The sequence below is a fragment of the Aquirufa sp. genome (assembly GCF_044239315.1).
Taxonomy (GTDB): domain Bacteria; phylum Bacteroidota; class Bacteroidia; order Cytophagales; family Spirosomataceae; genus Aquirufa.
The window spans coordinates 1-57671 of sequence record NZ_JBIIBQ010000013.1; the positions used below are offsets into that span (position 1 = coordinate 1).

Here is a 57671-nt window from a genome sequence, read left to right on the forward strand (position 1 = left end):
TGTGGCTTCGTAAAATCAAACGGCGTTCCTGCGACCGGCATTAACACTCCCGTGGGGATCAACACTTTATTCACCGCCACTAAACGCGACGCATCGATCTGCACTTCTTGGTTCAAAATATCGCGTTTCGCGTTGCCGCTTAAGTTAAAATAGGAGTGGTTGCTCAGGTTCAATACCGTCGCTTTGTCCGTCGTTGCCTCGTAGGCGATGCTGATTTCGTTGTCTTCAGATAAGGAATAAGTCATCTTAACGCGTAGGTTTCCGGGGAATCCCTCCTCCATATCTTTCGAAACATAAGATAAACTTAGGCTTTGCGCGGAGGCTGCGTCCACTTTCCATACTTTCTTATCGAAGCCGACAAGGCCGCCGTGAAGGTGTTGGCCGTTGTTTTGGGCAGCGAGTGTATATTCCTTGCCATCCAGCGAAAATTTCCCATTCGCGATGCGGTTTCCAAACCGGCCTACGATTGCTCCGAAGTAAGGCGTGTCTTTTATGTATTCTGCCAAAGTCTCATATCCCAGCACTACATCTTCTACTTTACCATGGCGATCTGGAGTTAGGATTTTTTGGATGATGCCGCCGTAGTTCATGATGTGAACTTCCATGCCGCGTGCATTCTTCAAAGTATACAAGGTAACAGACTCGCCCGCAGGCGTTTGACCGAAAGGTTTTCCGGGATTAGACATAGCAAAAAGGTTTTGGGACAAGAAAAAAAGGGCTAAAAAGCAAAATTTCATGGGTTAAGCAGGTTTATGAGAACAATTTAGCACAAAAGATGGAAAATAAACTAATTCTTCGTAGCTTTGCACCCCAATTTAAAAATTGTTTCAAACTTAATTTCAACAGGTTAGCCCAGCTTGTTGATGTAGGCGAAAGCCAAAAGGGCACTCATTTATGTCAAAAGTAAAAAAAGATTTCGACTGGGATTTAGTTGAAGGAAAAGGGTTCGGTGGTAACTATACTACAGAACAAAAAGAAAAAATGGAGGCTGCTATCGAAGCAACCTTAAACTCGGTCACTGAGAAGGAAGTAGTGAAAGGTATTGTGGTAAGCAAGACTGACCGTGAAGTAATCATTAACATTGGATTCAAATCTGATGGTTTAGTATCTGCTTCAGAATTCCGCGATATGCCGGATTTGAAAGCTGGTGACGAAGTTGAAGTGTACATCGAGAACCAAGAAGACGCAAACGGACAATTAACCTTGTCACGTAAGTTAGCTAAGGTGATGGGTGCATGGACTAACATCGAGAAAGCATTAGAAGAAGATACAATCATCAATGGTTTCGTTAAGCGCCGTACAAAAGGTGGTTTAATCGTAGATATCTTTGGAATCGAGGCATTCTTACCTGGTTCTCAAATTGATGTGAAGCCTATCCGTGACTTCGATATTTTCGTAGGTAAAAACATGGAGGTTAAGGTTGTTAAAATCAACCACACAAATGACAACGTAGTTGTATCTCACAAAGTATTAATCGAGAAAGATCTTGAGGCTCAACGCCAAACGATCTTAACGAACTTAGATAAAGGTCAAGTACTAGAAGGTGTGATCAAAAACATGACTAATTTCGGTGTGTTCATCGATTTAGGTGGTGTAGATGGTTTACTTCACATCACAGATATCTCATGGGGTCGTATCAACCACCCACAAGAGGTATTGAAATTGGATCAAAAAATCCAAGTGGTGGTATTAGACTTCGACGAAAACAAAAAACGTATCTCTTTAGGTATGAAGCAATTACAAGCTCACCCTTGGGAAGCTTTAGCTGCTGGAACTGAAGTAGGTTCGAAAGTAAAAGGTAAAATCGTTAACGTAGCTGATTACGGTGCTTTCTTAGAAGTATTGCCAGGCGTTGAAGGTTTAATCCACGTGTCTGAGATGTCATGGTCTCAACACTTACGTAACCCACAAGATTTCTTGAAAGTAGGCGACGAAATGGAAGCAGTAGTGTTAACATTAGATCGTGCTGAGCGCAAGATGTCATTAGGTATCAAGCAATTAACAGAAGATCCTTGGACTAAGACTGATTTATTAGCGAAATACGCAATCGGTACGAAGCACAAGGGAACTGTTCGTAACTTAACTAACTTCGGTTTATTCCTTGAGTTAGAAGAAGGTATCGACGGTTTAGTTCACGTTTCTGACTTGTCTTGGACGAAGAAAATCAAGCACCCGTCTGAATTCGTTAAAGTAGGTGATTCTTTAGATGTAGTTGTGATCGAATTAGACGCGGATAACCGTCGTTTAGCTTTAGGACACAAGCAATTAGAGGAAAACCCTTGGGATACATTTGAGAGTGTGTTCACTTTAGGTTCTACACAAAAAGCAACGATCATTTCTAAGAATGACAAGTTCGGTGTATTGGAATTGCCATACGGCATCGAAGGTTTAGCCCCTTTGAAGCAATTAGTTAAGGCGGATGAGTCAGTGGCTGAGGCAGGTGAAGCGTTAGACTTCGTGGTAACTGAGTTCCACAAAGAAGAGCGTAAGATCATCTTATCTCACACACGTACCTTCACTGCAGCTACGGCTGAAGAAGTAGCGGCTGATGCTGCTGCGGCGAAACCAGAGAAGAAAAAAGCAACTAAGTCAGCTGAGAAAACAGCGACTGTTTCAGCTGAGAAATCGACTATGGGCGATATCGGTGCATTATCTGCTTTAAAAGAGCAAATGGAAGGCGCTGAGAGAGAACAAGCGATTAAAAAATTAGAGAAAAAATCTAAGAAGGCTGAATAAGAGCATTCACCTGTTCTATACTGAGAGGGGTTAGCGAAAGCTGACCCCTTTTTTTTGTTTTCTTATTTTTTTTTCCAAACTTACATACCATCATTAAAACCTATCAACCATGAGTAACACTTCAAGACGGAACTTCCTGCAAAAAGCGGGTTTAGCCGCAGCCAGTTTCTACATTGTCCCTCGCCACGTTTTGGGTAAAGGGTACACGGCTCCTTCAGACAAATTAAACATCATGGGTGTCGGTGGTGGCGGAAAAGGCTACAGCGATATCATGAATTCGTATAACAAAGGTGCTGAAAACATCGTCGCAATAGTCGACGTAGATGATCGCCAAATCGTGCGTATCAAAAAAGACCTTCCAAAAGCAAATTACTACCGTGATTTCCGTGCAGCCTTAGATAAAGAAGGTAGCAACGTAGATGCGGTCATCGTTTCTACTCCGGATCACACCCACGCAACGATAGCGATGGAGGCGATGCGTCGTAAGAAGCACGTATACGTTCAAAAACCCTTAACACATGATATCTACGAGGCGCGTCTTTTAGGCGAGAAAGCGAGAGAGATGAAAGTCGTGACGCAAATGGGTAACCAAGGTTCATCAGGTGACGGTGTTCGTCAAATGATGGAGTGGTTTGATGGCGGTGCGATCGGAAAAGTAAAAGAAGTGTATGTTTGGACGAATCGTCCCGTATGGCCACAAGGAATCGCTTATCCTGCCGCTGGATCACCAGCACCGGCAGAATTAGATTGGGATCTTTGGTTAGGACCAGCGAAATACAGAGAATATAACCCAGCTTTACTTCCATTCAAGTGGAGAGGCTGGTGGGATTATGGTACTGGTGCACTAGGCGATATGGGATGTCACTTATTAGACCCTCCTTTCAAAGTATTAGGTATCCGTGATGCGATCGATGTTGAATGTTCTGTAGGTTCTGTCTTCTTACAAGATTGGACGCCAGAATACATTCCTCAAGGATGCCCTCCTAGCTCGATGGTAACATTGCACTATGGTCCTTCGAAGAAGAATAATTCTCCAGTGAAATTAACTTGGTTTGATGGGGGTCTTCGGGCTCCGCATCCAGATGGAATTCCAGCGACAGAGATGATCGGTGATCCAGATGGTTCAAACGGGGTTATCTTAATCGGATCGAAAGGAATTATGACTTGCGGAACATATGGTATGTATCCTAAAGTGTTTAAAAATGGTAAGCGTGTAGATGAATCAGAACTTCCTAAAGCAAGCTTAGCGCGTGTGAAAGGTGGAGATAACGGACACAATACGCAGTGGGTAGAGGCTTGTAAGGCTGGTTTTGGCAATATGGAAGTAAGTTCTCCATTCGATTACGCTGCTCCATTTACAGAATCTGTTTTAATGGGTAACATCGCCATTCGTTCGTACATGTTGCGCGAAGGCGAAGGCCGTAATGCGAAATACATTGGTCGTCAAAAACTGGAGTGGGATGCAGCAAACATGCGCATCACGAACTTCGATGCAGCGAACCAATTCGTTAAACGCGAATACCGCAACGGCTGGACACTGTAAGTGACCATTCAATAAATAGAATAGAAAAGACGGGATGCTCTCCCGTCTTTTTTTTATTTTTGCCCTATGAATTTTAGCTCAAACACTCCTGCCTCTGAAGTCTTCGCACAAGTCGAAACTTACATCCTTTCTCAAGGTTACACAATTATCGACAAAGACCACAGCCGACCATGGGGGGGATTCTTTGTGTTAGATGAAAACCAAGCAGCCAAGTTTGCAGCTCAATTCTTTCCACAGCTTTCGATGGATGCCATCCAGATCACCCAAAAGCTAAGCCCTAAGTTCTTAGTAGTGGCTCCTTCCAAGCGTTTATCTTGGCAGTACCATTTCCGAAGAGCAGAAGTGTGGACAGTTCATCACGGCCCAGTGGGGGTAGTGATCTCAGACACGGATGAGCAATCTGTACCGGGTGTATACCAAGAGGGTGAATTGATTACTTTGCCCACCGGTATGCGCCACCGTTTAGTCGGATTAGACAACTGGGGTGTGGTGACGGAGATTTGGCAGCATACCGATGTGGAGAACCCATCGGATGAATCAGATATCGTTCGTTTGCAGGATGATTTTGGCCGTTAAACCTTTTTAATCATTCGGTAATCTAAAAATAATACAAGAAAACTTTGTAGTCTCTAAAAGTTTCCATAGTTTTGCTTCCCGATAAGTCAACGGGTTAAGCAAATGAAATCGCGTATTTTAGAAAAAGGAACTGAATTATTCTTCCGCTACGGTGTCAAGACCGTAACGATGGATGCGATTGCGAGCGAATTAGGCATTTCGAAAAAAACGATTTATCAACATTTTCCGGATAAAGATTCGATGGTTTTAGAGGTTGTAAAAAACTTCACTGAACAGGATTTTGCGAAGTGGGATGAGCTCGATAGGCTTTATTCGAATGTGATCGAAAAGATGTTTAAGTCTTTTGAAATGACAAAAGATTTATTGACTCAGATGAATCCCCGATTGCTTTTTGAAATCCAAAAATACTTTCCAGCAGCGTTTCAAGTCTTCAAAGAGCATGGAGAAAAATGTATTTACCAAAACTTAATTGCCGACTTTAAAAAAGGCGCGCAATTCGGCTACTTTAGAAATGACATCGATTTCGAATTACTTGCCCGCTTGCGCATGGCTGAAGTTGATTTAGCCTTCAACCCCGATTTTTACCCTAACAATAAATTATCCTTGTATGACACTCAGATAACGATGATGGACATTTTCATGCGAGGCATTTTGACTGAAAAAGGTTTAACGCTTTATACATCTTACCAAAACAATTTAAACTAATGATCCGCCTAAGAAAAATCTACGCCGGTCTATTTTTACTGACCTCTCTGGCAGCAACAGCGCAGTCATTTAGCCTAAAACAGGCCGTAGACTACGCTATCACACACCAGGTACAAGTAAAAAATAGCCAACTCGACTTGCAGAACGCAAATGCAAAGGTGAATGAAATCAGAGCAATGGGCTTACCACAAGTCAATGGGTCTCTTTCGCTCACCAACAACCTCATCCTGCAACGTGTTTTTATCCCAGCTAGAATTTTCAATCCAGCGGCAGCTGAAGGGGAATTGATTGCGGCGAAATTTGGGGTAGATAATGCTGGTTTTGCGAATGTGGGATTAAACCAATTGGTTTTTGACGGAACGTATTTACTGGGTTTAAAGGCGTCATCGGTTTACAAAGACTTAGCCGTGAAGTCCGTAACACAATCCAAGCAACAAGTAGCAGAGAATGTGACGAAGGCATATTATGGAATTTTGGTCAATGAAAAACGTCAAGGCCTATTAGCCTTAAATGTGGCTCGATTAGATACCTTATTAAAAGAGACGCGCGAGCTGAATAAGCAAGGATTTGTAGAAAAGATAGACGTACAACGTCTAGATGTACAAGCAAACAATTTACGGACGGAACTAGAAAACATCGATCGACTACAAGCATTAAGCTACTCTTTATTGAAGTTTCAGATGGGCTACCCTATGGAAGAGCCGATTCGATTAAGTGAAACTTTGGAAAAAGTGGAATTAGCGACGTTTAATACAAATGCTGCAGGAGATTTCAATTACTCAAGTCGCATCGAGTATTCCATTTTGCAAACACAGGAAAGCTTAGCGGAACTGGATTTAAAAAGTATCAAGGCGGGTTATTTACCGCGTTTATTGTTGAACGCAAACTATGGTTATAACGCGGGAGCGAATGGATTTGGTGATTTAGTGAGCAAGCCTTGGTTCGATAATGCCGCTGTAACAGTGGCCTTGCAGATTCCAATCTTTGATGGCTACTCAAAAAAATACAGAGCCATTCAATCAGCCAACAACTTACAAAAGGTGCGTCAGTCCTACGGCTTACTAAAGTCGTCTATCGACATGCAACGTTCACAGGCGAGTATTACGATGAAGAATGCTTTGGAATCCATGAAAGAACAAAAGGCGAACCTAGAATTAGCGAATGAAATCTCTCGTGTAACGCGGGTGAAATACCAAAACGGAGTAGGTTCAAACTTAGAGGTTTTGAACGCAGAATCATCCATTAAAGAATCACAAGCAAACTACTTTACAGCACTTTATAATGCTTTAGTAGCTAAAGTTGAATTAGAAAAAGCAAACGGTACACTATACATAGACTAACTGAAACATGAAAAAAATAGCCATCCTCCTAAGTGGAATCATTTTATTCGCAGCCTGCGGATCAAAAGATAAGAAGCAAGAATTAGCTGACTTAAAGAGCCAGGAAAAAGAAATCCAGGCGAAAATCGCTGCTTTAGAAAAAGAAGTAGGGAAGCCTTCAGATCAAGCAATAGCGAAAGTAATCACCGTAAGCGTGAGCCCTTTAGTCGCTCAAAACTTCCAGCACTTCGTAGAAGCGCAGGGAAATGTTGTAGCAGAAAACACCGTTTTAGTAAGCCCACAAACAGGTGGTGTGATTTTAACTTTGCCAGTAGTAGCAGGACAAACAGTATCTAAGGGTCAATTGATTGCGACGTTAGACAACAACATCTTGAAAGAATCATTGGAAGAAGTTCGTCAACAACTTTCCTTAGCGAAGACGATTTTTACGAAGCAAAAAGCGCTTTGGGATCAACAAATCGGAACAGAGGTTCAATACTTGAGCGCGAAGTCGAATATGGAGTCTTTGGAGAAAAGAATCGTGACTTTGAAAGCACAATTAGGCTTATCACGCGTAACAGCTCCTATTGCCGGAACCATCGAATTAGTGCGCCAAAAAGCCGGCGAAATGGGTGCTCCAGGTGTCCCAATCGTTCAAATCGTAAACTTAGGCAACTTAAAGATCTCTGCTAAAATCGCTGATTCTTATGTAGGAACAGTGAAGCAAGGTGATGAAATCAGCATCAAATTCCCTGATTTGAACAAGGAATTGAAAGCACGTATCTCGTTAGTGTCTAAAATGGTGAACCCATTAACACGTACTTTCGACATCGAAGCGCGCATCCCGAACGCGGGTGGCGACTTAAAGCCGAACTTATTAGCGGTGATTAACATCAACGATACATCGAAGAAAAACGCGATCGTGATCAGCGAAAACATTATCCAAAAAACCGAAAAAGGAAATTTAGTCTATGTGGCGGTAGAAGAAAATGGCAAAAAAGTGGCTCGTGCGCGTCAGGTGACAGTAGGCTTAACCTACAATGGCCAAGCAGAGATTACAGAGGGTCTGAAAGCAGGCGAATCACTTATTACACAAGGATTTCAAGATTTAGTAGATGGTACAGCCATCTCTTTCTAAGTAGAAAATGGAAAAAAATATCAAAAATGAGCAGTTGCCAGAAGGCAAAGGCTTGATTTATAACATGGTGGGCTGGTTAGCCCAAAACCGCACGACGGTTTACATCTTCACGTTCATCATTTTTGTGGCGGGGATGGGAATCTATTCGAGCCTTCCCAAGGAGCAATTCCCGGACATCGTGGTGCCTCAAATGGTCATCCAGACAGTCTATGCCGGAACGACTCCTTCGGATATCGAAAACACGATCAATAAACCGATCGAAAAGCAAATCAAATCGATCACGGGTGTAAAGCGCGTGAAGTCGAATGCCTTGCAGGATGTTTCCGTGATCATCGTTGAATTCAACACGGATGTCACCGTCCCCATTGCGAAGCAACGAACACAAGATGCGGTCGACAAAGCGATTGCTGATTTACCCAAAGACTTAACGCGTGAGCCATCGGTAGCAGAAGTTAACTTCTCTGAATTCCCGATCATGAACATCAACATCGCGGGGGATTATCCCTTAGATAAGTTGAAGAAATACGCGGAGGACTTACAAGACGAGATCGAAGGCATGCCGGAAATTAACCGCGTAGACATCATCGGTGCCTTGAAAAGAGAGATCCAAATCAACCTAGACCTGTACAAGATGCAGAGTTATGGTTTGACTTTCTATGATATTCAATCTGCGGTTCAAGGCGAAAACGTCAACATCTCAGGTGGAGATTTAGCCGTGGGTGGTGTTCGTCGTTCCCTTCGTGTGACGGGTGAATTTAAGGCTGTGGACCAATTAGCTAACTTGATGATCGGTTCCTCGACTGGAGCACGCGTTCGTTTAAAGGACGTGGCTGAAGTAGTAGACAGCTATGAAGAGAAGCAAGACTTCGCCCGTTTGAACAACAAATCGGTTATTACCCTGAACGTGATCAAGCGTGGGGGAGCGAACTTAATCGAGGCGGCAGATCGCATAGAAAAGACCATCGAAGAATACAAAGAAAATAGATTCCCAGAAGGATTAACCGTGACGACCACGGCGGATCAATCGGAGCGTACGCGTGGCGATTTAGCGGATTTGATTAATACGGTTGTCCTAGGTTTCATTTTCGTGGTTATCGTGTTGATGTTCTTCATGGGGGTTAGAGATGCCGTATTCGTAGGTCTTTCAGTGCCTTTATCGGCCTTGTTGACCTTCTTATTCATGCCGTCTTTAGACTTCAGCTTAAATACCATTGTTCTTTTTGGTTTCCTATTAGGACTAGGTATTGTGGTGGATGATGCGATTGTGGTGATCGAGAATGCGCACCGTTTGTTCAATAACTTCAAGAAATTAACGATTACTGAGTCGGTTAAATTAGCCGCTTCAGAGGTATTTATCCCCGTTTTATCAGGTACGTTAACGACCATTTCTCCCTTCTTGCCTTTGCTTTTCTGGCCCGGTATCGTGGGAGAGTTCATGAAATACTTGCCTATCACGTTAATTATCACGCTTTTCGCGTCTCTATTTGTGGCTTATGTCATGAATCCGGTATTCGCAATTACGTTCATGAAGCGGCACGATGAAGAAGTGAATGATGTGAAAAACCCGAAATTCTCGGATATCCGTCGCACCGTATTTATCTTGTTGAGTTTGGCAATTTTTGGCTATGTGATGGGCTTTGGCTTGGGTCACTTTGGCTTTGGTAACTTCTTTGTTCTGTGCATTATTCTGTATGTGTTTAATCACTTTGTGATCACACCGAAATGGATTGTGCCTTTCCAAGAGAAGACTTTACCTAACTTCAAGACGAATTACCGCAAGTTAATCTCATGGGTTTTGATGGGAAAACGTCCGATTTATGCGACTATTTCAGCGTTCGTTTTGTTAGTTGTTACAATTGCTCTAATGGGTGTGGTGAAGCCTAAGGTGGTTTTCTTCCCTTCAGGTGATCCAGATTACATTTATATTTATGCCAAAAACCCGATTGGTACCGATGCGGTCGTAACGGATTCTATGACGAAAATAATCGAGAAACGTGTGTCAACTTTTATTCAAAAAGAGGGCTATGGAAAAATCGTCAACTCGGTCATTTCAAACGTAGGTAAAAACGCAGGCGATCCGATGCAGCCAGACCGTGGGCCAACGCCTCACAAGAGTAAGGTGACCATCGCATTCGAGAAATTGCAGTTGCGCGAGGGGATTAAAACAGGTGATGTTTTAAGTAAAATTCAAGCGGATTTTGCCAAAAACCCGTTAGCCGGTGTCGAGCTTGCTATCGAAAGAGAAAATAATGGCCCGCCTACTGGTAAGCCTATCTCCATTGAAATCGCAGGTAATGACTTCGATGTTTTACAAGATCTAGAGAAGAAGGTGCGCGCGGCGATTATCAAATCCGGCATCCAAGGTATACAAGAATTGAAATCCGATTTAGTGACAAACAAACCGGAAATCATCATCGATGTAAATCGGGAGAAAGCGTCCCGCGAGGGCATTTCGTCTGCACAAGTGGCGATGGCGGTGCGTACGGGATTATTTGGAGCAGAGATCTCGAAATTCCGCGATGCGAAAGACGAATATCCGATTCAGTTACGCTTAAAAGGAGATTCTCGTAACCAGATCGAGAAGTTATTACAAATGAATATCACCTACCGCGATATGAACATGGGCGGCGCCTTGCGTCAAGTGCCTTTAAATTCAATCGCCGATATTCGCTACGCAACCTCTTTCAGCCAAATCAACCGCAAAAACCAAGAGCGTCTCGTGACTTTGGGTTCTGATGTGATTCAAGGCTATAACGCGAATGAAATTGTAGGGGAATTAACCACCCTTTTCGAGGCAATCGAAGTGCCACAGGGCTACACAATTCGCATGGGTGGAGAGCAAGAGGACCAAAAAGAATCTGGAACTTTCCTAGGGGTAGCCTTCCTTGCGGCTTTGGTGTTAATTTATTTGATCCTAGCAACACAGTTTAACTCTGCAGTTAAGCCATTAATCATCTTCGCAACGATCTTATTATCGTTAATCGGGGTGTTATTAGGCTTCATGGCTTTCGGTATGACTTTCTCCGTGATTATGTCCGGCGTAGGTATCATTGCCTTGGCGGGTATCGTCGTGAAGAATGGTATTCTATTGATCGAATTCATCGAGGAACTTCGCTTCAAGCGTGGTTATGACTTGAAAGAGGCGATCATCGAAGGGGGTGGTATTCGTTTAACGCCGGTATTGTTAACGGCTTCGGCGGCGGTATTAGGCTTAATTCCATTAGCCCTAGGACTTAGCATCGACTTCGTTACCCTATTTACAGAACTTAATCCGCACATTTTCATAGGTTCTGATTCCGCTGTATTCTGGGGAATCTTAGCTTGGACGATCATCTTCGGATTAACGTTCTCAACCATCTTAACGCTCGTAATCGTTCCATGTATGTACTATATCTCGGAGCGCATCAAGCAAAAATGGTTTACAAAGACAGTGTAGTGTAATATATATTGGGTTCAAGAATGCAGAAACCCCTGGGCGAAGGTCTAGGGGTTTTTTGTTTATGCCTCCGGACTTCAGACTAGTGACTAGCGACTAGCAACTCGTGACTATCGACTAGCGACTATCGACTAGTGACTAGTGACTAGTGACTAGTGCCGACCCCCACAGCCCATTTGCTTTTAAGCCCATCTTCCCTTAATTTACCTCTTCAAAACTAACACTATGAAAAAACTACTACTTCTACTTATTCTTCCGATGCTAGCGAGTGCGCAAGATCGTCCGTATGGTAAAGTTTGGGCGACACGTTCACAGGCTATTGCCCAAAACGGGATGGCCGCTACTTCACATCCTCTTTCTACTCAGGCCGCTCTGGATGTACTAAAAGCAGGTGGCAATGCCATCGACGCGGCGATTGCAGCGAATGCAATGGAAGGTGTGGTGGAGCCACATGTGAATGGGATTGGAGGAGATATATTTGCCATTGTTTGGGATGCAAAAACGAAGAAATTATATGGTTTGAATGGGTCGGGTAGATCGCCAAAATCGCTGACTTTAGCCGAGTTTAAAAAGCGCGGTTTAACGCATATTCCTTCGCTAGGTCCATTGCCGGTGAGCGTGCCGGGTTGTGTGGATGGCTGGTTTGAATTGCACAAAAGATTCGGTTCGATGCCGATGAATAAAGTATTAGAAAAGGCTGTTTCGTATGCGCGCAATGGTTTTCCGGTACACGGCGAATTTGCTTCCGCTTTAGGTCGCGTGCCTGCCGCTTATGGCAAGTTTCCGAATGTCGCGAATCACTATTATCCGAACGGAAAGCCTCCTGTGGAAGGAGATATTTTCAAGAATCCAAACTTAGCGAATACGCTAGAAAAACTAGGAAAAGAGGGGCGTGATGCCTTTTATAAGGGAGATATGGCACGTACGATGGACGCGTTTATGAAGAAGAATGGTGGGTTTTTAAGCTATGATGATTTAGCGTCGCACACGTCGACATGGGTGGAGCCGGTTTCTGTGAATTACCGTGGATATGATGTGTGGGAATTGCCGCCGAATAGCCAAGGGATCGCGGCTTTGCAAATGCTAACGATTTTAGAGGGCTATGATTTCTCTAAAATTAAATTAGGTTCAGCGGAGCACGTGCACTTGTTTACAGAGGCCAAAAAACTAGCCTTCGAAGATCGCGCGAAATATTATGCAGATCCTGAGTTTGCCAAAATTCCAGTTGCCGAACTCATTTCAGAAGCGTACGGCGCGAAGCGCCGGGCGTTGATCAATCCGAATCGCGCGGGTCGCCATTACGAAGCAGGAAATCCGGCCTTGAAAGAAGGTGATACCATCTATTTAACGGTGGCCGATAAGGATGGTAATATGGTGTCCTTGATTCAGAGTAATTATAGAGGTTTTGGTTCAGGTATGATGCCAGATGGTTTAGGATTTATGTTCCAAGACCGCGGTGAATTATACAACTTGAAAGAGGGAGAAAACAATACCTATGCTCCGGGTAAAAGACCCTTCCAGACGATTATTCCAGCGTTTATGACGAAGGATGGTCAGCCGGTGATGAGTTTTGGCGTGATGGGTGGCGCGTACCAACCAATGGGCCATGTGCAGATTGTGATGAACTTGGTGGATTTTGGTATGAATGTACAAGAAGCGGGAGATTATCCCCGCATGAATCACGAGGGATCATCAGAACCGACGGGCGAAACGATGGAAACGACGGGTGGCATGATTACCTTAGAACACGGGTATCCGTATGAGGTCATTCGCGATTTATTGCAAAAAGGACACCAGGTTGGCTATATGAGTGGTATTTATGGTGGCTACCAATGCATTATGTACGACCCAGTTCGTAAGGTGTATTATGGTGCGACGGAATCTCGTAAAGACGGACAGGCAACCGGATACTAATGATGTTTGCGAGCCGCATTTTCACGGGCCACCAATGGCTAGAGAACAAGGAAATTTCGATTGAGAATGGCCATATTTCGGCTATCTCTTCGGGCTCAGGGGCTTCCACTGAAAACTTCCTGGTACCCGGATTTATTGACTTGCAAATATATGGCGGTGGCGGGATTTTATTCTCGAATCACCAAACAACAGATTCGATTCAGGCTACCTTTAATGAGCACCATAAAACAGGAACTGTTGCCTTTCAAATTACACTGAACTGCTCGCCGGCTGCCTCCATGTGGAAAGCAATCGACGCCTATAAAAACTATAAGGGTGAAGGTCTGGTGGGTTTGCACTTAGAGGGACCATTTTTTAACCCGGTTAAAAAGGGTGCGCATAACGAGGCCTTTGTCCAAAAACCTAGTCTTGCCTTTCTCGAAGAACTAATTGAACGCACTGCAGGCGTTCCTACCTATCTGACGATTGCGCCTGAAATGTTCAGTTCGGAAGAACTTTCAATGCTTTTGGATAGTGACATTATGTGCTCTTTAGGGCACAGCGATGCGACGTATTCACAAGCGATGGATGCCATTCAAAAAGGCGTTTCACGCATCACGCATCTGTTTAATGCGATGTCACAATGGCAATCGCGTCAGCTTGGTTTAGTGGGTGCCAGTTTCGATTCTGATGCTTGGACGAGCGTCATTGCAGATGGTTTGCATTGTGATTATAAATCGCTAGAGCTGGCGTATCGCCTGAAAAAAGGTCGCTTGTTTTTAATCACGGATGCGGTGACGAATGATGTGTCGGGTCCGTATTCGTTTTTGGCCAAAGAAGGTCGCTTCACAAACGAGGCGGGAGTACTTTCTGGTTCCTCTTTAACGATGATAGAGGCTATTCAAAACTGTGTTCAAAAGGCTTCGATTCCGCTAGAAGAAGCTATTCGGATGGCGACGGTTTATCCGGCAGAAGTGGCAAATTTAGATCAATTAGGCAGTATTGAAGTAGGAAAACGGGCATGTTTCGTCGAATTGAATTCCGCGCTAGAGGTGCAGCAGGTTTGGTACGATGGAAAAGCCTTGTTAAATTAGGCTATGATTACATTTCCTTCGAAGCAGCCACACGTTCAGACGACGATATTTACCAAAATGTCCGCCATGGCGCTTGAATATGGGGCCTTAAATCTTTCGCAAGGTTTTCCTGGTTTTGATTGTGATCCTGCTTTACAAGAACTTCTTCAACATTATTCGAAAGGACATAACCAATATGCCCCCATGGCTGGCGTACCTGCCTTGCGGCAATCATTAGCAGCAAAAACGTCGTCATTCTATTCTATTCCAGTAGACACAGAAACGGAAGTGACCATCGTTTCTGGAGCCACAGAGGCCATTTTTTCGGCGGTTCATTGCTGTGTTTCTCCCGGGGATGAGGTGATTATGTTCGACCCCAGTTATGATGCGTACGATCCCATGGTTCGACTAGCGGGAGGAATTCCAGTACATATTCCTTTGAAGGCATCTCGAAATTTTGCCATCGATTGGGAGGAATTAGCCCGTCACATTAGTCCTCGCACTCGTGCGATTATGGTCAATAGTCCTCATAATCCGACCGGGGCAGTTTGGTCGATGGCGGATCTGGATGCCTTTGCAGAGGTGGTGAAAGGAACCAAAATCTTGATTATTTCAGACGAGGTTTATGAGCACATCGTCTTCGATGGGGCGCAGCACGCAAGTGTTTTATTGCATCCAGAATTGCGGAAGCGTAGTTTTGTATGTGGGTCTTTTGGCAAAACCTACCACATCACGGGTTGGAAAATGGGTTACTGCATCGCGCCTGAATTCCTTACATCCGAGTTTAGAAAACTACATCAATGGGTCACTTTTTCGAGTGCGACGCCTTTGCAATATGCTTTAGCAGACTATCTAAAAGAGCCCGCACATTACCTGGGTTTGTCTGATTTTTACCAAAAAAAGCGCGACCTATTCGCCTCCCAATTCGCAGGAAGTGCCTGGAAAGTCCTACCAAGTGCCGGTAGTTTCTTCCAATGTCTTGATTATTCAGCTATTTCATCAGAAAAAGATGTCGATTTAGCGGATCGCTTAACGCGAGAAATCAAAGTAGCCTCTATTCCCGTCTCCGTATTTTACGAAACCGATCCAGGTGATAAAATCCTGCGATTCTGCTTTGCAAAGGACGATGCGGTGCTTTTAGAGGCGGCGAAACGATTAGTGCAACTCGCTTAAATTATCAGTTTCTTGGTTATTTCAGCTCTTTTTTAGGGGTTTCCGTATTTTTCCAAAAAACAATCCTACATTTACCCCGGCCTTAATCATCAAAAGGCACATCTGTTCCCCCCTCATTTATTCCCTGTTTTCCCCTTTTTTAGGGTGATCACACTATTGCTAACCACTAGAATAATAAGGTATGTCGTTTTATCACAACTACATAGGAACATTATCGATTCCTACAACAGAAAAAGAGGCGCTTTTAGATGCAAAAATGCTTTCTGAGCACCACTTATATCTAAACTTGATTTATTACCTCTCTCCTGCTTTTCCGCAAGTAACCCCAGCTCAAGTTGAAACACTTTCGTTGAGTAGTTACCTTTACTTTAGGTTTTTGATAAGTTTAGATCAGCTGATTGATTCTTCGCGTTTCTCTTTGGATGAAATGCGACTCGGATTTGAATTCTACGAAAAGGCGATGCGAGGGCTTGCCCTACTTTATCCGGAACGGAGCCCCTTCTGGGAACTCTTTAGCAACCTAAAAAAATCCTATTACGCTACACTCGCGTCAGAAAAAAAAGGTTCGAGACAGAAAGGGGAAATCACCCAAGCAAGTTTTCAAGAAACAGCGATAGGCAAGTCTTCGATGAGCTTTGCCGCCGTATTTGCCCTCGAATGTTTACAGGATTCGCAGGCAAATCACAATCTTTTGATTGACTGCATTAAACAACTCCACCTAGGCTTACAATATATAGATGATATCGATGACTTTAAAGTCGATTTCAAAGAGGGGCAATGGACATACCCCATGTATTTAACACAAGAATACTTAAAAGAAAATGGTCTGATCGTTCAGGATCCTATCCTTTTACATAAGTATTTATATGTGTCAGGAATAGCACAAAAAAACATGCGATTAGCGGTAGCGCATTTTGAAAAAAGTGCTGATTTAGCAACTTCTGCGGGACTTCCCTTATTTGTTAGCTTCCTAGAAAAACAAGTGAGTAAGTGTCAATTTCACTTACAAGAAATAGAGAATCTGTTCCTAAAAACACAGATTAAATCAGAGAAAAGCTTTGAGTTGGTGGAAGAGAACTCGCTAGATTCAGCTATTCAGTCTGCCCTCGCCTACTTAGAAAAAAACATAAATGCCTCGTTTGAATGGACTGATTTTCTTACATCAGCAGGACAAAGTACCACTTGGACAAGTTCTTATGTGGGAATGATGCTCGCAGAAGTAAATAGCCTGCACCCCTTATTAAAATCGGTTTTAAAAAGAGTGGACTCACTCTCATCTAATGCATTTAATGATTCCAGTTTAGCAGACGGAGATACGGCTAGTTTCATCATTGGCTTTCAACAAGCATCCGGAATTGATGTAGATCCGAATTTGATTACTAAATGGCATGAATTCATGGATGAGGATGGCGGATGGGTAACCTACCGGGATCAAGAGGCCTTGCGCCTTAAACTCGAAATACCAGAAGAAACCTCCCTTAAGGGCTGGACTAGTTCTCATGCCTGCGTTACTGCAGCCGCTGCTTATGTGTTAGCTAAAATCCCTTCCCTGAGATTGGACTATGAAATAAGCTGTCTACATCTTGCAACGCTATTAGCGGATAAAAAGAGATGGACTTCTTATTGGTGGACGAGCGATATCTATGCGACGGCATTTGCCATGCAAGCATTATCACATCATCCAGATTTTAAGTCGATTTGTGAAGCTCCAGCACTTTGGCTGATTGGAGAACAACACCCAAGTGGTTACTGGCCTAATCCGACGACAAATGAGTCTACTGCTTTTTACACCGCACTGGCCATCAAGTCATTGATTACCTATGACGCAACGAGCTTTCAAGATTCAATATCTAAAGGAGTGGAGTGGTTACTAGCCCATCAGACAGAAGATGGTAGCTGGCAAACAAATCGAATTTTAAGAATCCCGGCCACCGATGTGATGGATCCATCCACCATTACACATTGGAGGAAAAGTTCCTTCGGAGTTAATTGTCTTGTGGATGACCACAACCGAGTTTTTACTACAAGCACCGTGTTAAATGCTTTGCATCATTATTCAATTGCATCATGCTTCTAAGAGAAAATATACAAATAAAGCCTTTCGATGCAAATCGAAATGTCCTTCAGGTAGATGAAAACAGGCATTTTCTACTCAATCAAGCGACTTCAGACTTAGTAGAAATTCTGTCCTCTAGCACTAATTTAATGGAGGCTCACAGATCATTTAATACCGTGTTTAATCATTCGCTTTCTTATGGAGCTTTCACTGATTTAATTGATCATAAATTAGGGGGCTATCGCATTTTAAAGAAAGATGCAATAACACTAAAACCTGGCATCAAGAACACGTATTTAAAACTTAAACTCCCATTACTCAATGCTCGAATAGCACAGCTTTTATCATTACCACTTCAGCCTTTTTTTAAACCTCGGGTATTTTGGTTTTCGATAGCGGTAATATCCTTGTTTTTAGTAGGCATGGTGTTTGGTTTCGCATGGCCACAGCTGAGCCAAGTAAATTACCTAACCTTGCTATTCTTGATTTACCCCACTATGCTCATCCATGAATTGGGTCACATTGCCGCCTGCGCAAAGGCCAAGCTGAAACATGGCGGGATTGGTTTCGGGTTTTACTTCGTATTACCGGTGATGTATGCTGAAATAACGAACATTTGGATGGGGAGTAAAGAGCAACGAATTATTGCAAACCTAGGAGGCATATTTGCTGAACTACTTTATGCTGGTGTGCTGGGCATCATTTACCTTCTATTTCAATCAGAGGTCTGCTTATTCGCCTGCATATCTATCAGCACCTTTGTCCTTTGGGAGTTTAACCCATTTGTCCGATTCGACGGCTATTGGTTGCTATCCGATATAACAAATACCCCGAACTTGGTAGTAAGGTCAAAGCGCGTTCTTCTCAACGTATTTAGTAAGACGACATTCCTAAATTGGAAAGCAAATAGGTTCAAAATAAGCGCGAGCCCTCAGGCTATTTTTCTATTCGGATATGGCCTTATCAATTCCTTCTTCATTTTACTCCTTTTAGGTTATACGTTTATCACGTATCAGAAGGAGATTATTCAATTCCCCGTTTCGCTCTATCAAATTCTGTTAAAAATAAGTCGCTGGGATCTAGCTATCCAGGATGTAAATGGCGCACTGCTTTCCATTCTACTATTTTATATCCTTTCCATTCGATATCTGATCATTCAATATAAATCACTTATCAAATGATATGAAGACCTCCCAAAACTTGCTTTAAAGGGTCAGCAAAAATGGGATAAAATAGACCCTCTAACCATTAATAACTCTTATTATGAAACCTGTAAAAAACAGTATTGCCCCAGAATTAATTGCTCTATTCGAAGTAGAAGAATTAGAGGAGCGTCTTGAAAACAAATGGACAGCTTCGGTTTCAACTACCACAAATCAGACTACTGGTACTTCAGTGACAGCAAGTGCCAGTGTCCAATTTGAATAGACAGTAAAATGGAGGAGAGCATGTGCCCTCCTCTATTTTAAAATGATTTTATACCCTCCATTATAATGTAATCCTATGACAAAGTATCTATATACCTACCTCATTGTATCCATTCTTCATTTTACCTGTTTAGCACAAACTACCATTACAGGTCATATTGTTGATGCGCAAACAGGCGAAAAAATAGCATTTGCCACCATATCTACAAATCAGGTAAGTACCTTAACGAATGAGGAGGGGAACTTTACTTTTCAGGTGAAAGAACTTCCAGTTGAATTAGTGATCTCCCATCTTAATTATGGGAAATCGAGTCTTCAAATAGCGGGAAATACAGATCAAACCATTCGTTTAAGGGCTATACCCATACTGCTTCCAGAAGTACAAATTGGGAACTATGCCCGGGAATTAGTCTCACATGCCGCCCAAAATTTGATGGATAATTTTCATCTGAAGTTTTATGGGAAAGCACTCTACAGACAAAGCACACAAATTAATCATCAAACAACCGAGTGGCAGGAAATCATCTATGCGACTAAATCAAGCAATAGTCGTTTAGAGGGAACCGCTGTACTAAAGGGTCGATATGCGGCTCAGGAAGCCGTCTATAAATTTGATGACTTCTCCTATTTTACCAAAGCCTATGGACTCATCGACCTCGATACAAACAGGCACGCAGTCATTAGCCTAACAGGTAGTGATCTTTACCACTACAGCGTCGCGAACCTACGAAAAGAAGGTGGGCGAGAAATTGCTGAGATCCGCTTTACTTACAAGGTGCCTGCTCTATCAAACTCTAAATACGGAACCGTTTTTATAGACACCGACTCGTATGATATTTTGAAAATTACCTTTATCACCCACTCCGATTTAGGATTGAAAATGAAGAATAAGCATCCACTTTGGGTAATGAAAATGGTCAATCCAAAATATGAATTTGAAATAAGTTTTAAAGATGTCGCCGGTAGCCGTTCGATAGAATATTTGAAAGTACATTACAATGTGGATTACCACTTAAAAAAAGAAATCCTCCCCATTCAAGTTTCCTCTTTGACCTACCTTTATGAAACGAGTACCCAGGCAACTGCGATGCCATATGAAAAAGCTAATACAGGGGGAAATGATAGGGATGCCATTAAAAAGTTCGCTTATGACCCTGAATTTTGGAAAAGAAATGCAATTATTGAACGAACTCCCACACAAGAGAAGATCATTCAAAATCTAGAAAGGGAAGGGGTATTTGGTAATGCTTTGGGGATAAAAAAGAACTAATAATGGCACTTGTCTCTCCTTTTCATTCTACTATCACAGGTATACTAGTTCGGAATCTGTGCTACAGGAGTCATATTAATTATCTAAACAGTTCGTAAAACAAATTAAGGCTAACATATGCTTTTGCATAAATTTATTAGTCAATTGATAATTAAACTCAAGCTTTTCAATTAGGTTGTTCTTCACATAAAGAACCTTACATTTAACTCGGCCATAGTGATCAGCTAGGCACATCTGTTCCCCCATCATCTATTGTTTTTATTTATTGAATGACATCAACTCATTAGATGCTCTTCATTCAATTTATGCTATGGTGCACCCCGAAAAACCAGACAAGAGTAGGGATACAAAATTTAAAATTTAAGGCAATGAAAAACGCATTTTTTAAAATTACGAGCAGAATGAATAATCTTATTTATAGCGGATTGATCCTCTTATGTGTTTCACTAGGGTGCACAAAAAATGAGCCTATTCTTCCATCAAAAGAAGTATCATATGATGCAAAACAAGTAATGGGTTCATCAACTATTCTTCGTAACCAAATATATTTAAACTCTTATGGAATAATAGAATACGATCAATCAATTAGTACAAAACTCGCGATTAGTGAAACAGATTCTGCCATAGTAATACTAATACCTATAACCAAAAATGGGTATACTATAGCTACTTTGGAGGCCATTAAATTACCCGCAAATAAGCTTCCGCACCAAGATGATTATGCTATAAACTTAGTAGATTACCGAAAATACAATCTTAAAACACAAAGTGGCGAAATCAAAATGGTGGATCTAAATTATGATTTATACATCCATTCCATAATTACGGTAGAAAACAATCACATTAAAGCTTGGAATTCAAAGGGGTTATCTAAAGAACTACAAGCAAAATACAATTATCCAGAGTTAAAAATTTCCGCTAAACAGGTAAATACAACAAACCAAACACAAATAGTAAATGGTGGAATCTATTCATTATGTGATAAAAATGGAGACCAAAATATTTCCTTTTCAGAATGTTATAAGTGTGTCTCAGATGCAATTTCAGCTGATGGATTTTCCAATTTTGTTTGTGAAATCCCAATATTAGGCTGGGCTTCCTGCTGGGCATCAAAAAGTGCCGCTTGTGTAGTTCTTAGTTCAGCTTACTAAAATTAATGATCATGGAAACTCTAATCATTTCGATAGTCTTATCAATAACAATTTTGACGAGTATTTTAACTTATATCGACATAGGGAGAAGGGTTAATTTACCCAAAAAGACAAGGTTAAATCTGTATTTTCTGCTGATTTATTTACCATTAATTGGGCCAATGATATACTTTTCAATAATCAGAAAAAAATATATTTCTGAAAGTAGAAGAAGGCCCTAATTCAAATACTTCAACGCAATCTCCTCCCCCAATTGCTCTAAAATGTCAGCAGCATTAGCTACTGAATCTTCTAGATCTTTTGCTCGGGATGAGATTGTGAAGACTTCGTTATCGTCTAAGAAAATGGGGAAATGCGGTGAGCTTTCGAATGCACCCGAGACAAGTATTGTTTGCTTGAATACTTTGTCACAACGTTTCACCACTTCGGAAACTACCTTGCCTCCCCAGGTCGAGGAATCAATCTTACCTTCGCCAGTAATGATAAAATCTGCTTTCAATAAAGCGCGGTTAAAGTGGACTTTGTCCATTACCCAGCCGGATCCTGAAACGATTTTAGCATTTAGAAAGTAGCGAGCACCGGCTCCGAGTCCGCCAGCAGCGCCAGCCCCTGCTTCAGAAGCAATAGATCCGAAGATTGTAGCGATATTATTTAGACCTTTATCTAATTGTTTAATTACTGCGGGAGATGCTCCTTTCTGCGCAGCGAAAACATGGGCTGCGCCTGAAGGTCCAGCGAGTGGATTCTCCACATCTGTGACAACGGTGAAGGCGCAAGGTGCTAAATCTACAGGTGCAATGGAAGCAATTTGAATCAAACTTTCGCCTGTTGGGGTTAATTCATTCCCGTCACGGTTTAAAAATTTCCATCCTAAAGCTGCTGCCATCCCGATCCCAGCATCATTGGTTGCGGAGCCACCAATCGTCAAAATGATTTGAGTGGCGCCACGTGAGAGGGCATCCGCTATTAAAACCCCGGTTCCGAAAGTAGTCGTTTTTAATGGGTTTCGCTCCTTTGTGCTTAATAAAGCAAGACCTGAGGCGCGAGCCATTTCGATGTAGGCAGTTTTTTGGTCAGCTAAATATAAATATTCGGCCTGAATGGGATGCATCAGTGGATCAAATGTGTCTACTGTAATCCAGGTTCCGCCATGTAATTGTTGAATGACCTCTAGGGTTCCTTCGCCACCATCAGCGAGGGGCATTTTGGTTAATGTGGTTTTAGGACGACGTTTTTTAATCCCCTTTTCTAAGGCATCACAAACTTGTGAGGCACTCAGCGAACCTTTGAACTTATCGGGAGATATTAATACGTGCACGGCTTTGAATTTATGTCGCAATTTACCGACAATTCCTTAAATTTAACGCATGAGAATTTTCGCGACACTTGCCTTATTGCTTTTCATTTCCGTATCATGCACGAATCAACCAGATTTAACAGGGTTTGATGTGGAAGCTTTTAAAAATGATCGCGGAAGCTGCGCCGGGACAAGAGAGAAACAAATAGACTGGTTGAAAACTCATAAAATGACCTGGAAGGGGGTGAGCTCTAATGATTTGGAAGACATCCTAGGAAAACCCGATATACAACAATTGGCGGATCGGAATCAGGAGTATTATATATACTACTTAGAAAAAGGGCCTCATTGTGAGAAAATAGAGAGCCCGTCTACCGCGCGTACCATGGCATTCCGCTTTAGCGCGATGGGTTTAACCACAGAGATTACTTTTCAACAAGGATTGCCTTGAAACAACCCTGAATCGATCAAAAGATGAAAGCCCAGAGGATAAATCTAGGCTCTTCAATCTATTTCAAGGCTCCGTAGATAATGTTTTCTACCTTTTCTTGGTAATCGCCATGTGAATTAGGCGTGTGTTGTGACATGATCAAGACGATCATTTTTTCTTTCGGGTCTGCCCAATAAGTCGTGCCATAATAGCCGCCCCAAGAGAATGATCCCTTGTTTCGCATCTTGCGATTAGCCGATTTTTCGCCGGCTAACATAAATCCTAAACCATAGGAATCATCGCCCATAGGGAAGTTAGGGCTTACCATCAATTCAGCTGTACGTCGGCCAATGATTTGTTTTCCGTTGTATTTGCCTCCATTTAAGATGCATTGTAGAAAGATCGCATAGTCAAATGCGGTGGAGGAAAGTCCGGCTCCGCCAGAAAAGAACGTCTTCTTAAACAAAGGGTAGTCCGGGTTTATGCCGCGGAAAGTGGGTGACCAAGTGATGATTTGATTCTTCTCGTTCTCTGTGTAAACCGTAGGCAAGCGAGATCCTTTTTCAGCTGGCAAGTTAAAATAGGTATCTTTCATGCCTAATGGGATGAAAACGTTTTTCGTTAAATAGGCTTCTAAAGTTTCTCCACTGATTACCTCTATTAAACATCCTAAAACGTCCGTATTCAAACCGTAAGTGAATTTCTCACCTGGATTATGAATCAGAGGCAAGGTTCCTAATTTAGTGATTGCTTGAAGTAAGGTGGTCCCATTGTCGCCTAGGCCAGACGGGATGCCGGCTTTGGCATAGATCGCCTTCATTTTATCCGAACCGATTCCGGCGTAATCGATGCCCGATGAATGAGTCAATAGATCACGAATTGTAATTTCACGCTTGGCTGGTTCTGAGCTAAACGAAGAGTCGGAAGCGTTGAAATCCTTCAAGACCCGTGGAGATTTGAAGGTAGGAATAAAGTCAGATAGAGGTTGATCTAACCGAATTTTACCTTGCTCAAAAAGTTGCAAAATACCTAGGCTTGTAAGCGCTTTCGTCTGAGACATGATACGGAAAATCGCGTCTGCGGGCATCGGTTTCTTCGAAGCCAAATCCGCGTAGCCGTGACCTTTGTAATGAACTAATTGATTGTTCTTTACTACCAAAGTAACTGCCCCCACAAGGTGGTTTTTCTCCACATAAGACTTCAATAAAGCGTCTACTCCCTCTAATTTTTTCATGTCAAAATCTGCCATAGGCTGAACCACAGGAGATAGCACTTGGGCCACTAAGGAAAGTGGCAGCAAGAATAATAGTATTAATTTTTTCATTCGTCAGTTTTGATGTTCCGGTTAAATGGAAGGTTTAGTTGGTAAGCAAAGGACTGGTCTTTATCGTTTTCTAAAACGTCTAAACCATATTTGATTTTCTCCATCGGAGTAGCGTCAAAAGTGCCAAAAAGGCGATCCCAAAAAGCAAAAATATTTCCATAATTCGAGTCCGTCTGCGGGCGCTCAAAATGGTGGTGAACCTTGTGCATGTTAGGGGAGATAATGACATAAGACAAAGCGTTGTCTAGCCAAAGTGGCAAGCGGATGTTCGCATGATTGAACTGGGAAAGAACGACGCTGAGGCTTTGGTACAAAAACACAATCCACATAGGTGCGCCACAAACTAAGATTGCTAAAATAGCGAAGACTGCGCGTATCACACTTTCGCCTGGATGGTGGCGATTCGCCGTAGTCGTATCCACCTGTGTGTCTGCATGATGGACCATGTGGAATTTCCAAAGTACCTTCACTTTGTGCTCTATCCAATGGACTAAATAGGCTCCTACCAGATCCATCAGCAATAAGCCCACAATTAAAAAGGCCCAGCTAGGTAATTCAACCCAGTGTAAAATCCCAAAATGAGCCTTCGCCGTCCAGTCGCTAGCTGCCACCAAAAGTACCGCAAAAGGGAAATTAATGGCGATGGTGGTGAAGGTAAAAAAGAGATTCAATAGGGCGTGAGACCCTTTTTTATACCCAAATTTTACTAAGGGAATCCCCGTTTCAATTATCCAAAAAAGGGTAATTCCGCCGGCTAATATCAGTGCACGATGTAGGCTAGGGATGGTTGCAAAATAAGATTCAATCATAGTATTCTTTCTAAATAAGCTATCAGATAGGTTATAAATTTAGAAAGAAATTATTTAATTACTCTTATTTCCACACGTCGATTTAAAGCCATTCCCGCTTTGGTTTGATTCGAGGCGGCAGGCTTATTTTCACCGTAGGCTTTAAGCTTTAAGCGATTCGATTTTATCCCTTGCTTTTTAAAGTAATCCATAACCCCTTCTGCGCGGTATTTTGAAACCAATTGATTGTTTTCAGCCGTGCCAAAATTATCCGAATGTCCATCGATTTGAATCTTCAGCTCGGGATGTTCTGTTAAAATAGAAAGCATCGGCTGTAACTTTTTGATGGACTCCGCTACTAATTCCCACTTATTGGTTAAATACAGAATGATGGTTTGAGAGCTAATCGTATACTGTTCCGCTTTTTGCTTTGCCTGAGCTAATTCGTTCGCTGCAACTACAGCTGCTTCGGCCGCCGCTTTTTCCTGTTGTAGTTTTGCTGCCGCTGCATCCGCTGCCACCTGTGCCGCCGCCTGGGTTGCTGCCTTTTCGGCCGCTTCTGCCGCTGCCTTTGCCTCAGCAGCTGCTTTTGCTACAGCTTCTTCTTTCGCTTTAGCGGCTGCTTTTAATCTAGCATCTTCTTCCAGCGCTTTGGCCTTCTCTTCTTCTTTTTTCTTACCTGCCTTATCTCCTAAGTGATATACAATGCCAAAAGAGGTGCTGTTATTTGTCCCTCGAACGGATCCTATTTTAAAGCCCGCCTCTGTGGACTGCGCCATCGGAACGGCTAAATTCGTTTGAGCGATTAAAGAGAACTTTGAACTTAAACGAATATCTATGCCTAAACCTCCAGCCGCATTTAATTCATACGCATTGCCTGGGAATCCTACATCACGACGTGCTGAGGCATCCGCCCCAACGTGCACGAAAGGATTCCAAGTCGAAGATGTCGTTTTAGGTAAAATAAAATAGCGAAGATTCCCGCCTAAAGTAATATGCTTATTGTTCCAAATCCCAGGTTCTAAATAATCCCCTTGAAATGAGGCCAATGTGGTTACCGTGATGGCTAGATTAGCTGATTTTTGGCGGGTAAACTGAAGCCCCAAGTGGTTAAATGAATTGTATTCGTCTTTCGTCGTCAATCGATTTTTCGTCCACATGTTCGTCGGTCCTCCGAGAATGGCGATGGATTTATCCATTTCTTGACCTAATACGGACGTAGTTATCAGTAAAAAGCCTAACACTAATTTTCTCATAATTTCAATTTTCGTAAAAGAGCCTCATTAGAGCTCTCGCTATGATTATCGAAATTAGATAGATTAGGCCAAAACCATTTTAGGATGTTGTTCGGAAATTAAAATATAGAACAACTTCATAAAAAAGGGAGCCGTTTTCGTGGCCCCCTTTTTCTTTATTTTACTAAACTGATTTCTACTCTTCGATTTAGCTTTCTTCCCTCCGGCGTTTTATTGGTTGCGGCAGGTCTAGTTTCGCCATGAGCAATCGCAATAATTCTTTTTTCAGGTATTCCATAACGGTATAAATAACGCAAAACTTTCATCGCACGAATGCGGGAAACTTTCAAGTTATTGCGGAACGTACCTTCATTATCCGAATGACCTTCGACCTTAATTTTAACTTCAGGTCTCGCCTTCATGTTCGAAATTATGCGGTTTAATTTCCCCTTCGTTTCAGGCATTAATTGGCCACTATTACTGATGTAAAGTATGATGGTCTCAGAGAAAGCGTCATCAGAAATAACGACCGGTTTTTTTACCTTCTCCTTAGGAGCTGCAACTTCTGTTACTACAGGTTTCTCCACTGGTGCAGGTGCCTGAGCCTTCGGTTTCTCCGCGGGTGCAGGAGCCGTATTCTCTTTTAGGATAGGTGCAGCTTCCATTGGAATAGCCTCTTTCTCCTTTTTAATTTGTTCCTCTAAAGGCAGCTTCTTTCTCGCCTTGACTACCGGAGCTGCTGCAGCTTTTTCCTCTTCTTGCTTCTGTACAAGAGCTTGCGCCTCAGCCTTTAACTTTAAGATTTCTGCTTCTGCCTCCGCCTTCGCCTTTGCGATAGCTGCCTCCGCATCTGCTTTTGCTTTTAGAATTGCTTCCTCTTTCGCTTTCAGATCATCTTGGATTTTCTTTTCAGCTGCGATTTTAGCCAAACGTACATTTTCTTCCGCTTGCACCTTTTCTCGAACAGTGTTTACGGAATCACGAACAAAAGCCTTGCGCTTGGCGATCGCTGCTTCTTTCGCCGCTTTCTTTTTAGGTCCTAGGTAGTTAAAGTGGTAGACCACGCCTACCGAAACGGTAGTATTTAGACCCCTTGTTTTGGCAATATTGAATTCCGATTCATTGATCTGAACCATAGGAATCGACAAATTAGTTTGAGCTAATAGGGAGAAGTTTTGATACACGGGTACATCAATACCGATACCTCCCAAGGCATGTAATTCATAAGCATATCCCTGGAAACCCACGTCCTTGCGAATCATTCCTTCCGCACCTATTTGGTAAAAGGGATTGACCCTGTGCTTTTTGTTTGCGTTTAATACAAAGGAGCGCAAAGCGGCAGAACCAGTTAAAAATTTACTGTCCCATTTATCCCCCCCTTTAAACCCGGTTAAGCCAGTGAAGGCTAAATCCCATTTAGTTGATTTGCGTAAGGAATATTGAAAACCCAAGTTCGTAAGCGATCTGAATTCGTTTCTATTCGTGGAACGATCAACAGTCCACAAGTCGGTCACACCGCCTAACATGCCGAATGACTTTTCGCTCTCTTGGCCTAATAATGTACCGCTTATTAATAGAAAACCTAGTAGTAATTTCTTCATCTTTTTTTATTTACAATTTTGTGCGATCGCCGCAGCCGCATCAGGATAAGATTTTAGTTGAGCGCGCTGAAAACTAGCACAAGCCTCTGGTTTTTTGCCCAGTGATAATTGAGACATACCTCCAAAGTACGCAGATTTGCCGGTGTTATTTCCGGGGTGTTGTTCGGATTTGGCAAAATAGATCAAACTTTCTGCGAAACGTTTCCCAGCATAAAAGCAGATTCCCGCATTCTCTAAGTGAGTGAAATTTCCCGTATCGAGTTTAGACATTTCTATGTAGGCCTGAGCCGCTTGAGTATATTTCCCTTGAACGAAAAGAGCATTCCCTTTTGCAGTTAAACTCTGTAAAGAACTATTTCCTCCCATCAACATAACGCGCGTAGGATTCAAGATAGCCGTGTCAGCTGGAAACTTTTTCAAGGTCTGATTCAGCGTTTCTAACAGCGCTTTATCGGTACCCCTTTTCACCTCGAACATCCCTAATAGGTATTGATTCCAGGTAATTGCGATGTCATTTTTTGCATCTAAAGAAACCTGGAGTGCCCGCTTAATCTCGTTTGTATCCTTCAATTTTGCCGAAGTAAAAATCATATTCTTGTAATAACTGGAAGCGCGCGGCCAAGCATTGAATGCGCGTTTCGCATAGAAATGAGCGGAGTCCATTTTATTCAAAGACGCATAAATGGAGGTCCGCAAGAAGTCGTTATAATGCAAGAAAGGATTATCGTTTTCGCTTTCTTTCAGTACTCTAAGTGCATCGTCAAAACGCTTGTCGCGGATATAGTACCGTGCCATCATCGCCTTCATCGGTAAGGTAGACGAAGAAAGATTTGGCATGTCCGGAAGCTTTTCTACATCGATAGTCGCCATCTTAGGGTCTGAATTCACTTCGCCCATCACGAATTTTTGGATCTTCAAGGACTCGAACGTTTCGTTCGCGACATAAATAGAAGGTGTTAAAAGAACGATCCCTAAGAGTAAATACACCACCGGCATCGCCGTAAAACTTCGTGCCGATTTATCCAATGGAATCAACACCAAAGCAGCTGCAAGCGACAACATCGACTGCATCGCCGTCCGCTCCGCTGGGAAGTTCAATAGCGCATCCACGCCGTAGCAGGTCACCGCTAAAAAGGCGATGATGACCATCAAGGGATCGCCGCATTTTGTGCGTAAAAATTGAAAAGTATAATACAATAATAGCACGAACATACCGGCGAAACAAAGCCCTCCTAGTAGACCTAAGTCCGCAAACATTTCAATGAAATCGTTGTGCGCATGGTAAGGGACAAAAAGCTCATTTGCGAGCTCCCTTTCGTAGGGAATAGAAGCTAATTTCCAGTTGCCGTAGCCCGCACCTAGAATAGGATTTTTCAGTGAGTAATCAATCGCGGTTCCCCATAGGTGAAGGCGGTCACTTCCTTCGGTTATTTGGCCTAAACGCTTAGTCACCGTTCCGTATCCCCCTGCATTTTCCTGCCCAGCCACCGCTAATTGCAAGCGTGTGTTTGCGGCAAAAATCGCCAGAACCGCTGGGAGTAAGAAGAATAAAAGCGCAGGTTTTATCTGTGATTTATTTTGCCAAATAAGTCCCACAAAAAACAACACCGTAATCAACGCGAAGCCAACATACGTCGAACGCGTGTTCATTAAAAAGAGCGCAAATACCCCCATGGAAAGGGTGATAATGCCGGCGATTCTGCCTAGCCATTTGGCAGACATAATTACATACATCGCAAAGGGAATCATGATAAGCAAACTAGCCGCCGTCACGTTCTTGTTCCCGTGGTATTTATTTAAACCTAAAATAGCTGCATCTAAATCCATCGTGCGCAGATTTGCGGAGAAGGTTTTCAACACATAAATGGAATCGAAAAATAAATACGCCGTAATTCCATAGGCAATCCCCGTAAATAGAACCGCGCGGTCCTGCTGATAAAACAGGATGGATAGATTAATAAAGACGAAATAGGTGGTGATTAATCTGGCCAAAGTCACCAGCGTTTCCGTCGGATTTATCGCATAAAAATAGGAGCCGATTGCCCAAAAAAGTAGCAAAGAAAAGACCAGCGTAAACTTGTATGTATAAACTTGGCTGATGGCCTCCGCGTATGTAGAATACCGAATCGCTATATAGCCCACTAATACTAAACTCAAACTACTGGCATACAACCACTGCGCGCCCATCACGTCTGATCCTCCCATGTCTGGGATGAAATAGACAGCGAGGTAAAGCATACTGGCTAAGATGGCGATGAGGGTGGACAGGGATGTCTTCATAAGGCAAATTTAACAAATATTATAATAGCCGCTCGATGGAGATAAAATTCTTAATATAACTTGGCATGATTATTAAAGTCACCCGATACATTCGGCTATTAGTAGCATCTGTTAAATGATAAATGATTGTATTACCGGCGTCTAAAAAACTCCAACCAAACGCTGAACCACTTGGAGTAGTTGTATAATTAACTGGTCCATTCGTATAACTTGTGTTAGCGGTACCTGCATGATTTGTATAAACTCCTTGAACATATAAATTTACAGTACCTGATACAGTGGCTAAACTCAATCCACGTTGACCAGAAGTTGTTACGGTTGCCTTAAGATTATCAAGGGTAACAAAGGTGCCAGCATCGACAAATGCGGCTACTTTAGTCGAAACATTGCCCGTCGGATCTGCTAAATTAATTTTCCCAGGTATCTCAATATTCCCGGGACTCGTAATGGACATGGCTTTCGTAGAACCGTTCGTAATGGTATTGTTTGCGGTGCCATTAGACAAATAAAAATCAATAGCATTTTCAGTAGGTCCTGCATTATGACGCGTGTGAATGAATTGGGCATACTGACTGGTTCCGGCAGCACTTCCTGCCCAGCCCATTTTTATTTGTGCATTATCATTAAATGCCAAAGCCGCATCTCCATTACGGACAGTAATGGAAGGTGTTGCCGTTATATTGGGGGAGTTTAAAAAATTTGTATTGGTAGTACCATTGACATCTAATTGGGCAGCAGGTGTGCTTGTGCCAATTCCCACATTTCCACTGTTATCGATTCGAATCCCTTCATTGCCCCCATCATTGGATAAGAAATTGTTATTCAACTGAATATTGGTTGAGGCAATGTGTTGGTTTATAGGAAGGTTTCCAGCCACTAGTTTGTAGACAATTTTATCCCAATCTCTGGTGTCTCGATTGCCATTAGTGGTTACTACCTGTGCATTGTAGGTAGTTCCTGCACTTAAATTTACTTCTACTCTTCCTTCATATTCTACCCATACATTACTACTGGTAGATTCATGATAATCTGATCCTAAAACTGTCGTCCCTTGTCTGATATTGAATGTTAATAAAACCTTTGAGCCATTTGAGGTCCAAGCAGTACAATTAAAATTAAACTCATATCTACCCGAGACAGGAACTGTAAAACTGAAACCTCCCGAACTCGGCGCTTTATTTGAAGCGGTTGAATACGCCTCTTGATATAGCTTGAAGAGACTCGTTGATTGGACATTATCACCGGCTAAACTGGCTGTTGCAATGGTAGCCCAACTAGCCCCATTCCAATAGTAATAACCCGCCTGCAATCCCACAGAACCTAGATTATAGACTAACAATCCCTCAGCTGGAGAGGCAATAGTAGAAGCATCCGAAACACTCGTTAAGGTAACACGTGGAGGTAAAAATCCTTTATTCGTTGAATTGACCTCTAATTTAGCCGAGGAATGGGGCGTGGTGGTACCGATGCCGGTTTGGGCATATACTTGCACTGAAAACAAGAAGAAAAATAGTGCCTTTTTCATTTTACAAATTTAACGAACCCAATACCAAATGATACCGGGGTTTTGATTCGTAGAAGTACCACCAGAAGCATCTGAAAGCCAAGGTGATGGTGAATAGTATTGATTGTTTGATACCATGGTACCCCACCAGTTACCAGTACCACTTGACAAAGTGATGTAACCTGTTCCGGAACCTGTTGTATTACTATACCATGGCATTCTTTGTGAAATACCATTGTTTGCTGTGTTGTAATTCCAGTTACCAAATTTAGTATTAATTGTAACGTCTGTTTGGCTATTGTCTGTTTTTACAAAACTATAATTGCCATTTGCCGTCCAAATACCTCCAAAACTTCGCCTCGATCCTGCGTCTATCATGTATTGAAATCCTGTCGAACTTCGCTTGATGAAATCTGCCCAAGCAATAATCGAATAGCTGGCAGTAGATGTACTTGTTACTTCTGCCGTAGATATGAAAGGTATATTGTTATTATAATTGATTGAGTTTGCATAGGTCCAAACCGAGTTGGAAGAGTTCTTGAGAATCAAGGTCCAACCACCTCCTTCTGTGGTCATATCTGCATAAATCTTCACGGGGTTGCCACCGTTGATGTTGGCATTTCTTATCCAATAAAAACCATCCGTTGAACTCGGATAATCTTGCTTAATTTGATAAGCGCTTGATGAGGCTGTGGCCGGACTTAATCCATCGCCCTCAGCATAATACTTTGACTGATATGCGCGGTAGTTATTGGTGATTTCTTGTGCACTTAATTCTCGATTATATATTTTAAAACTAGCTACATTTAAATTCATTAACCAAGTTAAACCAAATCGCCAGCTGGAAATTCTTCCGGCACCAGAATTAAATGTTGCGTTAGTTGAATTAAACGAGTTAAGTATTTGCGTTAATGCTTGACTTTCGCCATTCACATATATTTTGTTGTTTGTCTTTGATCCGGAATACATCACAAAAACCAAATGCCTCCAGGCTCCTTCAATTCCTAGTTCTCTTACTTTTGAACTTGTCATTCCATACTGATCACTATTTGCCGTATTAAATCCAATACTACCGTCAATGACTAAAGCGTCGTATATATTAAAGCCAAAATACATGCCATTTGCAATTGAATTCGTTCTCACCCACATGTCCACAGTAACTACATTGGTATTCCCAATATTGGCATTAAAATCAGCATAGCTAGATGTTCCATTAAATGCAATGGAACCACCGCTAGCTGCATTATATGTTGTGGATGTTAAAGTTACATGCGAGCCATTGCCCGACAAATCATTCCATGTTGTTCCAGAGCCAGGGTAACTTGCCGGATTTCCTGCATCCAAATGCAACACCAATCCTGAATTTGAAAAACAAGTAATCGAAACGGATCCATTACCCGTATTATTCATTGGCCCGTATGAGTTTAAATTGGTTGATGATTTGGTGGCACCACCAGCGCCTCCACCACAAGCCGCACCACCACCGGCACCGGCACCACCACCATAAAAACCAGCACCTCCTCCGCCACCGCCATTCCATGTACTCACCCCTCCAGTAGTTCCACCTACACCACCGCTAATATCGCTACCATTTCCACCTCTCGTTCCTGGTTGAACATCAAAGGGTTCTCCTCCTAAGCCAGCGGCTGAATTAGTGGCTGCATAGCCAAATTGAGATCGGCCATTTACAACATAAGGTGCAGGGTTTTCTTCTTTTCCATTACTCGAGCTCCCCGTTATGTTATTTCCGGCATTCCCTCCTGTAAAATTTGTACCTGTCGCATTTCCCGAACCACCACCGCCTCCACCGGCAACAATTAGTGCATTCGCTACAGCTGGAGAGGAGCTAGTGAATACCCCCGATAATCCTCCCCCGGCACCTCCATAGTACGTTCCTGAACCACCATTTCCACCAAACCCGTAGGCAGCTGTCGCCGATTGACCTGGAAATCCGCCCACTACGATGTATAATGTTTGGCCTGGGGTTACATTTAAGGTTGTGGTAATGTTTGCGCCAGCTCCGCCTGCTTGTCCACGAGCACCTGTCCCGCCTTTGGCCCCTATCGCATTCACCTGAATCGAAGTCACGCGGTTAGGAACGATAAAGATTTGCATCTCTCCCTTGTACGTAAAATTATAGGTATTGGGTACGACTGGCTTGCGCAGTGCAAGGTTATTCACCATCAATTGCGCTTGCAGAGAAAAGGAACATAAAACACAAAATAGAGCCAGAACCTTTTTCATTAGTTAATGGTATCTCCAAAAACATAGCCTAATGTAGAAGAACTCATCACCAAGCCTACGGCACTATTTGCGGCGCGACTCGTTAAACCATTAGCTGAGTTCAATGTGACACCGGAACCCCCTAACAGAATTACTGCTCCTGCCCCAGTTTGTATAAATTGGCAGGCAAAGCCTATAGGCAAACCAGATGGCACTGTTACTGTCACGGAAGTCGAAGAATTGATTAAAAACAATTTGTTATTATCGGCTGCAACTATTGAAAAGCTGGAGGTTTTACTAGCATCTACTATTAAGCCATTCGAGATTTGAATCCAAGCTGTCCCATTCCAAAAATAATAACCAGGCACCACGTTATTTGGGACCGTTCCAGCGGTGGCGGTATTATAAATTAACAAGCCCGCAGCAGCAGACGATGTCCCTGTGATAGGAGTGAAGACATTAGCTGCTGTAAGTGCAACACGAGGAGGCAAAAAGCCGCGATCGGTGGCAGTCACGTCTAGCTTCGCCGAAGCATTAGGCGTGGTGGTCCCAATGCCGGTTTGGGCCTGGCCATAAAACGTAATCAATAAGAAAAGGACAATTAGTCTTTTCATTTCTTCTTTTCAAGTTTTAATAAACGGCGCTGGATCATCAATAGTGTTTTCTCTAGAGCTTCTTTCTCTTTTTTTAATTGGTTGATTTTTTTATCCTGCTCTTGAATTGCCTTGACTAAAACGGGGGTGATTTTACCATAATCCACTCCTTGGGGGACCATTTTGCCATTCTCATCTATGGCATCTTTTAATCCACTAACCGCATAAGGTAAAATCTCTTGCAGTTCATGCGCCATTACGCCATGCATTCGAGAGTTATTCGCTTTCCAAGAAAAATCGTACGTTCTAATTTTGTTTACAAGGTCAATTCCACTGTAATTTCTCAAATCCGTTTTTAAACGATAATCTGAAGAAGTATTAAAACTAACTCCAGAACCATTGTTTGCAGCTATGATTGAACCTATGTTATTTCCTTGTTTTTGAAAATACATAAACTCATGATAGTTAAAAGTCCAGTTTTGATCTGTATTGGCATTAAGAATTACCAACCCATTATTATCACTCGTCGTACTTTCTAGGTAAACCGATGTATTATCAGATGATTGCACTTGCAAACTTCTACCGGGCGAAGATGTCCCTATTCCAAATTTGCCATCAGAAGTAAGTGTAAGGGCTGGCGTATTTACATTATTTAGACTCCAGTTTGTATGAAACTTTAATTTATCCCCATCTGCATTATCGATCCCCACCGAATATCCCCTGACTCCATTTATATCAAAAGATAAATAGGGGTTACCTCCTCCACTTCCATTCGTTCGTAAAGTTAAAATGGAATGAGCGGTGTTAGACGCTGTATTTGAATTGTAGATATAAATACTTGGCAAAACATTGTTTCCAGGATCCCCTGTGCCCATACTATTACTATTTTGAAGATGTAAAAGTGTTAATGGGTCTGGCAAACCTATTCCAATTTTCCCATTCTCTAGAATAGAAATCCCATTTGTTTCACTTGCCCCATTAAATATTCTAAATCTAGCATTCGCAGATGAAGAACCATATTGATCAATGGTCCAATCTACCGTGCTCCCAATCAATGATCTTTTAAATACTATTTGTCCACCTTCGTATTGAGTAGTAGTAGGATTTAAAAGAATTTCACCCCCAATCGTTCCCGCCGCGTTCCCCACCGTTAAAGTGGAAGATGGAGCAGAAGTTCCTATTCCTACCTTTCCGCCGATCGGGTTAAAGGCTAAATCATATAAGGTGGCGTAATTTGATCTTGATCTTGCCTGTAACCAGGAATAAGTAGAGGTAGAACTTAGGCCAAAGTCTAAAATGTGAGATCCCGAACTAGGTCCTAATCGTAAGTTCCCGTTGGCCGCAGTTCCCGAAGTAGCTGGGTCTGCGGCAGTAGTCACCACCTCCAGTTTGTTCACAGGTGAAGTCGTCCCGATACCTGTTTGGGAAAACGCACCAAAAGAAATCAACAAGAAGAAGACTATTTTTTTCATTTTTATCTAATCCAAATTTGATGGTAGGTATTATATGCAAAATTCCCCGGAAAATCATCTACTTCCCATCTACTACCTCCTCCTTTAATACCCCAGTGATATGTTCCAATCAACCAAAATGGAAACTCAGTCATTGAACTATTTCCTTGGTCGGTAAAATAATGAGCGGTAGAATTAGGCAAATACGCCGTATGCCCAGTTAATGCAGTATAACTAGAAGCAATACCAGACATACTACCTGTTCCGGTCTTAAAATAGCTAATGGTATTCGCATGGGAAGTTTTGAAATTTATAACCCGATTATGAAAGGATGTTTTTCCATAGAAACGCAATTCGGTAAAAGTAAAACTATTCAAATAACTCGATGATGCGTGCCCCCAAGTAGTACTAGATCCAGACTCATCTGTCCCTAAAGAGGTGGATCCTATTATCGGTAGCGAGTTCGTCTTAACTACTAGGGCTGGGTTCGTATTTCCTGCATGTAAATAATTTAAGACGAGCGTCCAACCGCCACCATCCGTCGTCATGTCACACTGGCAAGTGGTACTGGGTTGAGATCCAGTTATACCATCAGGATCAATGGTATATAATCCTGAAACTGCACTCGAATTTGCCGCTAAAATTTCTTTACAGGATTTAAAAACTTGCTCACGCATTAAAACCCCTAAACGCATAGATGCAAAATTCAATACGCCAATAGGAGTAACTCGAACATACCTTGCAAACATAACTTTAGGAAAATTATTATACACTTTCGTACTTCTATCTGAATTAAGAGCAACGTTTGAAAATACTGTCACCCAATTAGTATTGTCAGGGCTCGTTTCCACCTTGGCACTAGTGACCCATTGATCAGTATTCGCGCGTCCTTGAGTCACAATTCCTTGTACCCACCGAATGCTTTGTAGGTCGTATTGCAAGTAATCTGTCAAACTATTAGCAGTACTGGCAGACCAGCCTTGACCTGAATCAATCCAAGGTGTATAATGAGTTACTCCGAATGCATCGTTTAAATACCTAGTCGAAGCCGACCAATTCGCTTGCAAGTTTAAAGATTCGCTGGGTGGGCTTGCATTTAGGCTGGTGGAAGGAATCCATTTACTAGTAGAGCTAGATAATACCAATTTACCCGTTCCAGTAAACGTAATTTTATTTGCATAGACATTGTTTCCTGTTGGTATGGTCACTGTATGTCCATCTAAAATATTCGCTGTCCCGGTTAAGTTACTGGGACTCGTCCAAATTCCTGCGTTCGTAAAAATTCCTGACCCCGCACTATTTGTAGAGGTCTGTCCTTTTATCACACCCGTGAAAACTAACAATATAAACAGGAACCCATTTTTCATTTCCTCTTTTTACGTTGTTTTTTCAACTCTGCTTTCAAACTATCAATCTGCTTTTGTTGATCTTTTATCGCCTCCACTAAAAGGGCAACGATTTTATCGTATTGAACAGACTTATAGCCTTCAGCATTCTTCTCTGTTTGGACAACTTCTGGAAGCACTTTCTCTACTTCTTGAGCGATGAAACCTAATGAACGATTTTCGCTAAAGCTGCGAGCTGGAAACTCAGTAGTCTTCCAATCAAAATTTACCCCACGCAAAGCCAATACTTTTTGCAAAGGGTTAACAATAGGAGTAACATTTGTCTTAAACCTGGCATCCGAAGAACCCGCAATAGAATTCGCGATGATATCTCCCGAAACTTGCAAACGCACAGTAGGGGCCGAAGTTCCTATCCCCACATTACCTACATTATCAATGCGCAATCTCTCTGTACCCGCCGTGCGCATGACAATATTATTCAACATGTCTGCCACATTAGAATAACCCGATAAATCAATAGATGATTGCGTGCCAGCGCTAGAACCCCCTCCTGCAGAAAGTCGTAAAAACCCATCATCTGCACCATCCGCTTGTGTAGCGCCTCCGCCGCCTCCCGTACCTCTAATCTCATAATTGCCAATAGTGGACGTGTTAAGTGCTGGTCTAGCCGTACTGTTATTGCTAAATCCAGTAAAAATTCGAATTCCTCCGCCCACTAAATTCAGCTTAGCGGTAGGGTTAGTCGTTCCTATTCCCACATTCCCTCCTATTGGATTTAAGATCAAATTATAGGTCGTCCCGTAAGCGGATCTTGATCTTGCCTGTAACCAAGAATAAGTAGAGGTAGAGCTAAGGCCAAAGTCTAGCACATGCACATTCGTACTTGTGGCTCCTAGCCGTAGGTTTCCATTAGCCAAAGATCCGGAAGAGGCAGGATCTGCCGTAGTGGTAACTACTTCGAACTTATTTATAGGCGCAGTCGTCCCTATACCCGTTTGGGCATACAGTCCAGTCGTGAACAGCAGGAAAAACAGACCCAGAAACCTTGAACGCATATTACTTTTTCTTGGTTGGTGCCGCTACTGGTGCCGGTGCCGCCACTACGCTATCTAAACGTGCGGTGCGCGCCATGTCTTTTTGCAAACTGTCGATCGATGAAATGATGAATTTCACCTGAGAGTGTGGCAAGTTGCTTTGGTCTGCGATCGCTTTGATCGAGTTCAAATTATTCCAGTGGTAATTCACCGTGGGTTCCGCGATGCGCATCGAGATGAATTTATCAGCGGCGAAAGAGAATAAGGCCAAAGCCCCAGCAAGCATTAATACTTTTTTCATTTTATGTTGTGTTTATTTTGTTCGTTATTGTTTTAGAATAAGCCTCTGAATGCCACCCATTGAGTACCATCGGAAACTAATTTAACCCAGTTATTTGCAGATTCAATTCCCAGCGTTATTGAGGTAGCTGCATTATTTCCAGTACTAGTTTCCTGGAATATTGTTTCTGAGCCAGATCTTTGAATTGTTAATGTAAATGCACTTTTATTTTTAATAATAATTTCTTTACCATCATTACCCGTTGCCGCAGGAAGTGTAAACGTAGCTGCAGCAGATGCCGTACTACCATAGAAAACATATTTATCAGTAAGCAAGATAGTATATGCCCCAGTTTTGGTTGAAGTTGTACCTCCTCCATAAGTCCAACTAGCTATACCCGCAGCATCAGATGTTAGGACTTTTCCTGCACCTGGAGATCCTCCATCAATTTCAATTTGACTTGAGATACGAACCAAACCTGCTGTACCCGTTCCATTTGCCGCACCAGGTGTTAAAATAATATTTCCCCCATTCGTATTACCCGTTGTGAAACCATCTTGAGCTTCTAAGGTAAAGTCTCTTCCATTACCCGAAGCAGCTGTTGCAGGAAAGTTTGACAAACTAGTTGACCCATAAATGACCGCTCTTGTAGTAGCAGATGTACCAATCAAAGTTGAATTTGACCCTAGTCCTGTAGTTAAAATTCCAGAACCTCCACCCGCTATAACTATTTGATTTGTCTCACCGTCCGCCGCCGGTCTTGTTTGGGTTCCAATCATAATACTGTAATTCCCTGTTGTATTACCCGAAGTATAATCTGCTCCGATATACATACCAGCTGAACCACCAATATGTATGTTATTTCCACCTGTTGTTAAACGTGAGCCACTACTACCACCAATTCCAATGTTGCTGCTTGCTGTGGTAACTGCGCCTAATGCCCCATAACCAATAGCATTATTTGAACTACCTGTCGTTGTATATCTCATAGCTTGCGAACCGATTGCGATATTACCCGTTCCTGATGTCAACGTAGTTGCAGCAATATTTCCGACTGCTACGTTATTGGTTCCGTCGGTGTTTGATTTTAATGCTTGATAACCTACAGCCACATTATTGGTACCTGAACTCGTTAAAGCTGCTCCTGCTTCAAACCCCAAAAGTGTTGTATTGTTAGCAGCACCTTTACCAACAGTCAAATCATTTACTTTTAAGTCTAAATTAAATGTTTTAGCTCCTGCAAAAGTTTGTGTTCCTGTTGTTACTATTCCACCGAAATTGGCGCTGGCAGGTTCTAAATTGAGTGTTGAACCTGAGATACTTGCCCCATTCGCATTTGCAGAACTTCCAATGGCTGCAAGTGCGGTGATTCCCGTTGGAGAAGCCCAAGAAGGAACACCACTTGCTAATGTTAGCACCTGTCCATTTGTACCTACTCCGAGTCTAGTCCCTGTTCCACTTGCGCCTCCATAAATGATATCACCAGAAGTCGTCATCGGAGATAAGGCATCAAATCCTGCAGCCTTCGTCGTTGCCCCAGTTCCTCCTTTAGCGATACTGATAGTCGTACCACTCCAAACACCTGTGGTAATTGTCCCCACACTAGTTAAACTAGAGTTGACCACATTACTAGCTAAAGTTGTTCCCGTTAATGTATTTGCATTAGCCGCAATCGTAATGTCCGCACTACCATCGAATGCTACTCCATTGATGTTTTTAGTCGCAGCTAATTTAGTAGCGGTACTTGCATTACCTGTTAGCGCCCCAGTGAATCCTGTAGACGTAACTGAAGTCAATCCTGCTACCGAAGTAACCGTACTACCCAAGGTCATCGTAGTCGACCCTAAAGTTATTGAGCTGTTCGCTAATTGAGCATTCGTAATTCCTGCTGTTGAACTTAGGTTAACAGTGGTTAAGCCTGTTGCAGAAATTGTGCCAGACGAAATCGAGATACCTGAACCAGCCGTTAATCCATCTTGTACGCCTAAGCCTGTGATGTCTGCTTTTGTGATATTCAATTTAGAGAAAGCAATCGCAGCACCGGATGCAACATCTGCATTAGAGATACTTGAATTAGTAGCTAATGTTCCCAAGCCTAAATTCGTTCTGGCAGCTGCGGCGGTAGTGGCGCCTGTTCCACCATTTGCAACTGGAAGCGCTCCTGTAACGTTGCTTGTTAAATTTACCGTGTTTAATAAATCAATCCACTTACTTGCACTTGCTCCCGTAGAATAATTCACATTGAATTTTAAATCATTACCAGAGAAGTTCATTAAACCAATCGAAGATAAATTTGAACTCGCATTATAAGAAGTATTTGCTTGACTAGTATAATAAGTGCCTCCTGAATAATTATTAGAGCCATAGGTCCCTACATAAATAATATTTGTAGAACTAATACCATATACAACAAAGGTATACGTTGCATTAGCGGTAGTTAAATAGGAACTTGGCAATGTAAATGTTTCCATGTTAGAATCTGAAGTAGAACTAATATCCTTAGACACCGACGCTACCTCATTCGTCAAACCATTACTTGGATCACTATCATTAAATACTTTAACAATAACAGTGGCTGGGCTACTATTTACATAAGTGTTTAATGAAATAGATGTTAAATTAACCGCTGATGCAGTTGTGAATGTTTGAACATACACATTTTGCTGAGTTGCACTAGAATAGGTTGGTTGACCATAAGTAGCCACACCAGTACTGTTGCTTATAGAATTTGTTACAACGGTAGCATTATCAGGAACAGAAGCTTGAATATTTCCTGAAGTAGAATTGAAAATCAATGCTCCATTTGAGAACGTTCCTGCATCTCTATTCGTTGTGGTATAAGATGGCGCTAATAATGAAGAAGTAAATCCAATATTTCCAGATCCATCTGTTTTTAAATATTGTCCTGCTGTACCATCAGAAGTAGGATAACTCAAGCCAGCGGCTTTAAATGATCCATTAACATCTAATTTAGCAGTGGGTGTATTAGTTCCTACACCTAATCTCGTATTAGTGTTATCCCAAAATAAATTAGACGATACCCCTAATGCACTAGTTCCATTTCCAAACGGAATTTGACCAGAAGTTAAAGAGGTTAAACCCGTACCCCCTTTTGTAACTGCAATAGTGGTCCCACTCCAAGTTCCTGTCGTAATTGTACCAACCGTATTTAAGTTTGTTAATGATGTTAATGTTGTATTTGTTGTTGCAGTTATATTACCAGCAGTTGTTGCTGTGGTTGCATTTCCTAAAAAGTTTGGCGCTGTTATATCGTTATTAAATGTTTTTGCACCAGCGATAGTTTGTGCACCAGTAGAAACTAAACCAGGATTACTCGCATCTGCAGCAGTTAATGTTAAGGTTGTTCCGCTGATGGTTCCTCCGTTCGAAGATCCCGTAGTCGAATACGCTAATGTAGATACGCCGGCCGTAATTCCCACGTTTCCAGCATAAGTTAACCGCCCTTTGCTGTCTACGGTAAATGTCGGGATGGCAGTAGATGAACCGTAAGTTCCAGAAGTAACACCTGAAGCGGCTAAGGTAGTAGCAAAACTTCCGTTTCCAGCTCCTGTCACATCACCAGTTAAGGTCGTAGTATAGTTCGCAGCCATTACATCTGTGCCTATCACTAAGCCTAAATTTGTTCTGGCTCCCGCGGCGTTAGTGGCGCCTGTTCCACCTTTGGCAATATCAATCTCAGTTCCCCTCCACGTTCCTGTAGTAATCGTTCCCACCGTCGCTAAATTAGCTAAGGAAGTTAAAGTAGTATTAGACGTTGCTGTAATATTTCCGGCAGTCGTTGCTGTGGTAGCATTTCCTAAAAAATTAGGTGCCGTGATATCAGTACTGAATGTCTTCGCACCCGCAATTGTCTGCGTTCCCGTCGAAATTAATCCCGGATTACTTGCATCTGCAGCGGTTAAAGTTAAGGTCGTTCCACTGATGGTTCCACCATTTGAAGCTCCCGTAGTCGAATATGCTAAAGTCGAAACGCCGGCTGTAATTCCTACCGTGCTTGCAGCGGTTAATCGACCTTTGCTGTCTACTGTGAAAGTAGGGATGGCAGTGGAAGAGCCATAAGTGCCTGCAGTTACCGTAGTATTAGTGAGGGTGGCAGATCCGGTTACATTGGATGTTCCATCGAACGCTCCACTCGTGTAGGTCACATCCCCCGTTGTAGAGATGGTGCGGCCGGTTGCTAAGGCTGTTGCTGTACTAGCATTGCCAGTTAGCGGCCCCGTAAATCCAGTTGCACTGATCGTACCACTGGTCACCACACTCGTCACGTTCGCATTACCTAACTGAATTCGATTACTTGCGCTTACAACTGCCCCATTACCTATGGCCGTTGCATTCGTTAAAGCTGACGCTGCTACATCCGCCTGATGGCCGATTGCGGTGTTATTAGAGCCAGTTGTATTAGAGAAAAGGGCTTTATTACCTACTGCAGTATTATTACTACCTGATGTATTGGTATATAAGGCCGTGTTTCCCAAACCTGTATTTAACGATCCACTGACATTCGCCGCTAACGAATTCGAGCCGACTGCCGTATTATAGCCACCATTTGTAGAGGCCGTTAATGCCGCAAATCCGACCGCCGTATTTGCATCTGCATTGTTATTTGAGCTCAAGGCAGTACTACCGACCGCCGTGTTATAATTAGAAAATGTATTCGCCTTTAATGCCTCGAAACCAACAGCTACCGTATTAAAACCAGTGGTATTATTCGTCATGGCTGTTCTTCCTAATACCGCATTACTTGCTTGTGATCCCGGACCGACACCGACCGTAATTCCACTAATTGTCGCATCAGAGCTGAAGGTCTTCGCGCCTCCAAAAGTTTGCGCACCTATCGATACTAAACCCGGATTCGTTCCATTCGCCGCGGCTAATGTTAAAGTCGTTCCACTAATCGTTCCACCATTTGCAGCCGCTGTTGTTGAATACGCTAGCGTTGAAACGCCACTAACAGGCAGTGCAGAAGAAACCCAATTTGTTCCATCTGAAGTTAAGACATTTCCTGAAGCGCCAGGGCTAGTTAATCCAGTTCCCCCTTTAGCTGCACTAATGGCAGTACCACTCCAGATACCCGAGCTAATTGTTCCTAAAGTCCAACCCGTTGTTCCATCATGTTGCGCACGAATATTACCTGCGCCATCAGCTAAAATTACGTTATTAGATAAAGTAGGAGCAAGACCAAAAATCTTCGATCCTATGATCGTATTATTACTTCCTGTTGTGATTCCAAGTCCAATTTGTATGGCTCCTGAAGTCTGAGAATAGGTTTGAGATCCCACAATGGTGTTATTACTACCAGTTGTCATTCCAAATCCAGAAAGATGGCCAACCATTACGTTATCTCTTCCTGTTGTCAATCTTACACCTGAACTTGCTCCAATGCCCACGTTATTGCTTTCCGTCGAATTAACTAGTGCATCTGCTCCTACAGCAGTATTGAACCTAGATGTTAGCGCATAATACAGAGCGTTATTTCCTACAGCAGTATTATTACCTCCATTTGTTAGGCTTCTAAGTGCGTTATTTCCTACACCCGTGTTATATGTATATTGCCATGAGGTAGGAGCATAGCTAGCTAAAACTCCAAATCCAACGGCTGTATTTTCTGTATAAGTTGGCATTCCTGGTCTACCCAGATTCATTCCATTTACCTTAATATCCGTCCCAAAAATCGTCGTATTCGTAAACGTCTTCGCTCCCGCAAATGTCTGTGCCCCAGTCGTCACAATACCGCCATTCGAAGCATCAGCCGGAGTTAAAATCAATTCTGTAGTTCCGCTAATCGTCGCACCTCTCGCATTTGAAGTTCCAGAAATAGCTCCAATAGAACTTAATCCTGCATTTGCCGCAACAATCGAATTCTTAACGTATTCTGTCGTAGCCACTTTCGTCGAATTATCACTCGTCGCCGGAGTAGGCGCCGTAGGAGTTCCAGTAAATGCCGGTGAAGCTAGAGGTGCCTTTAAAGCTAAATTCGTATTAATTGTAGCAATGTCCGTAGAGTTCGCGGTAATACTCGCTGTATTTGCCGCTATCGAATTTGTGTTTGCCGTAATACTCGCCGTGTTCGCATTCACACTATTCGTCAATGTTAACTCAGCCGCTCGAGCTGTCGTTGCCTCGGAAGTGATAGCAGTTGCATTCGTAGCGATAGAGGTGGTATTCGCTGCAATCGCCGTTTCATTCGCTGTAATACTCGCCGTATTAGCCGCCACATTCGTGTTCAGCGTTGCGATGCTATTTTCACTCGCTGTGATGCTCACCGTATTCGCTGCCACATTCGTGTTCAATGTTGCGATGCTATTTCCATTCGCTGTGATACTAGCCGTATTCGCTGCCACATTAGTAGGCAATGCAGCTATCGCACTAGCGCTCACACCACCCACGGAATTCACGGTCGTTGCAAAAGATCCATTTCCGGAACCTGCAACGTCGCCCGTTAAGGTTGTGGTGAAATTCGCAGCCATCACATCGGTGCCTATCACTAAGCCTAAATTCGTTCTGGCATCTGCCGGATTAGCAGCGCCTGTTCCTCCTTTTAAAACCGCCAGCGTACCATTGATTTTCGCGGAAGTAATACTATTATCTGCCACTCCTGCATTCGCACTTTGTTGATCTACATAGTCCTTAATTGCCTTAAACGAAGGGAATTTCGTAGTAGAATTTCCGTCCAAAAGAATGTTATTACTCTTATTGTCAGTCGGTTCTGCACCTAATGCGACAAGGGCACCAGTCGCCGTAGAAGTACCCGTACCACCATTGGCAATCGAAACAATTCCCGTTACGTTTGCGGCATTACCGGTAATATTTCCAGACGGAGTCGCATAATCTACGCCCGCCGTTAAAGCCGTTTGCTTATTATTAAAAGTCGTGAAATCGGCGGCTGACAAGTATCCCGCTGAGGTAGCTGAAGCAGCAGTCATCGATAAAACTCCCGTAGATGCATTAAAACTTAATGGGGCCACTGCGCTAAGCGCGTTACGAACTCGAGCATCTGTGTAGTACTTATTTGTGTTGCCTTCTGGGATTTCATTTGTGGTCAAATTCACGCTAGGACCCACAATTCCGTTGATAGTAGAAACGTCGGTAGACGCAGCTAGTTGAATCCAGTTTGATAAAGTCGTAGCTGGTAAAGCACTTAGAACGTAGTTAATATTTTGGTCAGATCTAATGGCAATACTTCCCACTTGTGCTCCTTGAATTGCGGTCATGGTCGCATCGGAATTGACTACAGAAACGCTTTGGAAAGAAATCGCCGGGATTTGTGTAGATGGTATCTTACCGTTCACACCTAATGTGGCTACTCCATTATTCGCGCCTTTTTCAGTTGCTGCAACAAAATCAGTAGCTGCACTATTCGCCGCAGTGCCAAAAGTTCTTTGGGCTAACACATCCGTACCGATCACTAAACCTAAATTTGTTCTAGCATCTGCCGCCGTCGTTGCTCCAGTTCCTCCCTTGGCTATAGCCACTGTTCCGGATAAAGAAGCCGCATCAGCTGCAATAGTGATGTCAGCAGACCCGTCGAATGGAACGCCATTAATATTTTTAGGCACAGCTAACTTGGTAGCCGTTGCTGCATTCCCAGAAGTACTTTGATTGAAGGTGGGGAAGTTGGTTAGATTAGCTGCACTACCGTTTGGACGAAGATAATCAGTCCCAGCTGTCAAAGGTGCTTGCACATCTGTCCCTATCACTAAGCCTAAATTGGTTCTTGCTGCAGCCGCAGTAGTGGCTCCGGTACCGCCGTTAGCAACTGCGATTGTTCCGGTTACATTAGCCGCATTTCCTGAAATATTTCCTGTCACTTTCGATCCTGAAACAGTTGCAATTTTAGCATCGATAATTGCGCCGTCGGCAATTTTAGAAGTAGTCACAGCACCCGCCGCAATAGTAGGCGCACCTGCATTTCCTGTTAAATCTCCCGCTAATTGCACTAAACCTTTCACCGTAGCACTCGCATCGGGTGGCGTTACTCCCACCGGTATTGTGATGTTTGTTGTACCATCGAACGGCACACCATTGATCGTACGCGGGGTTTCTAATGACTTTGCTTTGTCCGCTAATCGCGCACTGTTTGCTGAAGCAGAATTTCGGCTATCAATATAGTCCTTAATCGCCTTCACAGAAGGATATTTCACGCTGGACGCTGAGTCCGCGATGATATTAGTTGATTTATTTGAGAGAGATTCTTTGGTATCTAATATGGCCAAAGTCGCCGTAGACACCGGCTTGCTCAAATCAGAGGTATTGTCCACTTTGTCTAATCCTAAATTTGCACGAGCTGCCGTCGAAGTTATTGCCCCAGTACCTCCAGAGCTGATAGGTAAAACTCCTGATAATTTATTAGCAGTCTCAGAGTAAAGCGAGTAAGGGACATGGTTCAATTTTTGATTCCCCACTTCAACGTACTTTGATCCCTTATCAAAACTGACATTCGTCACAATATTTTTCGTATTTCCTTCCCAGCTAAGCGAGGCAAAAGTGCCGCCTTTACCGGTATTAATTCCGGTACCAATGGTCAGGTTAACAAGGCCATAGTTGTCGGTTTGGGTTTTTTGGATTTCCTCATACTGAGTCACCCCATCCTGAGATATCGTGAATTTCAGCCACACTTCCTTATTCACATAAGGCTGAGCAGAAACGTCTCTCCCGGGAATCTCAATCGGATTAGGATCAATGATAACTGCCTGGTAGTTGATACCTTTATTTTGGGAATATCCCATAAATGAAGTCAACAGAAGCGAGAAAAATAGTAGTATTCTTTTCATATTAATCGAACTATTTAGACTGAATCTTTAAGCCAAAGGAGAAAGTCGTAGGAACAAAATTTAGGGTAGATGCCCCAAATTGAATGGTATCTAAATGTTGAAATTGCGTGTAAACAGAAATGCTTTGATTGACCTTTTTCTCTAGTTCCATCGAGAACCCTAAAAAAAAGCGAAGACCCGTAAACTGTGGGTCATCTGACAAATCCAAGTACTGATTTTGAAGAAATTGATTCCCATTCACCATCTTCTGAATGGAAGCGCGTCCCTTGATGGATGCTTTTAAACCGTAGGGCAAATCAATTTTAGGTCCTATGCCTCCATTCAAACCAATAAAATCAGTTTGATAAGAAAATGGAATGTTTTGCACATCCCCCACAGAATTGTATTGGCTGTAGACTAAACCAGCATCATATTGAAAATACGTTGAAAAGGGCTGCTCATAACTTAAGCTCAAATTATTCCCAGCGCCCGATCTCATGTAATCTGGGTTTTGGCCCTGAGCATTTGTAAATACGTACTTCGTGGTGTTGATACCAGCAGCTAAATTCCAAGTCTGAGCTGAAGCAGCGCTAGCTAACAGGAGAAAAAGTAGGGTAAATTTCTTCATAATACTTGTTTGGTGGGCTTTTTAAAGGGTTTGGCCCTATTTTAACAAGTAAAATTCGAATTAATAATGCGATTAGTATTAATAAGATAAAACGGATTTAGTCCAAAAAGCAGAATTTTGGACTAGTCAGAAAATGAAATTTTTTTGGACTTCCAAAAAATTTGACAAATTAAATGTGTAAAATTGCAATCATTTCATTGATTAAATGATATTATACATTTCCCTGTTCTCTATCATCACTTCCGCGATCATCGCCATCTACAATTGGCGAATCAATAGAAACGCGCTCTTACTAACCGGGATATTCGTCATTTTTTCTACGTATGGATTAACCCACTATTTTACCGTTTATTACCAGGATCCCTTTTGGACCGCTATTTTCTACGGTAACTTCTCGCCATATTGGTACCTTCCTGGCCCGTTGCTCTATCTTTACACACGAAATACCTTAACAGATAAACCCGTTTTTAGTAGCTGGAAAGATACTTTTCATTTATTGCCATTTGTGATTCAGGTGATAAATATGGCGCCTTATATTTTCAGCTCTTTCGACTATAAATTAGGAATAGCCCGACTAATTAATGCTGACATTAACAATGTTCGCACATTAGGGGCTGGATTTTTAATTTCTCCGGGAATATCGTTTGTGACACGGCCGTCTCTCATCATTATTTACGCCTGTGCGAGCATTTTCTTACTTATCAAATACCGCCAAAAAGAGCGCAAAAATTTAACCTCAAATAAGCAAAATAAACTCGTTTACAATTGGCTGCTTACCCTTATTTTAGTCACCTTATTCGTTGCTGCAAACTTTTTAGCCCTGACGATTAAATTATACGTAGCCCCCGTTAATAAAGTTGTTTTAGAATCTGTCCTTGCCTACAATATTTCTGGTATTGCGTATGCAATTTTACCCTTGGCCTTAATCGTATTTTTTCCAAAAATTCTGTACGGAATACCTATTGCCACCTTTGCAGTGAAAGCAAAAAAGACCAATTTAGTGGCTGTAGGAGATCCTTTGACAGAAACCGCAAAGGTAATCGAGGCATACATACAAAAAGAAAAACCATACCTCTATCCAGATTTTGCTTTAGAAGATATCGAAGAAGCTTTAGATATACCAAAACACCATATCACCTATTGTTTTGCCTACATTCTGAATAAAAAATTCACCGCCTACCGTTCCTGGATTCGCGTGGAGCACGCAAAAGAATTATTAAAAGGTGGATCCGCAGACAGCTTGTCCATAGACGGAATAGGCTCTCAATCAGGTTTCCCTTCCAGATCTAGTTTCTATGCTACATTCAAGGCAGAAACTGGCATGACGCCTAGTCAATTTTTGGAAAATTTAGCTTAATTTTAGCTAAATGAAAAAGCTGTTCTATTTCTTACTTCTTTTTGCTTTTTTCCCAGCAAAATCTGAAGAACTAAGTCTTTCGTATACCGGCGAGGCATTAATTCATTATGCTAAACCTTATATCTATGTAGTGGAGAAGGATTATTACTACACGATCAAAATACCTGAAATGAAAAAATCAGGGCTTATTTATTTTGTTGAAAAAGATAGTACGATATTCAAGCTATACGCTCCTTCCACCTATACTTTATCGAAAATTAATACGACCGCCTACCTAAGTCAGGGCTTAGGGGGACTCGTGTATGAATTACGCGGGAATAAAATAGTCAGATTAGATAGATCGTTTATGCATAAAATGCAGATAAACGCGCAGAATTTTGAGTATGATAATCGGATTTTTAGATTTGGCGGATATGGATTTTGGTCCGTCAGAAATTTCTTCACTTATTTTGATTTAAATACCAAAGAATGGGAAGCTTATTCCCCCGTTCAAGGCGAATTGCCGCCAGGTTTATTTGATGTAAATCAATATAAAAATGGAGATGACATCACCTATTTTAATGGTATAAGTTTAAACCCATATGACCATTTAAAGCTTGAACAAAATTCAGGGATTTGGCATTTTAACTTAAGAACTAAAACCTGGGATTATAGGGGAAAAACGTTTCAGTTTTTTGGGAATAGTAATCATAATTTTCAGCACGAAAATTACTATTACGCATTCACCGATAACGGTAAAATTATCCGCATAAATTTTCAAGATGACACCTATGAAATGTTTATAAATGAAGCTCTTACTTCTAAAATGTCTTCTAATTTTAAGCCATTTATAGAAGGGAACAACATTTACTATTTTGTAGCTACTCACTCGACATTTTCCTTCGATTTAATGTCCCTTCCCATCACAAGTTTCCTGGGCCAGCCCCTACAAAAAGGAGACTTCATAGAGACTAATTATTGGTTGCAATATGGTCAAAAAGCAATTACCGCCATCGCGTTCATAGCTATTGCATTAATAGCTCTTTATTTCTTAAAAAATAGAAAGGTCAAAGCGAACCATATTACCGATAAAGACGGCCTATTTTATTTAGGGAAAGCGGCCATAAATTTTGATGAAGTTGAATTAAAAGTGCTGACTCATTTATTAAAAAATAACGACGTCCCTAACTCTGAATTATTGACATTAGTGGAACAAAAAGGGGTACATTTTTCTCATAACATTCGGATGAAAAATGATGTCTTAAATCAAATCAATTTGAAGCTTAAAGCGATCCTCCAGGTAGATACAAATTTCATTATTTTCAAAAAATCAGATACTGATTCTCGCCTGAAAGTTTATCGATTAAACAAGCAATATTTCAAGTTAAGTAAGGAATTTTTGAACGAATAAGTATGATCCAAATCTTTGTAACCGGGGGGACTTTTGACAAAGAATACAACGAACTAAATGGCGCGCTCTTTTTCAAAGACACGCACTTACCCGAGATGCTCGAAAAAGGCCGCAGTAGGCTCGCGGTTTCCATCGATACTTTGCTCATGAAAGACAGTTTGGAGTTTAATGACGTAGACCGTCAGCTGATTTCATTTGCTTGCGCATCTGCCTCTTCTGATCGCATTTTAATTACGCATGGGACAGATACGATGGTCCAAACAGCCCAGTATTTGGCCGCCCAAAATTTGCCTAAAACCATCGTCCTCACAGGTGCCATGATCCCCTATAAATTTGGTAGCTCGGATGGGATGTTTAATCTGGGAAGTGCTTTGGCATTCCTCCAAATTCTCGAGCCCGGAGTCTACATTTCGATGAATGGAAAGATTTTTGCGACGAATAACGTCCGCAAAAACCTAGAGAAGGGTGAATTCGAGACAATAAATTAATACCTTGCATTTACACTAATGTAGTTAACCCATGAAAAACAAAATCATCGTCGGATTAATCGTCGTATTAATCGCCATCCAATTCGTTCCTACAGAGAAGAATCTATCGAACGATAACACTTACGCCATCGAAACAAAATACGAGGTTCCAGGAGACGTAAAAGTGCTGTTAGAGAACGCGTGTAACGATTGCCACTCGAATAAATCCACCTACCCATGGTATAGTTCGGTACAGCCGGTAGGCTTTTGGCTAGATCACCACGTGGAAGACGGGAAAAAGCATTTGAATTTTGCCTCCTTTACGAAGCTGCCGATCGCGGTTCAGAACCACAAATTAGAAGAGGTGGTAGAACAGGTGGAGTCTGAGGAGATGCCGATGCCGTCTTATACCTATTTCGGCTTACATAGTAATGCCAAATTAACCGAGGCCGATCGCTCGAAAATCATCAACTGGGCAAAGTCATCGATGGCGATGTTGAAAGCCACTTATCCGGCAGATAGTTTGAAGATGAAGCCAAGGAAGCGCGGCTAGTCGCTAGTCGAGAATCTAAAGGGGCAAATATTCGTCTGAAGGCTCTATTGGCACTATTTAGTAAAATAAACCTCGAGGTACTCAGAGAGCTTTTCAGGTATTGACAAAATCTGTCAATACCTGAAATTCGACTTTTATACTTTGTCTTTTATTTCGCCCAATACTGCATTTAGAAACCGCAAGCGACTTTTTGACCAAGTCACGAAGTGACGACTAAATCGCGAAGCGATGACTAAGTCCGCAGGACGACTAAGCTGCGAAGCAGCGACTTCGGCGCAAAGCGCCGAGTCGACTAGTCGCGAAGCGTCTTCATATCAATCACAAAACGATACTTAACGTCCGACTTAATGACACGCTCATACGCTTCGTTCACATCTTTCATATCGATCATTTCGACGTCAGAAAGGATGTTGTGTTCTGCGCAGTAGTCTAGCATTTCTTGTGTTTCTTCGATGCCACCGATCATGGAGCCGATGATGGAACGTCTTTTGGAAATCAACGTAGCCGCATACACTTGAGCAGCTTCTGGAGGAATTCCGACTAAAAGCATCTTTCCTTCCACTTTTAATAATCCCAAAAACTTATTCAAATCATGTGACGCCGCTACTGTGTTCAGAATAAAGTCAAACGAACCCTTCAGTGATTCCATTGTGGCTGGATCAGTCGAAAGGGCGAAGTGATGTGCGCCTAAGGCTTTGGCATCCTGCTCCTTCGATGGCGAGGTGCTTAACATCGTCACTTCAGCGCCAAAAGAGGCCGCGAATTTCACCGCCATATGGCCTAAACCACCCAGACCTAAAACCGCCACTTTGTGCCCTTTGCCCACGCCTGCATAACGCAAAGGGGAATAAGTCGTGATTCCAGCACACAGAAGCGGAGCAACGCGCTCAAGCTCTTTTGTAAATGGAATGTGCAACGTATAGGCTTCGTCGATCACATAAGTCGAAGAATATCCGCCAAAAGTCTGCGTCACCCCATCCATGTAATACCCATTATACGTAGGCGTCATCTCCTCGTCGCAATACTGCTCCTGCCCTTTTTTACAAGATGGACACTCGCGGCAAGAATCGATGAAAACACCTACTCCTGCTAGATCGCCCACTTTGAATTTTGTCACTTCCGAACCCACTTCCGTGATGGTTCCCACGATTTCGTGGCCTGGAACAATCGGATAAACTGAAGGGCCCCACTCGGAGCGCACCATGTGTATATCTGAGTGGCAAACGCCACAATAAAGAATGTCGATTTTTACGTCTTTTGGCCCTACATCGCGTCTCTCAAAATCAATCGGCGCCACCGGCGCCTGCGGATTTACCGCCCCATATCCATGTACTTTTATCATAGTTGTGTTTTTATTAGAAGGTAAATTTACGCGTTTAATACTCAGGTTTGTATCATGATTTAACTTTAGAGTTACAAAATTGTTTTAAGCACATTTGATCAAAAACCTTCAAGGTACTCAGACCACTTTTCAGGTATTGACACTTTCTGTCAATACCTGAAAAGCCCTCTGGGTATCTCACGATTTATTTCACATAATAGTGCCCCTCGGCGCCCCATTCGACTCTTTGACTAAGCCGAAGGCGACTAAACGACAAAGTCGTGACTAAGGCGCAAAGCGCCGACTAAGCCACGAAGTGGCGCCGCCACTAAACAAAAAAACCCTTCAGCCATCAGCCAAAGGGTTTATGTTACTCCATGTTCTAAATTATTTTTTTACTTCGAATTCTGCCAGATCAAAAAAGATCTCATCAGAATCCTCAAAGCGCAACCACCGCTTATTTAATGAATCTATCGATTCTGCGTAACCCGAAAGTGCTATCTCCTCCCCCGTTTTCAAAAACAAATTCAAGGAAACTACTCCCTTATCCTCACGAAGACTTAGCTCTCGAACACTCGCACGACTCACAAACTTAAAAGTGCAACCGTTATCCGTACAGTACTTTAATCGTATCGATTTCATCGCAAAAGAGAAATAACAATTAAACTTACACAACCATAAAGTCAATCATTGTCAAAAATCTAGCTACAATCAGTTTTTGGACTAAATACTTATTTCCAAATCCGTACCTCTACCCGCCTGTTCAACTGCATTTTCTTATCCGTCGTATTAGGGGCAATAGGCTCAAATTCCGACTTCCACTCGCCCGGTTTCAATCGTTTAGGATCAATGCCGTTCTTAATTAAATAACGCTTCACATTTTCCACGCGACGTTTCGAAAGCGCTTCATTGTGTTCGATCGATGCACGAGCATCCGTGTGTCCTACCACTTTCAGACGGACCTCAGGATGTTTGATGAGTAATCGTATAATGCGATTTAATCTCCATCTTGAGCCATCTCCTACGTGCGCTTTGTCCGTAGCGAAATACACATTCAATTCGAATAAGCTATCCGCCGGCATAGGCTCGACTACACTTGCCATAGCCAACGTATCCGGAGCCGCAGCAGGAGCAACAGGAGCTGCCGGAGTAGCAACCGAAGCTGCCGGAGCAACAGGCTCTGCAACCGGAACCGCCGCCGGTTCTACCGGAACAACCGGAGCCGCAGCTACAACGACCACAGTATCGACCTTTGGCTCAACTATAGGACAGCCTTCATTCGAAGCCACCCCTTTCACAGTAGGGCACTTATCTTCTATATCCGCAATGCCATCCTCATCTGTATCCATAGGAGGAAGCGGAGTTTCTGGAACCACACGAAGAACCTTCTTCGGTTTTGCACCCCATTCATACACAAGCCCCAGTGTGGTACTGAAAAAAGTACCACGGCCATTTAAGGGATTAAACGTTCCTGAAACGATCATGGGAAAGCCCACGTTTACCATCCCGCGCAAGAACCATTGCTCTTTAATTTTATAATCTGTACCCAGACCAATGGCCCCAGCAAAATCCAAATCACTGTTCGTCTCATTAAAGGAATTATCGGCTTGCATTTCACCATGAAAACTCGCAAAAGGGCGGTAGTTATGAGACGCTCTATCCAATAAATAATAGCGCATCCCTAGACCTGCACTTCCAAAAGCCTTCCCATCTCCGTTGACTCCGAAAAGGACCGTTGTAAAAACGTCCGTATTATCTGCAGTTTCCCGCGCGTATTGAAAACCAAAATGCGTGTAATTCACTAAAAAATCGCGTCGCGTAGCCACATTTTGTAACCACATGTTAGATCCCCCCAGGAGGAAAGCAACATTTTGGCGGGGGGATTTTTCACTGTAGAAAAAGTCTTTCGTGGATTGGACTGCTTTTGAGGAATAGGTTTTGGTCTTCGTCCAATAGCCCTTCCAGTCCTGCGCATGGCCTGAAAAACTACAAAAAAACAAAAACAGATATAAATACTTTTTCATTATTTCACGCGATTTAAAATAGACAGGCGAATCGCAATTTCGTGTGTCTGGTTACTCACTTTACTCAAGCCAGAAATAGGCATCTCATAGATATAACCTAGGTAAATTTTAGGATTTGCTTGAACCCCAAAACGCATCCCAAAACTATCCTTATGGCGGTACGTTAATCCCCCATCAAACTTTCCATTCCAACTCACCATCCCATTCACGTCCCAGCTTAAAGGCACATCCTGCGCCATTCTAGCCATAAATGAAGGAATCAAAGTAAGCTGTTCATTTAAGCGAACGCGTGTTCCGGCATTCACATACAGGTAGGTTACATCTTTATAGGCCCCAGAAAATCCACCAAAATCATAGCTCAAAACACGTGGCTGCGATAGGCTGAAAAAGTGCCCTTCCTTATGCGCAAATCGCAGTCCCCAGCCTAAATTTGTTTTCAATCCAGACGATTTATTCGTGGCTAATATGGGATCATTGGGGTCCACCACTTGAATGCCTTCATAGTCTAAAAAAACAGATGAGAGGCCTAAACGAATACCCCCATTCATATTCCAAGAATCATTCAAGCGCACTTGGTAGGCTCCATCTGCTGCTACTGTAGAAACACGTAAGGGCCCAGCTTGATCCGCAAGTACTAAAAACCCTAACCCTATTCTCGGTTTATAAATCATGTTTGCCGTTAAAGCGAACGTACGAGGGGCACCTTGAATCCCAATCCATTGCTGGCGATCCATCACCACGATTTCGGCCTTATTACCTGTCTCCAAAGTCCCAGCAAAGGCCGGCGAGGAGATGATAGGATTAATGCGGTACATCGAATACATCGTTTCGATCTGCGCGAAAGAGCGCAAACCAACCAGCATAATTACAAGAAGTATATAACTCTTTTTCATTATTTCGTAGATCTATCTAAGTACACATAATTGCTTAAGCTCGGTCTCGAACCGAAGAAATCAAGGACGTAGTAATACGTTCCATCAGGCAACTGGCTATCTGAAGCTAGAGCGGAGAAAGCATTGTCTGTCTGGCCTGACCAGTTGTTTTGGTAATTGCCTGTCGAGTACACGATGTTACCCCAACGGTTGTAAATCGTCAAGCGGTTTTCAATGTTCAAGCCCACCAAACCGCGGAAAATCAAGGTATCATTTTTACCATCGCCATTCGGGGTAATCGCTTGTGGCGCGATCATCTCTGGCACTGGCAATACCGTGATATGTAGGGTTGCTTTCGCGCATAATCCATCTGCGCTGCAAACCGAGTAAATAATGTCAACCGGACCTACAAAGCCTGCCGCAGGCGTGAATGTATACTCACCTGAAGGACTAAGGGTGAAGGTGCCTTTAGAAGGATCCACGTTTGTAATCGCCGTTGCCGTTAACGCGCTACCTGTCGAGCTCTTGTCGTTTCCTAAGACGTTTCCGCCTACTTGCCCACCTTTTGAAATCACAAAATCATCGGAAGCTGATAGATTCTTGCCCGTCGCTAGACCCACGGTATAATATACTTTCGCCGTCTTGCAATAGGCCGGCTGGCTATTATCACAAATCGTGTAGGTTAATATATCCACCCCTACAAATCCTGGTTTAGGCGTATAGGTAATCGTTCCGTCTGCATTGACTTTCGCCGTACCATTAATTGGATCTTTTACGATTGCCAAAGTACTAATCACTAATACCTTCCCGTCATTCGTTGCCTGGTCATTGGCTAATACATTGGTCGTAACCGTCGCGCCTGCCGCAACAGATACAATGTCTGGATTAACCACCGGTGCATTTGTTTGAGCATATGGGTCTGATACAGAAATGACGAGGGTAACTGTAGGACAATTCGTTGTTTGGCCTTTGGCACAAACAGGAACCAGATATTCGTAAGTACCAGGAATGCTGGAATCAAACGAATACGTACCATTCGGGTTCATCACTAGATTCGCTCCTATAATCGGATCTGGTTGGCCATAAGTAGAGCCAGCTGCCACCACATCATTCGTAGCCACATTGCCTTCTACTATCAGCCCTACGAGCGTCGCATTAAAGTCAGGAATTAATGCCGGCGGCGGATTCACCACTAAGTGAAGCGTCGCTTTCGAGCACACATTAGAAGCAGAACATGCCGTATAAACTACATCCACCGGACCAGAGAAACCTGGCGCTGGAGTGAAGGTATACGATCCATCTGGATTAAATACGAGCGTTCCTTCAGTTGCTGTAGGTCCGCTTGTGAGCGTAGCCGTTAAGCTTTCGCCTGCCGTATTTCCGTCGTTTGCTAACACCGATCCCGT

Annotated in this window: 41 protein-coding genes (1 of these 41 running past the window's edge); 20 read left to right on the forward strand and 21 right to left on the reverse strand. The window is 42.6% G+C overall.

The genetic code is table 11. The annotated features are described in order from the left end of the window. The coding region (locus ACILP5_RS06270) for an aldose epimerase family protein (protein ID WP_395617800.1) at positions 1-686 on the reverse strand (686 nt) is incomplete at its 3' end. A 208-nt stretch (positions 687-894) separates the two neighbouring features. On the opposite strand from ACILP5_RS06270, the gene rpsA reads away from it, so the two are divergent. From rpsA to ACILP5_RS06345, 15 genes are all read left to right on the forward strand, one after another. Further along, positions 895-2736 carry a 30S ribosomal protein S1 gene (gene rpsA / locus ACILP5_RS06275; RefSeq protein ID WP_395617801.1) on the forward strand — a complete coding sequence of 614 codons (1842 nt, stop codon included), beginning with the start codon at positions 895-897 and terminating at the stop codon, positions 2734-2736. A gap of 109 nt (positions 2737-2845) precedes the next feature. Beyond that, positions 2846-4279, forward strand: coding sequence for a Gfo/Idh/MocA family protein (locus tag ACILP5_RS06280; RefSeq protein WP_395617802.1), 1434 nt, complete (start codon positions 2846-2848; stop codon positions 4277-4279). 66 nt (positions 4280-4345) lie between these two features. Beyond that, positions 4346-4855, forward strand: a complete 510-nt coding sequence (locus ACILP5_RS06285) for a phosphoheptose isomerase (protein WP_395617803.1) — start codon at positions 4346-4348, stop codon at positions 4853-4855. A gap of 102 nt (positions 4856-4957) precedes the next feature. Continuing rightward, positions 4958-5560 carry a TetR/AcrR family transcriptional regulator gene (locus ACILP5_RS06290; RefSeq protein ID WP_395617804.1) on the forward strand — a complete coding sequence of 201 codons (603 nt, stop codon included), beginning with the start codon at positions 4958-4960 and terminating at the stop codon, positions 5558-5560. Beyond that, entirely contained in the window at positions 5560-6900 is a 1341-nt protein-coding gene (locus tag ACILP5_RS06295) for a TolC family protein (RefSeq protein ID WP_395617805.1), read from the forward strand. The genes ACILP5_RS06290 and ACILP5_RS06295 overlap by 1 nt, the downstream gene beginning before the upstream one ends. A 7-nt stretch (positions 6901-6907) precedes the next feature. Then, entirely contained in the window at positions 6908-8017 is a 1110-nt protein-coding gene (locus ACILP5_RS06300) for an efflux RND transporter periplasmic adaptor subunit (protein WP_395617806.1), read from the forward strand. 64 nt (positions 8018-8081) lie between these two features. Continuing rightward, the gene (locus tag ACILP5_RS06305; RefSeq protein ID WP_395617840.1) at positions 8082-11453 is read left to right on the forward strand and encodes an efflux RND transporter permease subunit; all 3372 of its coding nucleotides are present in this window, start codon (positions 8082-8084) and stop codon (positions 11451-11453) included. 225 nt (positions 11454-11678) lie between these two features. Beyond that, a complete protein-coding gene (gene ggt / locus ACILP5_RS06310) occupies positions 11679-13367 on the forward strand; it encodes a gamma-glutamyltransferase (protein WP_395617807.1) in 1689 nt (562 codons plus the stop codon). Continuing rightward, the gene (gene nagA, locus ACILP5_RS06315; protein WP_395617808.1) at positions 13367-14440 is read left to right on the forward strand and encodes an N-acetylglucosamine-6-phosphate deacetylase; all 1074 of its coding nucleotides are present in this window, start codon (positions 13367-13369) and stop codon (positions 14438-14440) included. The genes ggt and nagA overlap by 1 nt, the downstream gene beginning before the upstream one ends. A 3-nt stretch (positions 14441-14443) precedes the next feature. After that, entirely contained in the window at positions 14444-15592 is a 1149-nt protein-coding gene (locus tag ACILP5_RS06320) for a methionine aminotransferase (RefSeq protein WP_395617809.1), read from the forward strand. Positions 15593-15773: 181 nt separating this feature from the next. Further along, positions 15774-17669 (forward strand): hypothetical protein, encoded by a 1896-nt coding sequence (locus tag ACILP5_RS06325; RefSeq protein WP_395617810.1) that lies wholly within the window; start codon positions 15774-15776, stop codon positions 17667-17669. Continuing rightward, the gene (locus ACILP5_RS06330) at positions 17660-18829 is read left to right on the forward strand and encodes a hypothetical protein (RefSeq protein WP_395617811.1); all 1170 of its coding nucleotides are present in this window, start codon (positions 17660-17662) and stop codon (positions 18827-18829) included. The genes ACILP5_RS06325 and ACILP5_RS06330 overlap by 10 nt, the downstream gene beginning before the upstream one ends. A gap of 82 nt (positions 18830-18911) precedes the next feature. Further along, complete coding sequence (locus ACILP5_RS06335) at positions 18912-19076, forward strand: hypothetical protein (RefSeq protein WP_395617812.1); 165 nt, start codon at positions 18912-18914, stop codon at positions 19074-19076. A gap of 75 nt (positions 19077-19151) precedes the next feature. Then, a complete protein-coding gene (locus ACILP5_RS06340) occupies positions 19152-20345 on the forward strand; it encodes a carboxypeptidase-like regulatory domain-containing protein (RefSeq protein ID WP_395617813.1) in 1194 nt (397 codons plus the stop codon). A gap of 368 nt (positions 20346-20713) precedes the next feature. After that, positions 20714-21496, forward strand: a complete 783-nt coding sequence (locus ACILP5_RS06345) for a hypothetical protein (protein ID WP_395617814.1) — start codon at positions 20714-20716, stop codon at positions 21494-21496. A gap of 217 nt (positions 21497-21713) precedes the next feature. Here the strand turns inward: ACILP5_RS06345 and ACILP5_RS06350 are convergent, their stop codons facing one another. Further along, a complete protein-coding gene (locus ACILP5_RS06350; RefSeq protein ID WP_395617815.1) occupies positions 21714-22814 on the reverse strand; it encodes a glycerate kinase in 1101 nt (366 codons plus the stop codon). A 49-nt stretch (positions 22815-22863) separates the two neighbouring features. On the opposite strand from ACILP5_RS06350, the gene ACILP5_RS06355 reads away from it, so the two are divergent. Beyond that, a complete protein-coding gene (locus tag ACILP5_RS06355; RefSeq protein WP_395617816.1) occupies positions 22864-23244 on the forward strand; it encodes a hypothetical protein in 381 nt (126 codons plus the stop codon). Positions 23245-23302: 58 nt separating this feature from the next. On the opposite strand, the gene ACILP5_RS06360 is transcribed toward ACILP5_RS06355, so the two are convergent. The 14 genes from ACILP5_RS06360 to ACILP5_RS06425 form a co-directional block, all read right to left on the reverse strand. Continuing rightward, the gene (locus tag ACILP5_RS06360; protein ID WP_395617817.1) at positions 23303-24547 is read right to left on the reverse strand and encodes a serine hydrolase domain-containing protein; all 1245 of its coding nucleotides are present in this window, start codon (positions 24545-24547) and stop codon (positions 23303-23305) included. Next, on the reverse strand, positions 24544-25356 hold the full coding sequence (locus tag ACILP5_RS06365) for a sterol desaturase family protein (protein WP_395617818.1): 813 nt from the start codon (positions 25354-25356) through the stop codon (positions 24544-24546). The genes ACILP5_RS06360 and ACILP5_RS06365 overlap by 4 nt, the downstream gene beginning before the upstream one ends. Positions 25357-25406: 50 nt before the next feature. Further along, positions 25407-26591 carry an OmpA family protein gene (locus tag ACILP5_RS06370; protein WP_395617819.1) on the reverse strand — a complete coding sequence of 395 codons (1185 nt, stop codon included), beginning with the start codon at positions 26589-26591 and terminating at the stop codon, positions 25407-25409. Positions 26592-26746: 155 nt separating this feature from the next. Continuing rightward, positions 26747-28171 (reverse strand): OmpA family protein, encoded by a 1425-nt coding sequence (locus tag ACILP5_RS06375; RefSeq protein WP_395617820.1) that lies wholly within the window; start codon positions 28169-28171, stop codon positions 26747-26749. A 6-nt stretch (positions 28172-28177) separates the two neighbouring features. Beyond that, positions 28178-30451: an O-antigen ligase family protein gene (locus tag ACILP5_RS06380; RefSeq protein WP_395617821.1), complete on the reverse strand. Its 2274-nt coding sequence runs from the start codon at positions 30449-30451 to the stop codon at positions 28178-28180. Between the two features lie 19 nt (positions 30452-30470). Continuing rightward, a complete protein-coding gene (locus tag ACILP5_RS06385) occupies positions 30471-31976 on the reverse strand; it encodes a hypothetical protein (RefSeq protein ID WP_395617822.1) in 1506 nt (501 codons plus the stop codon). A gap of 9 nt (positions 31977-31985) precedes the next feature. Continuing rightward, positions 31986-34199 carry a fibrinogen-like YCDxxxxGGGW domain-containing protein gene (locus tag ACILP5_RS06390; RefSeq protein WP_395617823.1) on the reverse strand — a complete coding sequence of 738 codons (2214 nt, stop codon included), beginning with the start codon at positions 34197-34199 and terminating at the stop codon, positions 31986-31988. After that, the gene (locus ACILP5_RS06395; RefSeq protein WP_395617824.1) at positions 34199-34792 is read right to left on the reverse strand and encodes a hypothetical protein; all 594 of its coding nucleotides are present in this window, start codon (positions 34790-34792) and stop codon (positions 34199-34201) included. The genes ACILP5_RS06390 and ACILP5_RS06395 overlap by 1 nt, the downstream gene beginning before the upstream one ends. Continuing rightward, the gene (locus ACILP5_RS06400; protein ID WP_395617825.1) at positions 34789-36243 is read right to left on the reverse strand and encodes a tail fiber domain-containing protein; all 1455 of its coding nucleotides are present in this window, start codon (positions 36241-36243) and stop codon (positions 34789-34791) included. The genes ACILP5_RS06395 and ACILP5_RS06400 overlap by 4 nt, the downstream gene beginning before the upstream one ends. 2 nt (positions 36244-36245) lie before the next feature. Next, positions 36246-37589, reverse strand: coding sequence for a discoidin domain-containing protein (locus ACILP5_RS06405; RefSeq protein WP_395617826.1), 1344 nt, complete (start codon positions 37587-37589; stop codon positions 36246-36248). Then, positions 37586-38623 (reverse strand): tail fiber domain-containing protein, encoded by a 1038-nt coding sequence (locus ACILP5_RS06410; protein ID WP_395617827.1) that lies wholly within the window; start codon positions 38621-38623, stop codon positions 37586-37588. Before ACILP5_RS06410 ends, ACILP5_RS06405 begins: the two co-directional genes overlap by 4 nt. Before the next feature lies 1 nt (position 38624). Beyond that, positions 38625-38903, reverse strand: a complete 279-nt coding sequence (locus ACILP5_RS06415; RefSeq protein ID WP_395617828.1) for a hypothetical protein — start codon at positions 38901-38903, stop codon at positions 38625-38627. Positions 38904-38935: 32 nt separating this feature from the next. Beyond that, on the reverse strand, positions 38936-47674 hold the full coding sequence (locus ACILP5_RS06420) for a hypothetical protein (RefSeq protein ID WP_395617829.1): 8739 nt from the start codon (positions 47672-47674) through the stop codon (positions 38936-38938). A 10-nt stretch (positions 47675-47684) separates the two neighbouring features. Next, positions 47685-48281, reverse strand: coding sequence for a hypothetical protein (locus tag ACILP5_RS06425; protein ID WP_395617830.1), 597 nt, complete (start codon positions 48279-48281; stop codon positions 47685-47687). A 205-nt stretch (positions 48282-48486) separates the two neighbouring features. On the opposite strand from ACILP5_RS06425, the gene ACILP5_RS06430 reads away from it, so the two are divergent. The 4 genes from ACILP5_RS06430 to ACILP5_RS06445 are packed head-to-tail and all read left to right on the forward strand — an operon-like array spanning position 48487 to position 52048. Beyond that, the gene (locus ACILP5_RS06430; protein WP_395617831.1) at positions 48487-49638 is read left to right on the forward strand and encodes a helix-turn-helix domain-containing protein; all 1152 of its coding nucleotides are present in this window, start codon (positions 48487-48489) and stop codon (positions 49636-49638) included. A gap of 10 nt (positions 49639-49648) precedes the next feature. Further along, complete coding sequence (locus tag ACILP5_RS06435; protein ID WP_395617832.1) at positions 49649-51028, forward strand: hypothetical protein; 1380 nt, start codon at positions 49649-49651, stop codon at positions 51026-51028. A 2-nt stretch (positions 51029-51030) separates the two neighbouring features. After that, positions 51031-51516, forward strand: a complete 486-nt coding sequence (locus ACILP5_RS06440) for an asparaginase domain-containing protein (protein ID WP_395617833.1) — start codon at positions 51031-51033, stop codon at positions 51514-51516. Between the two features lie 31 nt (positions 51517-51547). Continuing rightward, positions 51548-52048, forward strand: a complete 501-nt coding sequence (locus tag ACILP5_RS06445) for a heme-binding domain-containing protein (RefSeq protein ID WP_395617834.1) — start codon at positions 51548-51550, stop codon at positions 52046-52048. A 292-nt stretch (positions 52049-52340) separates the two neighbouring features. Here ACILP5_RS06445 and ACILP5_RS06450 read toward each other — a convergent pair whose 3' ends face one another. The 5 genes from ACILP5_RS06450 to ACILP5_RS06470 all read right to left on the reverse strand — a co-directional run. Beyond that, positions 52341-53390: an NAD(P)-dependent alcohol dehydrogenase gene (locus ACILP5_RS06450; RefSeq protein ID WP_395617835.1), complete on the reverse strand. Its 1050-nt coding sequence runs from the start codon at positions 53388-53390 to the stop codon at positions 52341-52343. A gap of 366 nt (positions 53391-53756) precedes the next feature. Further along, on the reverse strand, positions 53757-54011 hold the full coding sequence (locus ACILP5_RS06455) for a hypothetical protein (RefSeq protein ID WP_395617836.1): 255 nt from the start codon (positions 54009-54011) through the stop codon (positions 53757-53759). 89 nt (positions 54012-54100) lie between these two features. Then, positions 54101-55393, reverse strand: a complete 1293-nt coding sequence (locus tag ACILP5_RS06460) for an OmpA family protein (protein WP_395617837.1) — start codon at positions 55391-55393, stop codon at positions 54101-54103. Then, complete coding sequence (locus ACILP5_RS06465) at positions 55393-56286, reverse strand: PorP/SprF family type IX secretion system membrane protein (protein ID WP_395617838.1); 894 nt, start codon at positions 56284-56286, stop codon at positions 55393-55395. Before ACILP5_RS06465 ends, ACILP5_RS06460 begins: the two co-directional genes overlap by 1 nt. Then, a protein-coding gene (locus ACILP5_RS06470; RefSeq protein WP_395617839.1) for a tandem-95 repeat protein crosses the window boundary here: on the reverse strand, positions 56286-57671 show its 3' end. Its footprint extends 15627 nt past the window's final position; 1386 of the gene's 17013 nt are visible here — the last part of the coding sequence; its start codon lies beyond the right edge, outside the window — the gene reads right to left on this strand; it ends in the stop codon at positions 56286-56288. The genes ACILP5_RS06465 and ACILP5_RS06470 overlap by 1 nt, the downstream gene beginning before the upstream one ends.

What these genes read in the sequence shown, in the direction of transcription:
- rpsA (WP_395617801.1), top strand. Translation starts at nt 895, where the DNA reads ATGTCAAAAGTAAAAAAAGATTTCGACTGGGATTTAGTTGAAGGAAAA.
- ACILP5_RS06280 (WP_395617802.1), top strand. Translation starts at nt 2,846, where the DNA reads ATGAGTAACACTTCAAGACGGAACTTCCTGCAAAAAGCGGGTTTAGCC.
- ACILP5_RS06285 (WP_395617803.1), top strand. Translation starts at nt 4,346, where the DNA reads ATGAATTTTAGCTCAAACACTCCTGCCTCTGAAGTCTTCGCACAAGTC.
- ACILP5_RS06290 (WP_395617804.1), top strand. Translation starts at nt 4,958, where the DNA reads ATGAAATCGCGTATTTTAGAAAAAGGAACTGAATTATTCTTCCGCTAC.
- ACILP5_RS06295 (WP_395617805.1), top strand. Translation starts at nt 5,560, where the DNA reads ATGATCCGCCTAAGAAAAATCTACGCCGGTCTATTTTTACTGACCTCT.
- ACILP5_RS06300 (WP_395617806.1), top strand. Translation starts at nt 6,908, where the DNA reads ATGAAAAAAATAGCCATCCTCCTAAGTGGAATCATTTTATTCGCAGCC.
- ACILP5_RS06305 (WP_395617840.1), top strand. Translation starts at nt 8,082, where the DNA reads ATGGTGGGCTGGTTAGCCCAAAACCGCACGACGGTTTACATCTTCACG.
- ggt (WP_395617807.1), top strand. Translation starts at nt 11,679, where the DNA reads ATGAAAAAACTACTACTTCTACTTATTCTTCCGATGCTAGCGAGTGCG.
- nagA (WP_395617808.1), top strand. Translation starts at nt 13,367, where the DNA reads ATGATGTTTGCGAGCCGCATTTTCACGGGCCACCAATGGCTAGAGAAC.
- ACILP5_RS06320 (WP_395617809.1), top strand. Translation starts at nt 14,444, where the DNA reads ATGATTACATTTCCTTCGAAGCAGCCACACGTTCAGACGACGATATTT.
- ACILP5_RS06325 (WP_395617810.1), top strand. Translation starts at nt 15,774, where the DNA reads ATGTCGTTTTATCACAACTACATAGGAACATTATCGATTCCTACAACA.
- ACILP5_RS06330 (WP_395617811.1), top strand. Translation starts at nt 17,660, where the DNA reads ATGCTTCTAAGAGAAAATATACAAATAAAGCCTTTCGATGCAAATCGA.
- ACILP5_RS06335 (WP_395617812.1), top strand. Translation starts at nt 18,912, where the DNA reads ATGAAACCTGTAAAAAACAGTATTGCCCCAGAATTAATTGCTCTATTC.
- ACILP5_RS06340 (WP_395617813.1), top strand. Translation starts at nt 19,152, where the DNA reads ATGACAAAGTATCTATATACCTACCTCATTGTATCCATTCTTCATTTT.
- ACILP5_RS06345 (WP_395617814.1), top strand. Translation starts at nt 20,714, where the DNA reads ATGAAAAACGCATTTTTTAAAATTACGAGCAGAATGAATAATCTTATT.
- ACILP5_RS06355 (WP_395617816.1), top strand. Translation starts at nt 22,864, where the DNA reads ATGAGAATTTTCGCGACACTTGCCTTATTGCTTTTCATTTCCGTATCA.
- ACILP5_RS06360 (WP_395617817.1), bottom strand. Translation starts at nt 24,547, where the DNA reads ATGAAAAAATTAATACTATTATTCTTGCTGCCACTTTCCTTAGTGGCC.
- ACILP5_RS06365 (WP_395617818.1), bottom strand. Translation starts at nt 25,356, where the DNA reads ATGATTGAATCTTATTTTGCAACCATCCCTAGCCTACATCGTGCACTG.
- ACILP5_RS06370 (WP_395617819.1), bottom strand. Translation starts at nt 26,591, where the DNA reads ATGAGAAAATTAGTGTTAGGCTTTTTACTGATAACTACGTCCGTATTA.
- ACILP5_RS06375 (WP_395617820.1), bottom strand. Translation starts at nt 28,171, where the DNA reads ATGAAGAAATTACTACTAGGTTTTCTATTAATAAGCGGTACATTATTA.
- ACILP5_RS06380 (WP_395617821.1), bottom strand. Translation starts at nt 30,451, where the DNA reads ATGAAGACATCCCTGTCCACCCTCATCGCCATCTTAGCCAGTATGCTT.
- ACILP5_RS06385 (WP_395617822.1), bottom strand. Translation starts at nt 31,976, where the DNA reads ATGAAAAAGGCACTATTTTTCTTCTTGTTTTCAGTGCAAGTATATGCC.
- ACILP5_RS06390 (WP_395617823.1), bottom strand. Translation starts at nt 34,199, where the DNA reads ATGAAAAAGGTTCTGGCTCTATTTTGTGTTTTATGTTCCTTTTCTCTG.
- ACILP5_RS06395 (WP_395617824.1), bottom strand. Translation starts at nt 34,792, where the DNA reads ATGAAAAGACTAATTGTCCTTTTCTTATTGATTACGTTTTATGGCCAG.
- ACILP5_RS06400 (WP_395617825.1), bottom strand. Translation starts at nt 36,243, where the DNA reads ATGAAAAAAATAGTCTTCTTCTTGTTGATTTCTTTTGGTGCGTTTTCC.
- ACILP5_RS06405 (WP_395617826.1), bottom strand. Translation starts at nt 37,589, where the DNA reads ATGAAAAATGGGTTCCTGTTTATATTGTTAGTTTTCACGGGTGTGATA.
- ACILP5_RS06410 (WP_395617827.1), bottom strand. Translation starts at nt 38,623, where the DNA reads ATGCGTTCAAGGTTTCTGGGTCTGTTTTTCCTGCTGTTCACGACTGGA.
- ACILP5_RS06415 (WP_395617828.1), bottom strand. Translation starts at nt 38,903, where the DNA reads ATGAAAAAAGTATTAATGCTTGCTGGGGCTTTGGCCTTATTCTCTTTC.
- ACILP5_RS06420 (WP_395617829.1), bottom strand. Translation starts at nt 47,674, where the DNA reads ATGAAAAGAATACTACTATTTTTCTCGCTTCTGTTGACTTCATTTATG.
- ACILP5_RS06425 (WP_395617830.1), bottom strand. Translation starts at nt 48,281, where the DNA reads ATGAAGAAATTTACCCTACTTTTTCTCCTGTTAGCTAGCGCTGCTTCA.
- ACILP5_RS06430 (WP_395617831.1), top strand. Translation starts at nt 48,487, where the DNA reads ATGATATTATACATTTCCCTGTTCTCTATCATCACTTCCGCGATCATC.
- ACILP5_RS06435 (WP_395617832.1), top strand. Translation starts at nt 49,649, where the DNA reads ATGAAAAAGCTGTTCTATTTCTTACTTCTTTTTGCTTTTTTCCCAGCA.
- ACILP5_RS06440 (WP_395617833.1), top strand. Translation starts at nt 51,031, where the DNA reads ATGATCCAAATCTTTGTAACCGGGGGGACTTTTGACAAAGAATACAAC.
- ACILP5_RS06445 (WP_395617834.1), top strand. Translation starts at nt 51,548, where the DNA reads ATGAAAAACAAAATCATCGTCGGATTAATCGTCGTATTAATCGCCATC.
- ACILP5_RS06450 (WP_395617835.1), bottom strand. Translation starts at nt 53,390, where the DNA reads ATGATAAAAGTACATGGATATGGGGCGGTAAATCCGCAGGCGCCGGTG.
- ACILP5_RS06455 (WP_395617836.1), bottom strand. Translation starts at nt 54,011, where the DNA reads ATGAAATCGATACGATTAAAGTACTGTACGGATAACGGTTGCACTTTT.
- ACILP5_RS06460 (WP_395617837.1), bottom strand. Translation starts at nt 55,393, where the DNA reads ATGAAAAAGTATTTATATCTGTTTTTGTTTTTTTGTAGTTTTTCAGGC.
- ACILP5_RS06465 (WP_395617838.1), bottom strand. Translation starts at nt 56,286, where the DNA reads ATGAAAAAGAGTTATATACTTCTTGTAATTATGCTGGTTGGTTTGCGC.